Below are 49,721 nucleotides of genomic sequence, written 5' to 3'. Positions count from 1 at the left end.
GCCCGCATGAACAGGTTTGCGAAGATTGGAGGCAACCCGACGCGAGGCGCCGAATTCGGCCGCTTTGGTATGGTTTTGGCGCCGATCTTGCAATAGCCGTGTAATCCGCGATAGGCGGAGATAACTTGAGCAAACGCAAACCCGCAACGCTGATAACCGGGGCTAACGGGTTCATTAGCTGGCACCTTGTACTTCCGCGTCAAGGATATGGGCGACTCGTTGAGGTTCGAGGTCATCTTCCAGTTGATCAATGCTGAAACAACTGCTTCACCGGTGTCGACGCCGTGGTTCATTTCACAGCGAGTGTACATTACAATATGATTAGCACGCCGCTCAACCGTAACCGTCAACATCGAGGCATATTAAACTTGGCGCACAGCGCAGCGTCAGCAATGTTCTGGTGCACGGCAGCAGTAACGACGGCCGCACTCTGTTCAGCGAGAACGACGTCCTCACGCCATTTAGACTTCATGAAATGTACAAGACTACCGCCTAGGCAGGTCTCAGGACACTGGCGGGCGGCACCCTCGTGAGGATTACCGGGATCGATCAGGCGACTCCCTTTGTCTATGGCCCAGACCCTGAGGGAAACTTTGCGCTGCTGACGCGAGCGGTGATTTAGGGCTGCCATTGCCCCTTGCTGCGATCGAAACCAACGCTCCCTCTTGAGAACTCAGAACCTCTCGTCATTCATGCCGCGATGACTGGCCGATGCCGCCCATGCGAACAATCTCGAGATTTCTTTAGGGGCAGACAACGAGCAGGAAGGAGGCAGACCTAAGCTCAATCCGATCCCGCTTGTGACCCGATCGATGGTCTAAGCGCATTGTTCGGCTTGCAATCGCTCTCCCTCGACGATAGCTTACATAGGCACAAAGGCCGCTATTGCAGCACCAAGTTCTTCGGCCATGGAAACGTTATGTGTTCCCAAAGCAGCCAGAAATTACGATTGGTCTTCGCTGCGATCGCGCTAATTTTTGCATGGTTTATAACTGCCGTCCTGACGTATGACGATGATCCTCAGATCGCCGCCAAATTGGACAGACTTCGATAGCTTTCCAATAACGGCCGGTTAGATGACATGCCGTTCAACGTCTTGAATTTAGTTATCGGACCTGCCCTGGCGCTGACTCGTTATCACATGGCGCCTCGACAATCTCGTCAATGACCGCGTATGGGTGCTTGTTCACTTCATCGAAGATGCGCCAAGTATACTCGCTGATTACACCCAGCATCACGATAATCAGACCCAGAAGGAATGAAATGAGCGCTGCAAGCGTGGCGAATCCAGGCAGCTCGATCTTGCCAATTAATGCACTAACCACGACCAGTGCGCCGTAACTAAAACTCGCAACGGACACCAGCAAACCGATAGAGGAAATGATTCGCACAGGCGCGAACGAGAACGAAAAAATCGAGTCGATCAGCAATTTCCATTTCTTGCCGAACGTCCAGCGCGATTTCCCGTGCTTCCGCGCGAGACGCTTATACTGGATCTTCTCGGGAGCAAAACCCAGCCAGAACGGGAATAGCGGAAAATTGACGTGCTTCCCGCTCTGGCGCAAGTAAGGCACGAAGACCTTGTCCATCAAAGCCAGATCGAACCCCTGCTGCGGGTAGGACGGCGCCACGAATTTACGAAGCAGCTTGTAGTATACGGCCGAGAACATCTTCGTGCCCAGCGGGTCGTCGCGGTCGGTGCGTTCGCAAATGACGTACTTCTTGCCCTTGAGCCAATGGGCAACCATCTCCGGGATCAGGTCGGGCGGATCCTGCAGATCAGCAGCCAAGAAGAGAAAGGCGTCGCCAGAAAGGTGATCGATGCCCACTTTGACGGCGCTGATCGCGCCAAAATTGCGTGCGAGCTTGATCACCTTGGTGGCCGGCCGGGCAAGCTTGAATTGTCGCAACAGCGCCAGCGAATTGTCGCCAGAACCATCATCTACGAAGATGAGTTCAAGCTGGACGCCCTGCTCCTCAAGCTTACTTTCAACGTAGCCGAGCTTGCCGAAGAGATCCGGCAAGGCTTGCTCATTGAAGTAGACCGGCACGACAACGGATACAATCTTAGCCATCACGACTTAGCCCAGGAGATGATTGAACTGGTAGCTTGCGCAGCAAAGCAGCAATTCCAATACTGCAAAGCAGCGTCACCGCCAGAAATACTTGATACATCTGGTTCGACATCCAGGGGCCCGTATACATATAGAGCATTTGGTCGGGAAAATTCTGGAAGTCGCCAGTCCAGAGACCGACGTTGATGCGAAGCCAGCAGCGCGACAGAATGAGTCCCATACCTGCAATGGAATAGGTGAACCACCAATCGATCCGATACTGCTCATCGAGCTGGTGGAGAACCTGGCAGACCAGCACGATCAGCACCGGCCACGCATTCAGGAATTGGCGGGATTCCGAGCCGATCGAAAGCGCTGCAAACAACATCGTGAATAGCGTGAGTCCAAGTCCTTCGCTCCATGCTACAGCGGCGACGCGACGCCACAAAAACACGGCCAACAGGTAGAACGGACCGTAGTGCATTGCGTGGGCGACTGCGTTCACGAGCGGATTGGCAAGCGACGCCTGAGTGAGCAGCCCGATGTACCGGACGATCGTGAGCGGCCCCGGCGAGTGGTCCGAAAAATAGCTAGTCAGCCATTTAACTGCGACTACGAGCACCAGCGCGGCAACAATCGCACGCCAGTCGACACGCCGCAGCGCGCGCAGTCCCGCCGGCACATTGATCAGCGGAAGCTCGGCCAGATAAAGATATCCACCATAGAGGAGCGCACATAGTGGCAGAAGCATCAGCTTGAGCTCAGTCGTGCCGGGCGTTTGGCGGAGCCCCTTCACGAAGTAGAGCCATCCCGACAGAACAAGCAAGAAGAGACTGTTGGCTAGCGCGAGCACGTGTGCATGGCGCGGGATAGGCCCAGCCTCCAATTTAGTATGACCAAAAGCGATCAAGAGAAACGAACCATAGATCATCGTGGGCCAGACGAAGCCGGACACTAAGCTGAGCAACCAGAGAATCTGCAGATAGCCGCGCAGATAAGCCCAGATGATGGCTAGACCCAGGACGTATCCCGAGATGTCGGTCAATGTCGGATTGTAGGAAAGATTGGTTAGAACTGCATAGTTGAACAGGAATCCGGAGACTGCCAAATAGGCGATGTTGCGTCGCCAGCCATAATGGCGCGCAATAGACAACATCAACGCAATGCCGCCGCATAGAAGCGCGCAGTTGAGGACAAAGAACGCGCGAATGACTCCCGTCGGAGAGCCGATGTCGTAGTGCAACCACTTGCTCAGAAAGTGCACGACCAGCGACGGCAGTATGCGACCCACATAGTATTCGGAAAGGTCGTTTTTGCGCAAAACCTCGAGCGTATCGCGCTGAGCCCAGTCAGCGTAGGCCGCCCCGTCCCAGCCAAGACCTTCATTATGCTGGATCCGCTCCCCGTGGTAGAACCAATAGACGAAAAGAAGGCCACACCCCAGCAGGACAAATAGCGCCATGAGGTCGTGAACGTCCAAGCGCCTCCTGTAACCTTTATCACTAGCTCTCATCGATCGACCATAAATCCTGCTCTTTGCCGCGCCCTCACAATGCGATGCCTCTCTGATCCTGAGAGATGGGAGGCGGCGTGACAAGCGTGAGCATGCAGGAGGAGGCCTCTCAAATGCGGCGGCTAGCCTTTACCTGCATTGCAGGGTAAACGAAGTGGCGAGGCTTCGTCTTTACTTCTCAATCTGCCTCCGTTCAACCGGAATGAAGTCGAAATCATGTTTAGAAACTGGGGCGCGAAACATCAATCGGCTGGCTGCTTTCTTGTATCTCATCGGCGTTCTCAACTAAGACAGCGGACTTTGGACATCCAAGACCGGAAATGCATCGATGTCGCTCGCGAGCCCGCTCAGGCGGTACCTACGCTGGCTATTTTGGCTTGTGGGCAACCAACCATCCGGCGTCGCAAGGGGCTTCTTCAGGAGAGCGATGTCGACGCGCTCCATAAATGGATGGCCGACGAATTGGAAAGAGCCGGACTCACGTCGATGCGTTGCAATATTGCGCTAGCATCTCGAGCATCGTCGAGCGATATCGCCAGCCCACGCCACGGGGCGAAGCCGCGCTAGGCATAATCGCTGATCTCCTGACGTATTCTCCCATCTACGCAAACGGGAGCGTGTTGATACGCGACAAGCCATCAGATCTCGAGGCAGCCGCCGCTGCAAGCATGCGCGAGCTCTGTTCGAGGTTACAGTCTCGATACGCTCGTTCGAGAACTTTTTGCCGCTCGCAGAAGCCGCACGCTGCACTGCGTGAATCTGCAAAAATCCCTTCTCACAGAGCGAGCCTAGTCATATGCCTCCTCGGGTGCTAGCGACACTCTGTTGGCTGTCACTCGTACAGGTTCGACGCTCCTAGATTACATCCCCATTCATCAAGAAGCGAAGCTGTGGCAGTCATCGCCGCGATGTCCTAGATCGCCATTGCTATGTTGCGTCGACAAAGTTCAGCTTCGGCTTGTTTACCATCATGACTCCATTCCTTTAGATCATTATCCTTTCAGATTTACCTAGATCACCAGCTCGTGCGCTTCTCTGCTTACGGCACGAAGTCGGTTCGCCTAGCCGCTAGTCCACGCGATCGACATATCTCTGAGCGCATACTACCGCTCATCTTCCCGTCCCATCTCGGGGGGGCCAGCTTAGGCTCGCACTGCTACTGATGCGTACGCGTCTGTCCAATCACGTTGAGCAATGTGCCTCCTGGCCGCCTGCACTTCTGCTGCGGCTGTGGTCCTGGTCCAATTTTCGGGTCAGGCCAACCTCTCCTGCTGCCCCTAGTTGCCGTCGTTCTCATTTTAGCAAATCTGCTCGCAGTGGGACCGGCTGATTGTCGGAAGAGTATTCGAGTCAACATCCCATGTTCACCATCCTGTCGAGCGCCCTGGACGTCTACAGTTCACTTTTTTCGACCCAACCTCGCATCTACTTCCGCCAAATACCATTCTCTTGAAGCCGGTGATTACCTATCCTTGCGCTGGGTCGCTTCCAGTGGTGATGCAAAACACCTAGGGGCTGGGCTACAAGAATGCTCGTTCTTGACGGAGAGGAATCATAGCCTCAGTTTGACCGACCTCGACATGAGCCATGCAGGGCCATTTTCGCCATCGCCAACTAAGCGTCTCCCGGTTCATTTCTGCGTCAACCGGGCGCTGCTGACTCAAGGCTGGTGATCCGGTTTTTCCGTTGAGTGGCTGAGACGACGGCAGATCGGTGAGATGACCCTCAAGTGCGGAACCAGTAACGACCGTCGGACCAGCCGATTCGTGACTGTCTTCGCTTTCGCAAGGATCGCTGCGCGCTCAGGTATGCAGAAGATTACGCAGGTACGACGCGTAGTCACCCTTGCCCATTTGAAATGCCAGTCGCTCGAGTTGAGCCCGATCGATATAACCCTGGTTGAACGCCACCTCCTCGGGGCAGGCGATGCGGAAGCCCTGCCTCTTCTCGACCGTCGCGACAAACTCCGCAGCATCGAGCAAGCTCTCGGGTGTCCCCGCGTCAAGCCAGGCGAAGCCACGTCCCAGTCGCTCAACGTGCAACTGCTCACGATCAAGATAGAGTTTGTTTAAATCAGTGATCTCGAGTTCTCCCCTGTTCGAAGGCTTGATAGTCGAAGCCAAACTTGCGACCTGTTCGTCATAGAAATAGAGACCTGTGACAGCGAAATTCGATTTGGGCTTCAGCGGCTTTTCCTCAATGGAGCGAGCCTTGCCGCCTTCACCGAATTCTACCACGCCGTAGCGGTTCGGATCCGCCACCTGATAGGCGAAGATCGTCGCGCCGTTTGTCCGGCCCGTAGCGTTAGCCAGCAACCGGTGAAGCCCCTGACCGAAGAATATGTTGTCGCCCAGAATGAGCGCCGAGCGGCTACCCTGAACAAATTCAGCACCGATGACGAACGCCTGCGCAAGACCACCCGGCGTCGGCTGCTGCGCATATGAAAGTGACAGGCCCCACCGGTTGCCATCGCCAAGCAGGGCTTGGAATTGAGGGAGATCGTGCGGCGTCGAGATGATCAGAATATCGCGGATGCCCGCGAGCATCAGAGTCGTGAGCGGATAATAGATCATCGGCTTGTCGTACACGGGCAACAACTGCTTCGAGGTTACCAGAGTCATTGGATACAGCCGCGTGCCACTGCCGCCAGCAAGAATAATTCCTCTCAAGGTGGCCTCCTACTCCTGTGAGATACGATCGAGGCATTCATCCAGCGACGTCTGCAGTGCTGGTAGCGTTATGCCAAAAACTGACTGCAGGCGCCTGGTCGAGAGGCGTGAGTTCGCCGGACGAACTGCGCGCACCGAATATTCGGAACTGGAAACCGGAGCGATCTCACTCAAATTTGAGCCCCCAACTCTCTGCCCAATCAAGCGAGCAAATTCGTACCAGGTCAAAGCATCGGGACCAGCAATATGCGTTATTCCGGAGTAGTTCGAACGCCAGCCTGTCCGGACCAGCCGACGCGCCAACGTTATTGTGGCCTGAGCCAAGTCTGGAGCATAACTCGGACAGCCGATCTGATCATTGACCACCCGAAGACGTTCCCCCGCAACGAGTTTGCGCCAGATCGTCCGGACAAAGTTAGTACCAAACGGTGCATATACCCAGGAGGTCCGCAGAACGATATGCTGGACGTTCGCTGACGCCACGGCTCGCTCTCCTTCCAATTTCGAACGTCCGTAGACGCTTTGCGGATTGGGAGCATCCTGTTCCTCGTAGAAGCCGGGTTTCGTTCCGTCGAAAACATAGTCAGTCGAAAAATGAATGATGGGAAGCCGAGCGCCTGCAGCAGCAGCCGCAACCTCCCCAGCACCATCGCTGTTAATCGTGAACGCAAGCTGCGATTCGTCTTCAGCTCTATCGACGGCTGTGTAAGCAGCCGCGTTGACAACGATGTCGGGGCGAAATTCCGAGACCACCGCAGTTACCGCTCCGCGCCGCAACAGATCCGCATTAGGACGTCCGACGGATTGGAGAATGAGATCACTCTCGCTGGCAGCCGCTTCACGTAACGATCGGGCAATCTGGCCTTCGCGACCGACGACCAAAAGTCTCATGAGCCTTGCCCGATAAGTCCCAGCCGCTTGCCGCTATAGACGCGCTCCCGCAACGGGCGCCACCAATCGGCTCGGTCCATATACCAGCGCACCGTCTTTTCGATGCCTGTCTCGAACGTTTCGTTAGCACGCCAGCCCAGCTCGCCTTCCAGCTTCGTTGCGTCGATCGCGTAGCGGACATCGTGCCCCGGTCGATCCTTCACGAACGAGATCAACTCATGATGCGACGCGCCGGTTGGGCGCAGCCGGTCCAGCAACGTGCAGATCTGCCGCACTACGTCCAGGTTGGTCTTTTCATTGCGTCCGCCCACATTGTAGGTTTGGCCCGGACAGCCCTTGACCAAAATAGTGGCGAGAGCGCGCGCGTGGTCTTCCACGTAAAGCCAATCGCGGATATTCAAACCATTTCCGTAGACCGGGAGCGTCTTGCCTTCGAGCGCGTTCAGGATCATCAAGGGGATGAGCTTTTCGGGAAACTGGTAAGGCCCGTAATTGTTGGAGCAGTTCGAGACGATCACAGGCAGGCCGTAGGTCCGATACCATGCCTTCGCCAAGTGATCCGATCCAGCCTTGCTGGCCGAATATGGAGAGCTCGGGTCGTAGGCCGTTGTCTCGCTGAAAGCGCCCTCCGCCCCCAAAGATCCGTAGACCTCGTCAGTCGAGACGTGCACGAAGCGAAACGACTGGGCAATGCTCGCCGGGCTGCGCTCGATATAGCGACGCGACACGTCCAGGAGCGTGAACGTACCAAGCACGTTCGTTTGCACGAACACCTTCGACTGCACGATCGAGCGGTCGACGTGAGTCTCGGCCGCAAGGTGAACGACCGCCCCGGGTTCGTACCTCGTGAAAATCGCATCGACGATTTCATGATCGCAGATATCGCCTTTTTCGAAGGCGAAGTGTGAGCTGCTCGACACGGGAGCGAGCGATGCCAAGTTGCCCGCATAGTTCAGGTTGTCGAGCACGACAACATCGAGCCCGAGATTGGAGATGAAGTGACGACAGACCTCAGATCCGATGAACCCGGCCCCCCCAGTCACAAGAACTCGCATGATCGTCCTACAACTTTATTCGGAGAGCGGTGTCGTCTGGCCAAGACGTCTAAGACTGCGATCTTTGTTCGACAAGATGGCCTCGGCGTGGGAGATGCGCCAATCGATTTGGAGCGTGGGATCATCCCACGCGATCCCCCGCTCATGGGCCGGCGAATAATAGTCCGTTGTCTTATAAATGACCTCGCAATTGTCGTCCAGCGTGACGTAGCCGTGCGCGAAGCCGGGCGGAACCCAAATCTGCTGCCAATTAACCTCAGATAGTTCGACGGCAACATGCTTCGCATAGGTCGGCGACCCCTCGCGAACGTCCACTGCAACATCGAGAATGGCCCCTCTCGAGCACCTCACGAGTTTCCCCTGCGCGCGCGGCGCGACCTGGTAGTGCAGGCCGCGTACGACACCTCTGCTCTTGGAGACGACGTGATTATCCTGCACGAAGGCCGTATTGACGCCATAGGCGGCGAGGAGATCTTCCCGAAACGTCTCCGAGAACGAGCCACGATCATCGACATGCCGGAACGGCGTCACCAGCAACACATCAGGAATGGCTAAGCGTTCGATTTTCATGGGTGTCGTCCCGTTTGTTCAGTGCCGGCAGCCCGCCTGCGGAGGCCGTCAAATCCGGCCAAAGATCGCGGCAAGATAGAGCGCAAAATTTTCAACGGCGGTCTGCCGATAGACCCCTGAGCGCCAAAGTAGCCACAACCGAGCAGGCAGCCGAGCCGTTCGCGCGTGGGCAAACAGATCGAGGATTGCGACGTTCTCGGGAAGCAATTCCGAGCGGACCCGACTGAGTAATTTGAGGTTGATATCGTTCCATGCAGTCATTTGCCCGGAGGCTAGCCCAAGCGCCCGCGTGAGGCGCGCCTGAAGACCGACATTCTTTCCGAACACGTTTTCTCCGTGCTGCCGGTAGGCAAGACTAGGCCCAGGATGGTAGTGTATGATGCCTCCAACACCGGCAATGATCTGATAGGTCCACCAATCGTGCGCAACCATCTGTGCTTCGGTCGGGGTTTTCTGAAGAGCCAGTCGGGCGGCCCGGTTGAAAATCATGGTGTTTCCACCGCCGATGCTCTGAACCAGCGCATTGGCGAACCCCGGCGTGCGCCCGAACTGCCGCGAGAAGCCGATTGGTGCTCCCTGCCGGGTCACAAGCTGGGTCCGCGTGCAAAAGAGAGCGGGCTTGTTCTCCGGTATCCGCTCAAACCACGCTACAGCATCCGCCAGCTTGTCAGCGAACCAGACGTCGTCCTGGTCGCTGTAGCCGAACAGGTCGCCTGAAACATCAGGGCAGCGGACCAGCGATACGAAATTCTGCCAGAATCCCTGTCGCGGACCGTGGAGGATAACCACACGCTGCGATACGGATTTTGCGAATTCCTCAATCAACCCGAGCGTGCCATCGGTCGAGCCATCGTCAGATACGATAAGCTCCCAGTTCGAATAAGTCTGGGCACGATAAGACTCGAGTTGCTGGAGAATGAACTCGGCCCCGTTGCGGGCTGCAAGCAGGATCGTGACTTTGAGATGCCTGGACAATTGAATCCGCTCGCGTGCTGACCCCTGGGGTTCACTCAAGGGTTAGCCCTGGGCACTGAAATCAGAGGCGCCTGCGTACCAAATCGCGGCGACGCTTTCCACAGCCTTTTATGCTTCCGGCGGAGTGAATTTAGGCCGGGCCGATGCCTGGGAAGGTCTTGCCGTTAGGCTGACAGTCGTTGGGGTCGCATCCTGCTGACATAGTCGCGTAGCAGGGCCACCATCAGCCCGGCAGCCAAACCCATGACGATACCGAAGATAGCAATAAGACCCCGGCCCGCTCCGCCAATCCTGACCGATGAAATCCCACCTATCATCTCGGTCGGTGAGGACTGATATTTGTCGCGCCTGATTAGGAGAAATCTCTGGCGATCGATTTCCCTTATCTCTTTGGCGTTCCTTTCCATGCTCAATGCAATGGTTGCCAGAGTCATCGACCTGTCATCCACGCCCGGATTACTCGCAGACGTAAACGCTTTCTGCAGGTTCGATTGCACTTCGCGCAGGGTGACAAGCTCCTTTGCATATTCTTCTGCGAGAAATTCGGTTTCCGAGCGGGCCGCCCGTGCGAGCTCTTCGTGCATGGACCTCAGCTGGTTGAAAATCGCAGTTGCGAGATGTCCTGCCTCGTCCGCATTAGTTCCCCGCACCGCGATGCGAATCAGCCCCGTTGACGGCACTGGATCGAACCTTGCGGCGGCATCCGAAGAGCTGCGCGCCACCTGCGACTTTACACGCAATCGCTCCAGGAGGTCTTGAAGCGGCTCAATTGACCGAGCTGCACCGGCCAGCGCATCATAGACGGTACCGATCCGAACCGTGGCTTGTGCCTCCCACTGCGGCTTAACCCTGCTTAGAGGCACAATTGCGATCAAGGCTACGATCACAAAGGTCGCCAGGGCCCATCTCCATTGCCGGATCAGGAGACGCAAGAATTCTCGCGCCTCGATCGAGTCAGGTCGCGCGGCTTCTTTCGCTGATACCGATGCGCTCTCATGGGCCATGATCAATCAGCTCTCCTTCAGCCGTTCATGCATCGCAGGAAGAAAATGTCCAGCGATTGGAATCATCAAACAGACCACCACGAAACCGAAGTTCGTCCAAGTGAACGCCTGTGGTGCAAAGGGAGACATGATGGACACATACGCGAACCGGAGAAAAATCAAGAAGCGCCAGAGCGAAACTTCTCCGCATAACAGCAGCATGCTCCAAAGCAGCATACCGTAAAGCGCCAAAACGCTAAGAAGCGCGAGTCCCCATCCGGCCGCCATCAGGAATGGAAGGAATTCCGTGCCGACATTAATCGTCGGTGCATCCAGTGGTATGTCCGTCCCAAGCGTCGCCACCGAACCGGCGAAGGGGACGAACTGACTGATTAGAAAACTGGCATTGTGATAGCCCTTCGCCAGAATGGAGGAGAAGTTGTAAACGCCAGCGCTCACATATAGCAGCAGCCACTTCACCCCTTCTGGGGAGCTCCGGAAGAAGCTGCTCAACGGCAAGGTGAGACCGTTCAAAGTTCCCGAGCGAACCGCTCCAAGCAGCGAAAAAGCGACTAACCCTCCGAACAGTAGAGGCAAAATCACCTTCCAGGAAAACAGTGGTGAGTTCCTCTTTTGCAGCGCCAGCGTAAGTGTCAGCGAAAACAAGGCTGCGAAGAGACGATTCCGGTCGATTACAAGTATCGGAAAGATAAGGCCTATTGCGATCAGCGCAATGCGCACGGCTTTGCTCTTGAAACAGAGCAATGCGATAGGTGGCAATATCCAGCTCAAATTCGAGATATGCCGAACGTGATTGCGCCCCCCCTCGAACGTCGCATAGGACGAGGGATCGACGATGAGCGGGATAGGGAAGAAGGTCAAATCAATGACGCAGAAGGCGGCCACTAGGCAGCAAAGTGCCGCGGCAATCGCCCCCTGACGCGTTCCCGAGAAGTCCATATCCTGAAATGACTGCAGTGGCGGCAGACGAATAGCGAGGATGACATCCAGCGTTACGATGGCGACAGCGGCAGTCGCGAAGAACAGCACGCCCCCAAGCGTGCCTAGCGAAAATTCAAAGCTGACGAGCATCACCGACAACGCCAGCACGATCGGGAGCGCCAGATAGAACGATGGATAGCGTAGCGCCTCGCTCACTGAAGGATCCCCAGTCGGGCGGACGTCGAAGCGAGTGAGGCAACGGCCCTTAGGCCGCCGAACATCAGAACATTCCAGGCTGATGCGCCATATCGACATTCAAGATAAGCGATCTTTGCCGCGATCAGCCTTCCCTGTGCCTTCAGCATCGTCCCGTATCGGCCATTGAACAAATGGACATTCCGGCTGACCGCCTCGGCCATGTTACGCAGGTTAGCGATCCGCCTCGCAGTGTCCCTGGTTTTGCTGGTGTTGGTGCCGTGAACCCGATAGGCACCCACCTTCACGTCAATAAAGCCGATCACATCCATCGCAGCAAGACGAAGGAAGAAGTCCCAGTCATCGATCAGCAGGTTCTCGTTCCAGCCCTCGGCGGCGTCGAGTCCCTTCTTCCGCAGCAGCGGCACCGGACCGCCAATCGCCCATCTGCAGATGATTTCGCGCCGAATTCCCTCGTCAGTCAGGTAGCGGGCCTTGTCGACGTTAAACAGACCGACCATTGCGCTGTCATGAATGATCCGATCCTGGTCATCGACCACGATCGAGTCGCCGACGACCGCAAGCTTGGCTGGATTGGCTTCGAGGTAGGCGACCTGCGCGGCAGTACCGTCGACCAGAAAATAGTCGTCGCTCGCACCGAGCCGCAGATAGTCGCCGCTGGCCAGCGCGGTTAGTTCGTTGAGCGTCGCAGCAATCCCCCTGTTCTCCCGGTCGACGTAACGGATATCCAATGACGATCTATTCCTGGAAACCCAGTTCGAGATGATCTGCGCCGTACGATCGCGCGAGCCGTCATTGATGACCACAAGCTGCTTATTGACATATTCATCGAACAGAACGCTATCGAGGCATCTCTCGATAAACCGCTCATGGTTGTAGGCGGGAATGAGAAATGACACCAACGGAACCTCCGCCGCCCTGTTCACCACGGCGTGGTCCGGACCGATATTCATCACGATTGCAGACCTTTCCCGTAGCTTGGCAATCGGCTAAGGCACGAAGGAGGTGACAGCCAACGAACGCGACGCTCGTCAACTATCACAGGACGCATGTCAAAATTCTAACGCTTGAATTCGCAACATGCGGCGATCACCTGTTTGACCTGCTCGGGCCGTAGCGTCGGCCCAAGTGGCAAACTCAGAACTTCACGATGAAGTCTTTCGGAAATCGGAAGCGACAGACCATGCAGACCCAGATACGCCTTCTGCAGGTGCGGAGCGACAGGATAATGAATGAGCGTCTGGATGTTGCGGGATGCTAGATAACTTTGCAGCTCCTCACGGTGCTCGCATTGGACGACGAAGACATGCCAGACGTGAGTGCCGGGATCACAGGCCACAACGGGCAGCCGAATTCTCGCATTCTTGATGCCCTCCAGATAAGCGGCCGCAATCTCGCGGCGCGACGTGATCTCGTTCTCGAGATATTTCAGCTTAACCCGCAATATCGCCGCCTGAATCTCGTCCAGTCGCGAGTTGACCCCTTCGCAGTCGTGGTAATATTTGACTTTGGAGCCATAGTTTCTCACAGCGCGAAGCCGCTCCGCCAGCATCTCATCGCTCGTGACGATCGCACCGCCATCACCGAGCGCACCGAGGTTCTTTGTCGGGAAGAAGCTGAACGCGGCTGCGTCGCCAAAGGCGCCTGCCCTCTTACCATCGCGCGTTGCGCCATGGGCCTGTGCCGCATCCTCAATCAACAGGAGGCCGCGTGCCTGCGCGATAGCGCTCAGCTCCGGCATCGCCGCCAATTGTCCATAGAGATGGACAGCCACGATTGCGCGCGTCCTCGGACCAATCGCGCGCGATACGCGTTCAGGATCGATGTTGAAGGTGAGCGGATCGGGCTCGACGAGAACAGGCCGCAACCGGTTCTGGGTGATTGCCAGAATGGTCGCAATGAATGTGTTGGCAGGGACGATGATTTCGTCGCCTTCGGCGATCCTGCCAATTTGCATGTAGGCGCGCAGGGTGAGAATCAGCGCATCCAGGCCGTTTCCCACGCCGACGCAGAAGCGCGACCCACAATACTCCGCGAATTCGTGCTCGAAGGACTGAAGCTCCTCGCCCAGGATGTACCATCCCGACTCGATCACTCGGGACGCTGCAGCCTTGAGCTCGTCGATGTATGGGGTGTTGGCCTCTTGCAGGCTCAGAAACGGCACCATCATTCTAGATCCATCTCATAAAAGTCGTGAACAATACCGCGCCCCCCGAAGCCCTCCTTCTGTGACGCGAGGCCCTCGTTAAGATAGCGGCCCGCCTGCTCGGTCGAAATCCCGAAACTGAAGTAGCGCCTGTCGGCATAGACGTCATTGACGAGCTCGGATATAACAAGATCGAGCGCGCCGGTTGTTCGGCCTAGCTCGCTCGACCCCATGTACTGCGTGTGCACCGTGCTGCCAAAATCGTAAATAATGACCCCCGCTTGCAGCAGGCCGTCTGCCCGCGCCTCATAGAGGACAATCTGGTCTGGAAATCGGGATTTCAGCAATTGCAGCTCGGCGAGCGAATGGACCACCTGACGGTCGCGGTCGCTGGCCTGCTCCAGGAGAAGCCGATGGAATGCGTCGAAGCTGTGCGACGCGCTCACCACAACGTTCGCCTTCCTAGCTTTGTTGATCGTCCACTTCCGTCCCTTGGAGTACTTTGGCGCCTTGCCGATTTCGACGACCGAGGAGATATCCCGACGCTGCAGTCGCGCCCCCATCCTGAACAGAGCGTACAAGTCCTCCTCTGAAGGGTAGCGGTGGAACACGTGGGGCACGGCCTTATAGATTAGCTTTTCTCGTCCGGCGGAGGCGTAGTGGAAGGCGATCTTTTCTATGGCCTCAAGCGACGACTGCGCCCGCATGTCGGTTGTCGAGAGCAGTCCGCCATAGGTAAGCCCGCCGTGACTACTGATGGTGTTGCCGTGCAAGCTCGCCGGGAATACCGCGCAGGGCCTCTCATCCTGCAGAACGATCAGCGACTGATCGACAAAGCGATCAGAATGGTAATCCATGTAGGAGCGAAGGTGCAGGAAATTGCCCGTTCTGGACTGCAGAACGATCGCATTCCAAGTCTCCTCGTCCGAAGCCGAGTATGATCGAACGTGGATCATTCGCCTTATCCATCGGGACTAGCCAAGCGTGCCGCTGGAACGCGCAACACCAAAACCTTCAACGCCCATGTCATTGCCATTGTAGAACATCAGGACGTTATCGCGGTGCTGGATCAGGGCGGGGTAGCACAAGGTGCGGGAGTCCCATCCCGAGGCGCTCAACGAGATGCCCACATCCTGGTCTTTACGGACCCAATTGCGTCCGTCAAGCGAATAAGCGATCCCAGGCAGGTAGTCCCCAGAGGTAGTTCCATACGTGAAGTACATGACGAACTGACCCCCTACCCGATAGACGCGGGGCCGTCCGATCCGGTACTCGTCGCCTTGTGGCTTGAGGCAGTCGTGCCCGAGCCGCGGCACGGCGAGCAGATCCGGCGTCTCGACATAGCGAATGTGATACTGGGGATACGGTTTGCCACCGATGTACTGCCAGCCGTCACCGCAGGCGAACCAGATCTTCCATAGTCCCCGCTCGAACATCACGGAGTGCACCGCGCCAATCGTGGTCTGGCCTGGCCCGCGGTCGAGGATTGGCGCCTCGGACAATCTGGTGAAGCTTTCGCCGCCGTTGGATGACTTTGCCAATCCCGTAAAGGCGAGGAATTTTGCTTTCGCCACCAGCTGAAAGCCGACGTAAAACATATATATGCCGTCGGCCGTCGGGACAACATCGCCGAGAATAACTCCGTTGTCATCGAAACAGCCGTCCCGACCAATGTCCAGGACGGGACGATGCGACACTCGTACGATCTTGGCGGGAGCATCGGCAAGCACGTCGACATAGCCAATCCGGCTAACGCCCGCCCCGTCCCTGAATCCCGCATAGACGCGAATGGTTTCGTCGTCCAGGCGCATCGGCGTGGGTGTCAGAGCCGAGTTCGCCATCCAACTGCCGACGCCGTGGTCAGATATGCGAAAGGTCAGTCCCTCTTTTTCCCACCTGAACATTGGGCCGCTCAAGTCTCGGTATCCTGACTAGATTTGCCCGGGACAGCGCGGGCCGGCATTGTCGCATAGATCTTGTCCGCCTCGGTATCCTTGGCGATCAGCGAACCGGACCCGATAACACAACGGGGCCCGATCGTGATATGGTCGTTGATGGTGGCATTGACGCCGAGAAACGAGCTCTCGCCGATATTGCAATATCCGGAAATGACAACGTGGGAAGTGACGAACACATTGTCATTTATCACAGAGCGATGACCCACGTGATTGCCACTCCACAGCACGCAATTGTTCCCGACCGTGACGAAGGGCTGAATCACATTGTCCTCGAAAATGAAGGTATTTTCGCCAATCTTGGCATTACGCCATACGAAAGCGCGCGAGCTGACGTACGTTCCGAACCGGTATCCCTTCTGCTTGGCATCGTGGTAGAAACGCGTGCGCAAGCGATTCAGCTGTGTGGAAGGAATTGCAACGAAGACGTCGTACTCGCCCGGCGGATAGCGGTCCGCCAGTTCGCCATAAGGAACTACCGGGAGTCCCTCCAGCTCCGAACTCTTGATGAACTCCGCATCAACCGAAAAGGCCACAACTTCGTAGTCGGAGTCATGAGAGAAGTACTGGAATGCGATCTCTGCGAACTCACCTGCTCCGATGATGACTAGGCGCTTCATCATTTTCTCTCCTGTTTGACGAGCGTGCAGAATTCCTGATAGTCGCGAATGTAATCGCTCGGATCGTAGAGCCGATCCGCGAGCACCATCAGTACGCAATCAGGGCTAAATTCGGACATCTCACGCCAGACCATGCTCTCCAGCAGCAGCCCGCGATAAGGAGTGTCGAGCGTAATCTCGGTCGTGTCGAGCCCGTCGTCCAGATGTACTTTGACGCTTCCCGCGACCGCGATCATGAGCTGCTTCAATTGGCGGTGCGCATGATAACCGCGACGAACGTGGGACTTGGTGTCAAACAGGTAGTACACGCGGCGAATCGTGAATGGAATGTTGCGCTGATCTTCGAGTGCAACCAACATTCCACGCTCGTCTCCGTGCCGATCGAAATCGATAAAGGTGACCCTCATAGCCCCAAATTCTCTCGAAAACCAAGTGACTTAACCTTTACAGAGTTTTGTCTTGTGGTCAACGCGCGCCCGAGTGACAGGTCATCGCAAATCGGATCCACATGATCCGTAGCTCCCGTCGCCTCAATCAGACAAGGAACAATGTTGCTGCCTACGGATGGTTGGCCAGCACACACCAGAATGGTCGAGCGCGTCTCCTGCGGTTCACTGAATTGAGTTACCGTAATACAATCAGGGGGTGAATCAGACGATCGGGGCTGAATGAAGCCAGCGGCGCGCTCCAGCCCGCCTTGCCCACCAAAGAGAAACCTTCTAATTCTGCTTCGGAAGCAGCATCTTTCACGATCTCCTCGGAGCGTTTCCTGGCCGCCAACTGAGCTGCTGACTTGCATTGATACACGTGCTCATTCTCAACTATCCGCGCTTTCTCTCCTGGCTGTGCCGGCACCACGGTGGCCCGGCTACGCCGCTCGATATCTGCCCGGAATGTCAGCCTGTTAGACGTCACCGAGTTTTACTCCCGCAGCTCGCCAAGGTCGGGCAGGTCCCGGTCGACATCCGCATCAACAATGCATGGATCCATGCGGCCTACGAGCGCGAGCACGGCGCTGTCATTACGTCGCCGCTTCCTCTAGGCAGCATCGCGCGATGCGTCTCCGCCCTGCATTGTGGCTCTTTTCACGTCCATGATGGAACCCTTTAGCATGCAAACTCGGATCCTCGACGCGCAATCGGAGACCATCTGATACAGATTGAAGATCTTCAGACCCAGACCTCATGCTAAATCAACACCTGCTTCACGTTGGAACGCGCCTCGTGCACCGGATCAAGGTGGGCGCCCGCTATTGGTCGGCAACGTCGGCATCTCACCGGTCGCGCGGCAGGACTTGTCGGTGTATGACCTCTCGATCTCGCAATGTCGGCGTCGCTGACTTCTTTCGCAGCCACTGCGCTTCGGCCAAGATCGTTCACCTGGCTTTCGAGCCCCAGTTTCTCGACGCTCTCCAGCCGGCACCTTCCCGCGGGAGCGATGTCTCCTTCGTCGTCGCCGCTTCTGCAGACCGGCAAGAGCGGCTGGCGCAGCTCGAGGCGGTGGCACGGCGCCATAACGTGAAGCTGTTCGGGAGCGGCCTGCGCACGCTCTGCATCTCATCACGGCTTCACCGCTGTTAGCAAAGTGTGTGAGGTGTCGAAATGTACCAAACACTGCGTCACGCCGAACTCTCATAGCGGCGGTTGGAGTAGTTCGCAGCCGGCAGCATGGTCCGAAACTATTTTGATCAGGGAAGCGGCAGTAGCCGACCGTGTGAAGCGGCTGAAGCATGGCTAGCGCTCGCCCGGCCTTGAGCGCGACGCCGGTTTATCACGCTCTCAGGTCTAGATGGGAATGATACCCATTAGATGCGCGCGAACTCTCCTGGCGAGAAGTGGACTTGCCGCCAGTCCGAGGATGATGCTCCAGATGGTGCACTCGATAAGGAAATGTACGAGTCCGACTGCCGGCACAAGCGACGCAATGAACGCGCCCAGACACCATCCCACCAGCAGGATAGTTAGTGACAGGGCAAGTAGGAAAACAGCGTGGCGCAACCACTGCTGCAGCGTTTGACTCATGATCACTAGGGCCAGCAAGCCGAATTGCACGCCGACATCACTCGCGACGACGGCAAGGGCCGCGCCCAGCGGCCCTAGCGTCGGAATCAGGACCAGTGAGAGAACCAGGAAGACGATGAGCTGCAGTCCCTTGGTGCGTACCAGGAGATCGCCACGGTTGCTGTGATAGGCAAAAACGAGCGCCAGCAAGGAGGGTGCGACGGCGGCGGAGCCGAGCAAGAGTGTGACAGTAAGCGGCGCGTCATAGGGAATGCTGCCGTGGGTCCAAAGCACAAAGAAATCGCCCCAGAACGCAAGCAGGCCCGCAACGATCACACTGGCAAGCACGGTCACAAGAGCCGATCCATTGGCATAGAGCCGTCGGAGGCGCTCCTTGTCACCGACGGCATAGTCGTGCCCGAGCTCGGCGGCCAGGGGCATGCTCGCCTGCTGACAGAGTCCGCGGACCAAGCTCGCTATCACGCGGGTCAGCCCCCACTGGGCAACCGCAATGCGATCACTGACCAGCGCGCTCACCAGCAACACCGGCACATTGACCAGCGCCAGTTCTGTGATGCTGGCTGCCGCAAAGGGGAAGGCTAATCGGAACTGTCCGACACTCCAGCGCCACGAGACTGAGGGGCTTCTTTGAAAGTGGCCACGGCGCAGAAACGGGAACAGGCGCGGCGCATCGAGCAGGATGAGAAACAACGCAAACAGAACCTGCATCGAAACGAAGGCAATCGCTACCGCGAGCAAGCTGCCGAAGGCGGCGACGGCTAGCAATTGCGCGACCTGGCTCAGCAAAAGCGCGACATTTTGCAGCCAGACGGTGCGACCATATTGACCTCGCACACGATAGAGGCCGGACACCAGATTGGCCGGTACTGTCAGAAGCGTGCCTAGCGTCATCGCCAAGAACGCGGCATCGAACGTGGGCATCGGATGGAATCCGAGCATGCTCGACGGCGGCCAGAGCTGCGCCCCCGCGACAAGCAATATGCCGAGGACCATGACGGTCCCGATATAGATGCGTAGCATTTGACGATAGAGTTTTGCCGTGCGTCCATCGCAATCGGTGCAAGATTTGAAGGCCAGAAAGCGATTGACGGCGCGCAACTGCAATCCTGAATCCGCGACGACCATGAGGCTTCCGGCGGCATAGAGCGCGAACCACGCCGCGAGCATCTCGCCGCTCCAGAAATGCAGAAATGCCGGGATGAGGAGAAGCTGCTGAGACAGCCCCAGTAGCGTCTGAGCGAGGTTTGCCGACCAGCCGTAAACAAGCCGCTGAAGACGCCCCCCGCGCGCAGTGGAAGCGCCCGCGTCCGACCGTTGCAAGGAGATGTCGTTCAAGCGCTGCTCCCCTGGGCACAACACCAAGCAGGCAGCCCGCGGAAGCTGTATTGAGCGAGGCGCGACATCATGGGAATCTTGTGGCAGGCTCAACTGCGGGCTTGTTATCCAGCAAGCCTCTCAGTCATCGGAATCGCCAGCTTTTAGCCAATAAGGCGGCCTATTTCAACTTGGGCCGGCCCTTCACCAAGATCACGGAACGAACCGCCGGTCACGCAGCGGCCAAAACGCCACCAGCACTCGGCCGCTCCGCAGCGGCAGATAAGCACCAGAGCCTTTCGTGGAGGACAAAGCTTAACTCACGAGATGCCACCCCCCGGCGGCGTTCACAATACCAATTTGTCCGTTGAGCGCAATTTGAGTGCCATTCATCTCCCAGGCTGTGAGGACTTGCGTGGAGCTGTTGGAGAACAGAATGTCGGATTTGTGGTCGCCGTTGACGTCCTGGACCCCGGCATAGGTATCGTTGGAGCCGGCGGTGCCGACCTGCGGGTTAGCAATGACCTGCGTGCCGTTGAGCTCCCATACCGCAACACCGTGGCTGATGTCGTTCAGCAACAATAAGTCGGACTTGCCATCGGCATTGAAGTCGCCAAGATCGCCAAAGCGCCATCCACCGGACGTGTTGATCGTACCGATCTGCGGGTTCGCGGTCACCTGCGCGCCATCCATGAGCCAGACTGCGACACCGTGCGAGGTATCATTGAGTAAGAGCAGATCGCTCTTGCCGTCGCCGTTGAAATCGCCGACGCCTACATAGTGCCATCCTCCTGAGGCATTGATGGTGCCGATGGTCGTCTGGCTGGAAACTTGCGTACCATCCATTAGCCAGATCTGAGCATCGTGCGTCGTGTCATTGATCATCAACAGGTCGGCTTTGGCGTCGCCATTGAAATCGCCTGTTGTAGCGTAGTGAAAACCAGAGGCCATCGTGCCGACCTGCGGATTCGCAGTTACTTGCGAGCCATTCATCTCCCAGACCGCGACGCCGTTGCTTGCACTATTAACGAGCAGCAGATCAGATTTGCTGTCTCCATTGAAATCGCCCGTGTCGGCGAAATGCCATCCTCCTGCGGCATTGATCGAGCCGACGGTCGTCTGGCTCGTTACCTGTGTGCCATTCATCAACCAGACCTGCGCGGCGTGCGTCGTGTCGTTGAGCATCAGCAGGTCACTTTTGCCGTCTCCGTTGAAATCGGCCTCTTTGCTAAAGTGAAAGCCTAAAGCCATCGTCCCAACTTGCGGATTCGCAAGCACCGTCGTCCCATTCAACTCCCAAACTGCAACCCCCAAGCTGGCATCATTGAGGATCAACAGGTCGGTATTGCTATCGCCATTGAAGTCTGGCGCATGGGTTGCGACGCGGCTGACGGCGGGTGTACCGGTCAGCGTCGGGCTCGCTACCATGACATCGGCAAACTGGAAATATTCGATGCCGGAGACGGTATCGGTGCCATCAGGTGAGCCGCTGCGCTGGTCGGCCACGGTGAAGGTCTGTGTCGTCGCGTTGTACGAAAGCGCGTAGCTGGGCCGGCTGCCCGAATACACTGCAGTGTCGGTGCCCGAGCCGCCATTGATGGCATCGTTGCCCCCCCCGCCGGTGATCGTGTCGTTGCCGCCCGCGCCGTTCAGCGCGTTGGCGATGGCGTTGCCCACCAGCGTGTCGTTGCCGGAGCCGCCGATGGCGTTGTCGATGTAGGAACGCGCGTCGCCGTTATAGAGATAGGCGTTGTAGACGTTGCCCGATGCATAATGGCCATCGCCGAGATAGGCCAGTTGAACGGAGGAGAATACCGACGACGCGCCGGGGTTGAGGTTGATGCTCAGGTTCGTCGTGTAGTTCGACAGGTCGTAGGTGTCGACGCCGCCGCCGTCCCAGACCGTCTCGTAGATTCGGTTGGCCGAACCGCCGGCGCCGCCGCCCGGCGCGGGCTGCCCGACGCCGTTGATAAACTCCTGCCCCGTGGTCGGATTCCAGGTGTACACCGTGTTGCTGCTCTGGGTCGTGAAGTTCGGGCCGTACATCGTCTGCAGCGCGAGGATGTCGTTGGCCATGTAGGTCTGCGGATATCCGTAGGCCTCATTGGTGTACCCGGTCGTCGTGGACGCCCCGACATAGCTGCGATAGCTCATGACGGTATATTCGCTGTCGTCGTGCGCGGTCGGCACTGCGACGTTGGCCGGCCCCCCGGCCTCCTGGCTGTGCTTGAGGCCGACGGCATGGCCGAGTTCGTGCAGCGCGGTCGCAAAGTAATAATTGCCGAGCTTGGCGAGCGAGTAATTATATTGAGTACCGAACCAGATATCGCCGCCGGAGGCATAATTGCCGGGATAGTAGCCGTAGGAGGTTGGGCTGGCCGACGGCGACTGCGCGATCATGATGTCGGCGCCGTTCGTGCCTGCGTACTGGATGTTGGCGTTGGTATAGCTGTTGATCAACCCGATGGCGTAGTTGATCGCCGTCTGCATCTGGGTCGGCGCCGAAGCGAAGCCCGACGTGGTCGGCTCGCTGCTGCCGCCAGTGTACGGATTCGCGTAGTCGCTGGACGAGTCCGGGAAACTATAGGTGATCGCGCCCGACCATTTATAGCCCGACAGCAGACCATCGACATCGGCGTTGTTGGTCTTCGTGACCGTAACTGCGGTTGCCAAAGCGAATCTCCGAAGCAGCAGGCCCCATCCAATTCGAGGGGTTAACAGATTATTCTAGCTAGAGGGTTAAGCGTTTGGTTTAAATGGGGTGAGACCGCTCGGACCTATGCCATAATGCGCTGTTTCGCTATGAGATCCAGTAGTCATACGGGGCACGAGCAAAAGCTTCGGTTCCCGCGACTCTCGTCATTCGCAGGGTTTCATGAAGAGACGTTCACTCGCAGCCGGCCTGTTTGGCGCCCTTGCGGCGCACGCCGGATTCGATCACACGCGGTTCGGAGGACTGCCCGTCATGGTGGAGAAAGCCAATGCGGATAACAGCGGCAAGGCGGGCCGCTCGCCCACCATGCCAATGGCTCGCGATCCTGCCGTTGCGGTGGCCGAGGAATACGAAGCTGCCCGCCGGAAGGGAACGCGGGAGGCGTTCGAACTCTTCATTGCGCGCCACGGCGACAACCCGCTGGCCGAGCAGGCGCGCGCGGAACTGAAGCGCCTGTCGCGCTGATCCCTTCACGCAGCGCAGCAAACCGCGCCAGCCATTGCATTTCGACCGGCCCAGGCTTGCCGCATGGCCTTTCGGCACTATGGTAGGCCCGCAATCTGTCCCGGAGCCTTTCACGATGCCCTTTCCGCATGCCTCGGAAGCCCTGTCGCGCTTCACCGTGCTCGATCTGACCCGGGTCCGCTCCGGACCGACCTGCGTGCGGCAGCTCGCGGATTGGGGCGCCAATGTCATCAAGATCGACGCGCTGACCGAGGATGCCGGCGGCGAGCAGCCGGGCGGTCCCCGGCGGGGTTCCGACTTTCAAAATCTGCACCGCAACAAGCGAGCGATGACACTCAACCTGAAGGACGAGCGCGGGCTCGCCGTGTTCAAGCGCCTCGCCGCCAAGGCCGACGTGGTGGTCGAGAATTTCCGCCCGGACGTGAAGAAGAAGCTCGGCATCGACTATGAGAGCCTTGCCACGGTCAATCCGCGCATCGTCTATGGCAGCATCTCAGGCTTCGGCCAGGACGGCCCCTATCACAAGCGACCAGGCTTCGATCAGATCGCGCAGGGCATGGGCGGGCTGATGTCAATCACCGGTGCGCCGGGCGGACGACCGATGCGGGTCGGCATTCCCGTCGCCGACCTCACGGCGGGCCTGTTCTGCGCCATGGGCATCCTCATCGCGCTGCTCGAGCGCGAGGTCTCGGGCAAGGGCCAATGGGTGCAGACCTCGCTGCTTCAGGCCCAGATCTTCATGCTCGACTTCCAGGCCGCGCGCTGGCTGATGGAGAAAGAGGTCGCCAAGCAGGCCGGCAACAACCACCCGACCAGCATCCCGACCGGCGTGTTCAAGACCTCGGACGGATACATCAACATCGCCACCACGGGCGGGCGGATCTGGGAGCGCTGCGCCCAGGCGATCGGCGCGCCGGAGCTCTTTGCCCACCCGGACTACGCGACGGCGCCTGCCCGCTCCAAGAACCGCGACGCGCTCAACGACGAGATCGAGAAGCGGACCGTGACAAAGTCGACCGAGACCTGGGTCCGTGAGCTCAACGAGGCCGGCGTGCCCTGCGGGCCGATCTATGCCATCGACCAGATGTTCGAGGACGCGCAGGTCAAGCATCTTGGCATCGCGCAGGACGTGCCGAACGACGAGGACCGCCACATCCGCCTGGTCGGCCAGCCCGTGACGCTGTCGCGCACGCCGAGCAAGATGGTGGCGCGGCCGCCGGAATTCGGCGAGCAGACGAATGAAATTCTCAAAGAATTTGGCTTCAGCGACGACGAGATCGCCAATTTAAGAGAATCCCGCGTCCTCTAAGGCGCTCTCCCTTTCAGTTACAATGTTGCGGGCATCGGAAACCGGACTTACATGCGCGCTGCTTGAGGCACAATGGAAAACAAGCTTAGTACGGTCACCGTAGACGCAAAACAGGCCGGCTTCGTGCCAAGTTGGCGGCTCTGCCTGGCTCTGTCGAGTTCGATGGCAACGAGCGATTTTCTCGCCTGTATCACCGCAGCATCGCTGCCGTGGTCCACAACCATCACCTCAATCTTCAGTGCACTTTGGGCACTTAGTGTGTGTCCGCGAATACGTATGAAAGGGCTCGTCGATACAGTTGGCCGCTCCAGAAGCAGCTTTGCCGTAGCGCTGTTTGCACTCGCATTGGCAGGCACTCTGTGGGCAACTGACGTCTCCTGGGCGGCTCGACTGCGCGGTGTAAATCCCTCGGTCAAGTTTCTTATGATGCCGATTTTGATATACCATTTTCAGAGATCATCGCGCGCAATCTGGATACTTTCCGCATTCCTTGCCTCGTGCACCGTTCTATTGATGTTGTCTTGGATCACAGCCGCCGTGCCAAACCTCACTTCGATTGCAAGTTTGCAGCCCGGCGTTCCTGTGAAGAATTATATTGATCAAAGCCAATCGTTTGCTTTATGCGCCGTAGTATTGGCGTGGCCGATCCTTGAGTTGATTCGATCTCGCAAAATCAATCTGGCGCTGCTTTTAGTCGCATTATCGATAGCATTTCTTGTGAATCTATCCTTCGTTGTACTCGCCCGGACAGCCCTAATATATGTCCCCGTAATGCTCTTCCTTTTTGGAGCGTTCTATCTACCGCGCTCGATTTTTTACGGCGCGATTGCCTGTTTCGTTTTTCTGGCCGGGTCTGCTTGGCTTGCCTCTTCCACTCTACGGGATCGGACGAACAGCATCCTGCTTGAATATTCGAAATACGGCGATAGCAATGAGATAACTTCGGCAGGAATGCGGCTAGAGTATTGGCGCAAGTCTCTCATTTTTTTTCGAGAAGCTCCAGTCCTTGGGCATGGCACAGGATCAGTTCAGACGCTGTTCGATCGCGCCGCACAAGGCCAAACCGGACTTGCAGCGCAGACGATCAGCAATCCACACAATCAAACTCTTAACGTCGCCGTGCAGTGGGGCTCGATCGGCTGCATGATCTTGTATGCAATGTGGATTGGTCAGCTTAACCTTTTTGGCGGGTCAGGATTCTATCCGTGGCTTGGGTTCATAGTCATCGTACAGAACATTGTTAGCTCATTGTTCAATTCGCATTTATTCGATTTTGTACCAGGCTGGATTTACGTGATCGGCGTTAGCCTCGCAGCAGGAATGATTTTGCAGCGAGTCGATAGGATTGCTCGACATGATGACGGCACTTGGCGTTAACGCCGTTAGGCGGTGGAGCGTGGCATCGATGGTGCTGCTAGGCTTCCGTCAGAGAATGGACGGGCTTGCAAAAGGCCAATAGACTCGGTTGAACGGCCTGAGATGAGCAGCCATCTAAGATGGTGCCATGCAGCCCCTAGTTTGTGAGGCGGACTTGGGCTACGGCGCCAACTGACGAGTAGGCTCTCAATGGCAGGCCAGAAGAGCAGCACGATCGCCACCGTCGTGATCTAGCCAACCAGCCCGCTCGACCGGAACACCTTCAGGCTCCTCCGCAGCCAATCATGGAAAGTCGGAGGGCATCCTCGGCTGCCAAGCACGAGCGCCAGCGTGAACGGTGCCAAGGAAAACGCAAGCCGATCTATGCCATCGACAAAATGTTCAAGGAACCAAGTCAAGCATCTGGGTGTCGCGCACGCCGAGCAGGATGGTGGCGCAGCCGCCGGAGATTCGGCGAGCAGACCGATGAGGTACTGAAGGAGTACGGCGCCGAGGAGATTGCCAAGCTCAGGGACGCCAAAGTGGGTGAACGTCACTCGGCACCGTCTCCAACGACAAACGCACGCGCTGACGCCTCTGTCGATTTTAGTACTTCGAGACCGCCGGGCCACCAAACTGATAGTTGATGCCGGCGCGCAGATGTGTCGGTAAATCGCGACGATACGTTGGCAGTGATCGTGGAGCCCAGTGCCAACGTGAACGGACCGGACGAGAAGCGTCCCGAGATCCATATAGAAGATATTGGAGCTTGGCATCCAGTTCTGACACCCGCACCAACGGTCCAGCGCGCGCGTCGTCGAGTTCGAGCCGATCGACGCGATCGCCACACCCGCGGGGGTGAAGCCGGTCATGGCGCCGCTGGTCTTGATCTCCCCGAACGCCAGACCGCCGGTTCCGCAGAACAGCACCTTGGGGTCGCCAGGACGCCGATACGGCCGCAGGCCACAACGACATCGTCTCTAAGAGATTATGCTTCGCGCGATGTCGCCGTGGTCCGATGCGTCCAACCAACGCGGGCGAGCAGGCCGTCAATTACGGGCCAGAACAGTAGCACGATTGCCAGCGTCGTGATCGAGCCGACAAGCCCGTTCGACCAGAACACCTTCAGGGTCCCTCCGGAGCCGATCATGGACAGGCGGAATGCATCCTCGGCGCGGTTGCCGAGCACGAGCGCCAGCGTGAACGGCGCCAGGGGAATGCCGATCTTCTTGAAGACGTAGCCGACGATTCCGAAGCCGAGCATCAGCCAGATGTCGAACATCGCATTCTGGATCGCATAGGCGCCGATCGCGCACGACACCACGATCATCGGCGCGACCGCGGCGAACGGCACGCGCAGGATCGAGGCGAAGATCGGCACCGTCGTCAACACCAGCACGAGGCCGACGACGTTGCCGAGATACATCGAGGCGATCAGGCCCCAGACGAAATCCTTGTGCTCGACGAACAGCAGCGGGCCGGGATTGAGCCCCCACACCATCAACCCGCCGAGCAGGATGGCCGCGGTGCCGGAGCCGGGAATGCCGAGCGCCAGCATCGGCAGCAGCGCCGAGGTGCCGGACGCATGCGCCGCCGTTTCAGGCGCGAACACGCCCTCGATGCGACCCATGCCGAAACCCTCGGGATTCTTGGCGAAGCGCTTGGCCAGATTGTAGCCCATGAAGGACGCCGCGATCGCGCCGCCCGGGGTGATGCCGAGCCAGCAGCCGATGAAGGACGAGCGCAGCAGCGTGACCCAATATTTCGGCAGGTCCTTCCAGACCCTGAGCACGACGCGGAGCGAGATGCTCGCCGCATGCCCGCGCAGCGCCAGCCGTTCCTCCATCGTCAGCAGGATCTCGCTGATGCCGAACAAGCCGATGACCGCGACCAGGAAGTTGATGCCGCGCAAAAGCTCGGCCGAACCGAAGGTCATGCGCAGATTGCCCGAGACCGTATCCATGCCGACGCCGGCGAGCAGGAGACCCAGCGACATCGAGATGACGGTCTTGTGCTTGGCTTCGCGCCCGAGGCCGACGAAGGAGCAGAAGGTCAATAGATACACCGCAAAGAACTCGGGCGGGCCGAACTTCAGCGCAAAGGACGAGATCATCGGCGCGAGGAAGGTGATCAAGAGCACCGCGACCAGCGAGCCGATGAAGGAGGACGTGAACGCCGCGGTCAGCGCCTCCGCTGCCCTGCCCTGCTGCGCCATCGGATAGCCGTCGAAGGTGGTCGCGACCGACCACGCCTCGCCGGGGATGTTGAACAGGATCGAGGTGATCGCGCCGCCGAACAGCGCGCCCCAGTAGATGCAGGACAGCATCACGATCGCGGAGGTCGGATCCATCGTGAAGGTGAGCGGCAACAGGATCGCCACGCCGTTGGGGCCGCCGAGCCCCGGCAGCACGCCGACGAAGATGCCGAGCACCAGCCCGACCAGCATCAGCACAACTGTCTTCCACGTCAGCAGGACCGCGAAGCCGTGAATCAGGAGACCAAACGCTTCCATCGCGATGCGCCCTAGCGCCCGAGGGCCGCTTCGAGCGGCCCTTTCGGCATGATAACGTCGAACGCGATGTCGAAGGTGACGAACATGATTGCCGTGAACACGAGGGCTGTGAGCAGCGACTTCCACAGCGCGATCTTGCCGACGAAGCGCATGAAGCCGGAGATCAGGAGGAAGCTCGCGACATAGAGGCCGAGGAATTGGGTCACCAGGCAGAACAGCAGCGTCGGCACGAACACCGCCATCACGCGGCGGGCTTGCGCCCGCGTGACAAAGGTCTCGCGCGCGGCGCGGTGCGCGAGGAGCGCGACGATCAGGCCGTAGAGGCTGCCGCCGCCGAGAATGACGCAGAGATAGAACGGGAAATAGCCGGGCTCCGGCCCGGTCGCATCCCAGGCCGCACCGGTACGCCAATTGTCGTAGCCGAGCGTGACGGCAAGGGCCAGCAGCATGAGGCAGACGACGATCTCGATCGTGCCGGAGGAAACGACGGAGGGGGAGTCGTCCTCAGGCGCGGTCGGATCCTCGACGACGATTTCAAGATCCGTTTGGGACATGAGCTGTCAGGACAGAGTGCGTTCAATTCCCCCTCCCCGCTTGCGGGCAGAGGGTCGGTGAGGGGAGTCTCCGCGGAGCCAGTGAGAGTTATTCTCGCGGAGAGTCCCCCCCCACCCGGATCGCGTCTTCGATGCAAATCCGACCTCTCCCCGCAAGTGGGGCGAGGTGACAAGCAGCTACTTCGCGACGAATCCCGCTTCCGTCATCAGCGCCTTGTTGATGGCATCGTCCTCCTCGAGGAACTGCACCATGTCCTTGCCGGTGAGGAAGATCGGCTTCAGGGCCTGCTTCTCCATATAATCCTTGTACTCGGCAGTCTGTGTCACTTTGTGGAAGAGATCGACATAGAACGCCTGCTGCTCCGGCGTGACCTTGCCGGGCAGGAACATCGCGCGCAGCATCAGGTACTGGACGTCGACGCCCTCCTCCTTGCAGGTCGGGATGTCGGCCCAGGACTGCGTCTCGGTCACCTTGGCGGTGTAGGCGATGCGCTCCTTGTCGAACACGCAGAGCGGACGCACCTGGCCCGCGCGCCAGACTTCGAGATTTTCCGAGGGGTTGTTGACGTTGGCTTCGGTGTGGTTGCCGACCAACTGGGTCGCCGCCTCGCCGCCGGACTTGTAAGGCAAATAGGAGAATTTCGCGCCGGTCTTCTGCTCGAGGAAGACGGTCAGCACGTGATCCTCACGCTTGGAGCCGGTGCCGCCCATTTTGAACGGCGAGCTAGCCGCCTTCGCGGCTGCGACGAACTCCTTCACCGTCTTGGGACCTGCGCTGTTGTCCCACAGCACGAATTGGTCGAGCGCGATCACCGAGACCGGGGTCAGCTCGCGCCAGTTGAAGGGGATCTTCGCCGACAGCGGCAGCATGTAGATCAGCGAGTAGGCGATCAGCACCTTGTTCGGATCGCCCTCGCTGGATTTCATGTACATCAGCGCTTCCGCGCCCGATGCGCCGCCCTTGAGCGAGACGACCATCGGCTGCTTCATCAGATTGTTCTTCTGGATCGCGGCCTGCATCATCCGCGCCATCTGGTCGGAGGCGCCACCCGCGCCCGCCGCCACCACGATCTCGACGGGCTTTGCCGGTTCCCAGCCGGCGAAGGCCGGCGTGCCCAACAACAGCGCCGTCGCAGCGCCGACGGCCTTCACTGGAATTCGCACGAGTTTCATCCCCTGATGTTTTTTGAGTTGTAGTGCGGAAAATTCTATCGCTGCATTGTGCGGACTAATACTGACGAGTTCAAGCAGGCGGGCAATTCAGCGCATATGACTTTCGACTGACGAAGCCGAAAGCTTATGATAATCTACCTGCCCTTCCAATTCGGCGCTTGTTGGGGAAGGCGTCCATGCCGTTGCGGAAATCCCCGCTCATATAGGCCTTCAGGATCAGGTTCATTTTTGAAGGATCATAATGGGAATGCAAGCCTATTAGCTTATCCGCCCGTAGCCGATACCACTCTGCCGCCTCATCCGACGGTCCCCGAGATCCCTGCTGGAACCGATCATGCCATTTGAAAGCTACAACAACAGCCGCATCCTCGTGACCGGGGGCGCCGGCTTCATCGGATCGCATTTGTGCGAGCGACTGCTCGAAGCGGGGGCCGAGGTGGTGTCCGCGGACAATTATTTCACCGGCAGCCGGCGCAACATCGCCCATCTGATCGTCAATCCGCTGTTCGAGGCGGTCAGGCACGACGTCACCTTCCCGCTCTACATCGAGGTCGACGCGATCTTCAACCTTGCCTGCCCGGCCTCGCCGATCCACTACCAGCGTGACCCCGTGCAGACCACCAAGACCTCGGTGCACGGCGCCATCAACATGCTCGGCCTCGCCAAGCGGCTGAAGGCGCGCATCTTCCAGGCCTCCACCAGCGAGGTCTATGGCGATCCGCTGATTCATCCCCAGACCGAGGACTATTGGGGCAACGTCAATCCGATCGGCATCCGCTCCTGCTACGATGAGGGTAAGCGCTGCGCCGAGACGCTGTTCTTCGACTATTGGCGCCAGCATGGCCTGCCGATCAAGGTCGCACGCATCTTCAATACCTACGGCCCGCGCATGCAGCCCAATGACGGACGTGTGGTGTCGTCCTTCATCGTCCAGGCGCTTCAGGGCGAGCCGATCACAGTGTTCGGCGACGGTGGGCAGACCCGCTCCTTCTGCTATGTCGACGACCTCGTCGAGGCCATTACGCGGCTGATGGTGACACCGGAAGACGTCACCGGCCCGATCAATCTCGGCAACAATTCCGAATTCACGATCCGCGAGCTCGCCGAGAAGGTCATTAAGCTCACGGGCTCGCGTTCCAAGCTGGTGTTCAAGCCGCTGCCGCAAGACGACCCGCGGCAGCGCCAGCCCAACCTCGCCAAGGCGAAGGCGGCGCTGAACTGGGAGCCGAAGGTCGTGCTCGAGGATGGGCTGAAGGAGACGATCGGCTACTTCAAGCGCTCGCTTGAACTGACCTGATTCCGCGCAGCTTCCATCATCCGCAGCGAGCTTTCACAACGAGCGCCCTGCGACTGCGGCCGTCACGGACGCCTTCACCGTCTTACGACCTGCGCTGTTGTCCCACAGCACGAACTGCTCGAGCGCGATCACCGAGACCGGCGTCAGCTCTTCAGCGCATATGACTTTCGACTGACCAAGCCGAAAGCTCATGAGACTTTACCTTCCCTTCCAGTTCGGCGTGCGCTTGTTGAGGAAGGCGTCCATGCCCTCGCGGAAATCCTCGCTCATATAGGCCTTCAGGATCAGGTCCTCGCCCTCTTCGCGCGACAGCGTGCGGCGGATACGGCGCACCGCTTCCTTGGTCGCTTCCAGCGTCAGCGGCGCGTGGCTGGCGACGAGCTTTGCGGTCTCGTCGGCGCGGCGCCGCAACGTCTCGACGTCGGGCACGACCTCGTTGAGCAGGCCGAGCGCGAGGGCTTCCGGCGCCTCGACGAGGCGCGCCTTGAAGATCAAATCCTTGGTGCGGGCGGGACCAACCAGCGCGACGACGCGGCTGATGTTCGACATCGACAGGCAATTGCCGAGCGTGCGCGCGATCGGAAAGCCGATCCGGGTCGTCTCGGTGCCGATGCGGAGATCGCAGCAGGCCGCGATGCCGGCGCCGCCGCCGGTGCAAGCTCCCGCGATCGCAGCGATCACGGGCACGCGGCACTGCTCGAGCGTACCGAGCACGCGGTCGATGCGGGCCTCGTAGTCGAGCGCGTCCTGCGCGGACTTGAAGGCGCGGAACTGCGAGATATCGGTACCGGAGGCAAACGCCTTGTCGCCCGCGCCGGTCACGATCAAGGCCTTGATCGAACGATCGGCGTTGATCTCCTGGCAGATGTCCGCCATGCGGTCATACATGGCGAAGGTCATGGCGTTGCGTGCCTGCGGGCGGTTGAAGGTGATCTGCGCGATGCCGTCCTGGACGGAGTAGAGCAGGTCTTCGCTGGCAGTTGGTGCGTTCATCGCGCTCACTTCTTCTTCAAGTTGGATGGATCAAGCCACCTGGGCCTTTGCCATCGGCATCATTTCGCGTCCCTTCAGGACGTCCATGGCCGCCGGGACGCCGCCGCTCCGGTGCGGGATCTTTGCGAGATCGAGGCCCATCTCGACCCCGGCGAGCGTGCCCATCAGCATCAGATCGTTGAAATGGCCGATATGGCCGATGCGGAACACCTTCCCCTTGATCTTGTTCAGGCCGGTGCCGAGCGACATGTCGAAGTTCTCCAGCACCACCTTGCGGAAGGCGTCGGCGTCGTGTCCTTCCGGCACGCGAACGCCGGTCAGCGCCGGCGAATGCGCGGCAGGGTCGGCGCACTGCGTCTCAAGGCCCCAAACCTTGACCGCGGCCCGTGTCGCCGCGCTGTGTCGCTTGTGGCGGCTCCAGACGTTCTCCAGCCCCTCCTCTTCCAGCATCTTGACCGCCTCGCGCAGGCCGTAGAGCAGGTTGGTTGCGGGCGTATAGGGGAAGGTGCCGAGCTTGTTGAAGCTGATGACCTCCTGCCAGTCCCAGTAGGAGCGCATGCCGGGGTTGGCTTTCGCCACCGCGAGCGCTTTCTCCGAGACGGCGTTGAAGCCGAGCCCCGGCGGCAGCATCAGACCCTTCTGCGAGCCGGCGACGGAGACGTCGATGCCCCAGGCATCGTGCTCGTATTCCATCGAGCCGAGGCCGGAGATAGTGTCGACCATCAGCAGCGCCGGATGCTTTGTGCGGTCCAGAATCTTGCGCACGTCGAGCGGCGGCGTCACGCAGCCGGTCGAGGTCTCGTTGTGCACGACACAGACCGCCTTGATCGCGTGCTGCTTGTCGGCGGCAAGACGCTTCTCGATCTCGGCGAGATCGGCGCCATGACGCCAGTCGCTCGGAATGAAGTCGACGTCGAGCTTGAACTTGTCGGCGATGCCGCGCCACAGCACGGCGAACTGGCCGGTCTCGCACATCAAAACCTTGTCGCCGGGCGCGAACACGTTGACCATCGCCGCTTCCCAGGCGCCGGTGCCGGACGAGGGGAAGATGATCACGGGTTGCTGGGTGCGAAACACCCGCTGCATCGAGGCGAGGACCGCAAAACCGAGCTCGGCGAACTCCGGACCGCGATGGTCCAGGGTCGGCATGTCCATCGCGCGCAGCACCCGGTCGGGCACATTGGTCGGTCCTGGAATCTGTAAGAAATGCCTTCCAGTATGCACGGTCATCGGCGTCCTTCCCGGTCTAGCCTTGGTTTGGTGGCCGCCGAATAGCACCATTTGACCGGCTTGTCCCCTCCTCCAAGAGGGTCCGTCCGTGCATAACGAGCCGACCTGCCCTCGGATACCATCCCCTTTCACCGCGACCACTTTACGTGCCGACGACCTTCAGATGCGGCGATGCATTGCCCTGCGGGCGCTGCTCCAAGAGCTTCATCGCGACGTCGACGCCGCCGGCGCGATGCGGCACGCCCGCAACCGACAAGCCCATCTCGACGCCGGTGAGCGCGCCGAGCAGCGTCAGGGCGTTGCATTCGCCGAGATGGCCGATGCGGAAGACCTTTCCGGCGACCTTCGACAGGCCGGAGCCGAGCGACATGTTGTAATTGTCGAGCACCACTTTCCGGAACTGGTCGGCATCATGTCCCGGCGGCATCAGCACGGCCGTGAGCACCGGCGAGTACTCGGCCGGCTCCTGGCAGAGGATCTCAAGGCCCCAGTGCTTGACGGCAGCGCGCGTCGCAGCAGCCAGCCGCTGGTGGCGAGCGAACACGTTGTCGAGGCCCTCTTCGAGCAGCATCGCGATCGCCTCGCGCAGGCCGTAGAGCAGATTGGTCGCCGGCGTGTAGGGGAAGAAGCCTTTGGCGTTGGGCTTGAGCATCTCCTCCCAGTCGAAATAGGAGCGCGGCATCCTGTTGGTCTTTGACGCAGCACGGGCCTTTTCCGAGATCGCGTTGAAGCCGAGACCGGGCGGCAGCATAAATCCCTTCTGCGAGCAGCTGACGCTGACATCGACCTTCCAATCGTCGTGGCGGTAGTCGACCGAGCCGAGCGAGGAGATGGTGTCGACCATCAAGAGCGCCGGATGCGAGGCGCGATCGATCGCGGCGCGGATCTCGGCGATGCGGCTGGTCGCACCGGTCGATGTCTCGTTATGCACGACCATGACGGCCTTGATCGCGTGCGCGGTGTCATCGGTGAGCCTCGCCTCGATCACGGCCGGATCGGCGCCGCGGCGCCAGTCGCCCGGAACGAAATCGACCTCGATGCCGAAGCGCCCGGCCATCTGCCGCCACAGCGTGGCGAAATGGCCGGTCTCGATCATCAGCACCTTGTCGCCCGGCGACAGCGTGTTGACGATCGCGGCCTCCCAGGCGCCGGTCCCCGACGAGGGGAAGATCACGACGGGAGCTTTGGTCTGGAAAATCTTCTGGCTGCCTTCAAGCACGGCCCGGCCGAGCTCGGCGAATTCAGCGCTGCGGTGGTCGATGACCGGCATATCCATGGCGCGCAGCACGCGTTCGGGCACCGGGCTCGGGCCTGGAATCTGGAGGAAATGGCGTCCCTGATGCATGGAAACCTCCCTGTCGGTGGGGTTCTGGCCGGCTCCTTTCGGCTATTTTGCATTCATTTTTTGTCCTTTCAATCGAATTTTGGTATTCTATTGTGGCCGTCGACGCGACCAAACAGGCAAATTACTGTGCTACAAATGAAATCCACGATTCCCGACACCGGGGTTCCGATTGCCCCGCCCAGCCTAAATGGCGGCGATCGCCAGGAGGCCTCGCTTCATGGCGAGATCCTGTTGCGGCTGCGCGATTACGTGGTCGAGGGCAACATTCCGGAAGGCGGGCGCGTTCCCGAGCGGCAGCTTTGCGAGATGCTCGGAATCTCCCGCACGCCCCTGCGCGAAGCCTTGAAAGTGCTCGCTGCCGAGGGGCTGATCGAACTTTTGCCCAACCGCGGCGCGCGGGTGCGCCAGCTCAGCCAGCGCGACCTCGAGGAGCTGTTCGACGTGATGGCGGGACTGGAGAGCCTCGCCGGGCGCCTCGCCTGCGAAGCCATTACCGACGCGGAGATCACCGCGATCGAGCAGCTGCATTACGAGATGTACGGCCGCTATCTACATCGCGACATGCACGGCTATTTCCAGGCCAACCAGCGCATCCATGAGAGCATCGTCGCGGCCGCGCGCAACGAGACGCTGACGGCGGCTTACGCCAACTTCGCCGGCCGGATCCGGCGCGTTCGCTACTCCGCCAATTTCGCCCGCAAGCGGCAGCGCTGGGCGGAGGCCATGCGCGAGCACGAGGCCATTCTCGATGCGCTGCGCCGGCGGGCTGCGAGCGAGCTCAGCGACATCCTGTTCCAGCACCTGCGCAACAAGCGGGCGGCCGCGATCGAGCACCTGACCGAACCCCGAGAGGACGCGCCGGTCTCGTCCTGAGAGGATGGCCGGGTTGCCCATTCTGAATTCACAATAATCGAACGCGAGACATAGTGAATAACTCAGCAAGGCTGGGCCACCTCGCTGGATCGGTCCGGGATCAGGGATGACAAACGCTTCCTCGCTGGAACGGCGCCTGCGCGCGGAAATGACCGGCGACGTCCTGTTCGACGGTTTCAGCCGCGGCCGCTACGCGACCGATGCCTCGTTCTATCAGATCATGCCCGCCGGCGTGGTCGTGCCCAAGACCATGGACGAGGCCTTGCTGTCGCTCGCCATTGCCCGGGACGAGGGACACAAGGTCACTCCGCGCGGCGGCGGCACCTCGCAATGCGGCCAGACCGTCAATGACGGGCTCGTGGTCGACCTCTCCAAGCATCTGAACCGGATCCTGTCGCTCGACGTCGAGGGGCGCACCTGCGTGGTCGAACCCGGCATCGTGCTGGACGATCTCAACCGCCAGCTTAGAAAGCACGGCCTGTGGTTTCCGGTCGACGTCTCCACGGCCTCGCGCGCCACCATCGGCGGCATGGCCGGCAACAATTCCTGCGGCGGCCGTAGCTTGCGCTATGGCACCATGCGCGACAACACGCTGTCGATGGAGGCGGCCCTTGCCGACGGCACGCTGAACCGTTTCGGCGAGGTCTCGGGCGATCTCTCGGATGTCGAGGCCGGCGACAGCACACGGGCCCTGTTCCGCGACATGCTCGATCTCGGCGCCCGCGAGGCCGAGGAGATCGCCGCACGCTTTCCCAAGGTGCAGCGCCGCGTCGGCGGCTACAATCTCGATGCGCTGGTGCCGCGCAATGCACCCAACAACATGGCGCATCTCCTGGTCGGCTCCGAGGGCACGCTGGCCTTCACCACCAAGGTTGAGCTGAAGCTGTGGCCTGTGATCCGCAACAAGGCGCTCGGCGTCTGCCATTTCGGCAGTTTCTACGAAGCGATGGACGCAGCCCAGCATCTGGTCAGGCTCAAGCCGATCGCAGTCGAACTGGTCGATCGCACTATGATCGCACTCGGCCGTGACATCGCGATGTTCAAGCCGATCATCTCCGCCGCGATCAAGGGCGATCCAGACGCCGTGCTGGTGGTCGAATTCGCCGAGGAAGACCAGGCGGACAATCTGGCGCGCCTCAAGCAGTTGGGCGAGCTGATGGGCGATCTCGGCTTCGGCTGGAACAACGACAAGCGCAAATGGGGCGGAGTGGTCGAGATCACGGAGCCGGCGCTTCAGAGCGGCATCGCCGATTTCCGCGCCGCCGGCCTCAACGTCATGATGTCGATGAAGCAGGAGGGCAAGCCGGTCTCCTTCGTCGAGGACTGCGCGGTGCCGCTGCCACACCTCGCCGACTACACCGCACGGCTGAACGAGGTGTTTGCCAAGCATGGCACCAGCGGCACCATGTATGCGCATGCATCCGAAGGCTGCCTGCATGTGCGGCCCGTGCTGAATCTCAAGTTCGAGAAGGACGTCGAGGCGATGCGCGCCATCGCCGAAGAGGCGTTTGCGCTGGTGCGCGAATACAAGGGCTCGCATTCCGGCGAGCATGGCGACGGCCTGGTGCGCTCCGAATTCCATGAGACCATGTTCGGTGAACGCCTCGTCGCCGACTTCAAGGAAGTGAAGCAGCGCTTCGATCCCGACGGCGTTCTCAATCCCGGCAAAATCGTCGATGCGCCGAGGATGGACGACCGCTCGCTCTTCCGCTACCGGCCCGATTATCGCGTCACCGAGCTGAAGACCAGGCTCGACTGGTCCGCTTATCCCGGCGCAGGCGGCGGCTTCCAGGGCGCGGTCGAGATGTGCAACAACAACGGCGCTTGCCGCAAGCTCGAGGGCGGCGTGATGTGCCCCTCCTATCGCGCGACGCGCAACGAGAAGGATGTCACGCGGGGCCGCGCCAATACCTTGCGGCTGGCGATCTCCGGCCAGCTCGGCCCGGACGCGCTTGCCTCCGACGAGATGATGGAGACGCTGAAACTCTGCGTTTCCTGCAAGGCCTGCCGCCATGAGTGCCCGACCGGCGTCGACATGGCCAAGATGAAGATCGAGGTGCTGGCCGCGCGCGCAGAGTCTCATGGCCTCACGTTGCGCGACCGCCTGGTCGGCTACCTACCGCGCTATGCCGACCTCGCCTCACGCTTCGCGCCGGTGGCGAATTTGCGCAACCGCAGCCCGCTGTTGCGAAGGCTGTTCGAGCGCTTTGCCGGCATCAGCGCACGCCGCGCCCTGCCCGCCTTCCGCAGCGACGTGTTCGTGCCGCCGGCCGACAGCGTGGGGCCGGAGAGCGGCCGCGAGGTTGTTCTCTTCGCTGATACGTTCAACCGCATCTATGAGCGCGAAAACCTCGACGCAGCGCTGCGCGTGCTCGCGGCCGGCGGCTATCGCGTCCATCTGCCGAAGCCTACGAGCGGCAGCCGCCCGCTCTGCTGCGGACGCACTTTTCTCTCAGCCGGGCTCATCGACGAGGCCAAGGCCGAGCTCGATCGTCTGGTGCCTATCTTCGCGCCCTTTGCCGCGCGCGGCGTGCCGATCATAGGTCTCGAGCCGAGCTGCCTCCTGACGCTCCGCGACGAGCTCGCGTCCCTACGCAAGGACAACGACGCCACGGCGGTCGGCGCCCACGCGCTGACCTTCGAGGAATTTCTGGTGCGCGAGGCCGAGGCCGGCCGGCTGCAATTGCCGCTCGGTAACCTCGCCGATAAGGCAGTCGTGCACGGCCATTGCCATCAAAAATCCTTCGGCGCCTTCAAGCCGGTCGAGCAGGTGCTGCGCCTCGTCCCGCGCCTTGAGGTCGAGACCATCGAATCGAGCTGCTGTGGCATGGCCGGGGCCTTCGGCTATGGCGCCGACACCTACGATGCCTCGATCGAGATGGCCGAGCTGTCGCTGCTGCCGGCCGTGCGGCGCGCAGACCAGACGACGCTGGTCGTCGCCGACGGCACCTCCTGCCGCCACCAGATCCACGACGGCACCCAGCGCGAGGCCCTTCACGTCGCGCGCGTGCTGGCGATGAGTCTCGATCGCGCCGAGACCAATTCCACTTCTCCAGCTGCAAAGGAAATCAGCCATGGCTGACCTCACCCTCGACACCGCTCGCAAGATCCTCGACGCTGCCTTCGCGAAGGCCGGCGAGCTCAAGCTGAAGCCGCTGGTCGCCACCATCCTGGACGCGCGCGGCGTGCTCAAGCTCGCTGCCGCGCAGGACGGCACCAGCCTGATGCGCGCCGAGATCGCGCACGGCAAGGCCTATGGCGCGCTGGCGATGGGGGTGGGATCGCGCGCCTTGTTCCAGCGCGCGCAGGAGCAGGCCTTTTTCATCGATGCGGTGAACACCATCGCCAAGGGCGCGCTCGTGCCGGTCCCCGGCGGCGTGCTGATCATGGACGGCACGACGCTACTTGGCGCAGTCGGCGTCTCCGGCGACACGTCGGACAACGACGAGGCCTGCGCCGTCGCAGGCATCCAGGCCGCAGGCCTAACGGGCAACGCAGGATAGCTCCATCCAGGCTCCGCAGGATACTGAGGATGTGCCTTTGACGGACTGTCGGAAGCGCGCTCGCTTGATATGGGGGAAACCGTATACGTATGCGTTCCCGGGGGCGCACGGGCTAGCCTATGATCTTGCATCGCTTGGTGCCGACCGCCGCGAAGAAGGTACTGAGCAGGCAGCCGACATCGTCAATTGGCAGAAGTAGTGGGGCCACCGCGCATTCGTTCAAGACAACACTATCGAGCAAAACGTGTCGAAGACTACTATAGAACCAAGGTACAGCTAAAATGCGGCAATTTGCCTGTCACGCCCAAGGCCAGGCAACAGGCTTTGAGTTCAAGGCTCGCTGCGTTCCTGCCTGTCACGGTCTACCTGAAGCTTAGCAGGTGGTGTCGTGGCGCAAATCAGATTGCGCAGACCCTGAGTCAAGCTAACTGCTTCGTGCTGATCCTGGGTGAGCCAGGAACTGTCCATCAGGCCGCGTCCTGCTGCTTTTGCGAGTGTCGGTAGAGCGCGACGGCGTCCCAGAACACGTCCTCTTCATAGCAGCCGACTACATTGTTATGGAGATTCAACGTAGCAACGTGGTCCCCGGCGCCATCACCACGGGGGTTCGTCACGACCAGGATAACGCCACCGCCCTCGGTCCTCACGGACAGCCGAAAGCTCTCCTTCTCTAGTACTTTGCCACTTCGTGCAGCTTTACCTTCATCGCCGAGCTCCTCACGCCTCGCCAAGGTCAGTCGCGAAACAGCAAGGCTCAACGGAAATCGGATTCACACTGCCGTGAAGCTCGTTCGCATCAATACTTCGCGTTGTAGCACTGCTCCTCAGGATCCAGGACCGAGACCATGCGCAGAACTTCGTGTCCTCGGCATAGACGCGCCAGCTGCTTGCGAAGATCGCGTATGTCGTCAGGCGTCAGCTCGTAGCTATCGCTGCGGCTGCCGCCGGCGTCCGAACTCAGCCAAAAGGAGACTGGCAAATGAAATTTGGCGAAGTGGAACGTTTGGCCACCTACGCCGCAGCTGGGCAACCGCCAGGCCATGATCGCGCTCGACCAACCTGAACGGGACCGCCGACACGACGTCGTGCGGGCGCATGTGGAACGCCTAGAGCGGCTGGTGAACGAGGTGCGGAAGGTGCTGCGCCGGCCGGGAAGCGACAAAAGAAGGTGGCGTTCCTGCGCGAGGTGCTCGCGGTCCAGGGGTACCGCGTTTAGAGCGACGGCTCCGATACGCTCCGGGCCCGAAAGTCATCTCGTCGGACCGGCTTTCGGGGACGTACCCCGGGTGACCCATGATCGCAGAGAGCAGTCAGCCCCGGTCGACGAAGTCGCTCCTCTCAAACCCGCTAAATCACACAAAATCGATAACCGCAGCGCCAACAGGTCGCCCCCGATTCGGAGTGCCCGGCGTTCGCCGGCCGAGTTTTGCGATAACTTCCGACCAGACAAAGGCCAACGATCACGGCGATGAGCCGTCAGATTGCAGGCAGTTCGCGCAATGTCGACAAAGCCAACAAATTCTCACCGTTGACCGAGCTCGGATTCAGTGATCCCAAAAACACGCTGGGGCTCACGGAGAGCAAAGTATGCGCAACGAACAGGAAGTCCTCAACGCAAGTCCATTCACTTCCATTCCCGATGACCCGTTTCCGTCCACTCTACCGCACGATCGCGCCATCGACCGTGCTCAGGATCCGCTGCCGCTGGAAGCGCCCCTGCCCTGGAGCCCAGCGTACCTCACGAACCTCCCCCTGAGATCAAGAAGGCGATGCTCGCCGCAGCCTACGCCCAGCTCATGATCGATCGACTGGCCGCGCTTCAGAACGAAGAGGTCAGCAAGTACACCGGCATCTCTCGAGTTGAGCTGGGTCTGCGCGTCTGGAATGCGCCGATAGTCGCGTCGCGAGAGAGCTAGCAGTGAGCTGAAACTGTCCGTATATCGTGTCGTGATCCTTAACCACGCAAATTCGATCAGTGATGCGTTCTACCCCGTTGCTATGCTTGCTCCTGACCGCCTGCTCTTCGATCTGGGTCGATACCCCAGCTCCATTGCCAGAGGCCCGGCCAGTGCAAGCACCAAGCCAAGAGGAAATACAGAAAGGCGTTCAGATCGCCGCCCAAACAGCAAAGCTGATCATGCCGGTTGAGATCTCCGCGCTACGAAGTACGGACCACGGCCCAGGAAGCTACTTTGTCTGCCTGCGAGAGGCGACCCCGTTGCCCGACAGACCCCGCCGCATATATTCTGTGTTTTTCGACGATGTGTACAAGGACTTAAGGCAGTCCGTCATTTTAGAAAACTGCGAGCAACAGCAGTATTCGGCAGTCAATTGAGGATGACGGACGCGCGGCCGCCTTGGCGGGAGTTCATTTTCGTGGAGGATGAACGGTAGCGAGTCGTCCGTGAAGAACCTCCAAGCGGTTGATCAAGAATCAGTTTTCGGGGCGAGAAGGTCTTTGGGATTGCAAACTTTCGGGCTTTGACCGCCCAAAAGCTTGCAGTTTCATTTTTGAGGATTCCGTCGAATCACGAGTCGTGATTCCGTCGTGTTGCAACGACGCTGGCGCACGCCAAAGGCGGTCAATTCGTGACCCACGTGAAGGCGCTGCCCGGCAACCCTATGACGGGCATACGCTCGCAGCCGTCATCCCGGACATGGAAGCCCTCATCGGCAATACCCTCGAGCGCATCCTCGCCGACAAGGGCTATCGCGGCCACAATGCCCCACCCGATTACAAGTTGAGGGTGTTCACGTCAGGGCAGAAGCGGCGGGTGACGCCACAGATCACGCGCGAGCTGCGAAGGCGGTCCGCCGTCGAACCGGTATCGGCCATCTCAAATCCGAGCGTCGAATGGGCCGCAATTATCTCTGGCATCGCGAGGGCGACGCCAGCAACGCCGTCCTCGCCGCCGTCGGCTACAACTTCCGCCGCCTGATCTGCTGGCTCAGGCTCTCGTTGTGGCAAATCCTGGCCATCCTCTTCGCCCGACCCCGGATCAATCCAGCCTGAATTCAGGGTTCTTCACGGACGACTAGCGATGGCATGCTTCGTTTGGCTTCGCGGATTGCGCGGCCCCTCCGCCGAGATCTGGCGAGACCACGATAAAATCTACCGCAAACGCTCTGAGGATCGGCTCCTCGCGGTCCGTGAGCTGACAGAAGCCGAAGCACAGGAGCCATTGAAAGCTCCTGAAGCGGAAGTACTCCATTCCATCGGAGATCGAGAATTAGGCGCTTGCTCTGCAAACCACACAGGCGCGCCGCACGCATACCGCGACACTATTAGGCCCCGGGAACCTAGCTGGCTGCCAATGCCAGAGCTCCGGGTGCCGTCTCCTCACGTCCGTGGCGCCGTTTTAGGAACCGCTTCTCGACGAGATGATAAGACAAGACGGCCGTAATCGTAGTCAAAGCAGCGGCAATCAGCATGCCGGCCCAAAAATTTTCCGTGACACGATTGATCACCAGCTGCTGGATCGGAAAAGCGTAGATATAAACCCCATAGGAAATATCGAACCGGCTGCGAACTAAGTTGTCCGCGAAGGACACGCCTATGACGACCGTGAGAACGGCCAGGCTTGCTGTGCCCAGTACTTGGCATTCTGGTCGGCCGCGCATGAGGAAGAGCATCAGTAGCGCAGCCACAATCATATAAGCCCGATAAGGCAACCAGGAAGCCTTGGTCGTGGACAGGAGAGCGCCGCTCGCAAATGACACGCCGAAGAGAGCGAAGAAAGTGGCAGGGATTCCATAGAAGGCATAATCGAAATGCGTGCACTGCATTGCTATCACGGCGCCCCCGGAGAGCCACAGCAGCCAAGCTGCGGTTTTCCATGATGGCCACATCGAGAGCAGCGATCCGATCACGACGTACCAGGCAAACTCGATGGTAGTGTCCATAAACTACCGTTGATCGCATCCTTGAAAATGAAATCCGAAAAGACGTCGGGATCGGTCTGCCGCCGAGGGTCGCAAACAGGAGGAATGTGCGAACCTGTTCGCAGAGCGAGTGGGCGGTTTTGGGCCCCAGCGTGAAGCCACCTCACGCCAAGCCGTCTTCAAGGCTGCCTAATGGCGTGAAAGCATCGGAGCGAGATCGTCTCTGGTGATAGTGCGGGTGACGCTGTCCGGAGTCCGCCGGCGTGAACCGGCGGGCCTTGTGAGTGCGAGCCGAAGATGGCTTTATCGGCTAGCTCTCGCGCGCGCAGCATTCAGTTCTGCTTTTACGCCTGAGGTTGCTGCATCAGTCGGCTGTCGACTTGAGGGCGTTGAGGTCTCGCGCCCATAGCCCCTGATCGAACTGTCGAACCCGAAGTGACCCGATCAGAACTCACGCAAGCAGAGACAATTAGGACGGGAAGGCCGACCAATACCGCCTGCATAATCGCCTGGATGCCCATGCTGGCCTAACCGAGATGCCTCCGAATCGATCCTCCAGATCCGCGCCATGAAACCATTTTCCCTGGGCGCGAAGTCGGCCTGAAACAAACGAGGCCTAGCCTTCTCTCTTCCAGAGCATGTCCCAGAAGGGGAGCTACCTCTATGATCAGTCCAACGTGGGCTCGCAAAGCACGCAAGCTCGTCATAGTAAATTTGCTGATCGGCGCGGCCGCTCTGTTAGGATTGGCCGCTCACGAGCCAGTATCAAGTGCTGCCCTCGGTAGTGAATGGCAATGCAGCAGAGCGGCATTTGTTCTAACAACGTGTCATCACGTAACTGACGAAGTTGCGACGCAAAAAACGGCCGCTCTCGATTAGTCGGCACGCCATCTGCCCCAACGTTGGTTGCCCAAGCCAAAATCCGAAACCAAGATCAGGCTTGCGAACTGCGCTTCACCGGCGTGCGCGACTTGATCGCAGTACGGAGAGTACCCGCCCGTTCATGGGAACGAACCGAGAACAAACGGCGGCAGGCGCCGACTGCGGCCGGGCCGCGACGTTCCGCACGATCGGCGGGGCACGCCCATTTGCTAGCACAGAGGCCCGCCAACGTGGGCCGGCGCGCCTGTGTCTTCTCGCCAACTGATTTGCGTTAAAATCTACTCCCCGCCTTTCTCAGGCCCTTTAACGTCGTGGGCCGAGATAAGCAGAGCCGTTCGGCACATCATCGAATGTCAGGACGCTGAGCGCCAGCCATCCGAAGAAGATCCCGGTGACGATAAGCAGAGCCTTAAGCGAAGATCTCATGGTGCGCCGAGGGATCGAATTTGGAGGTTGTGCGATCATCCCACCACAGTTTGAATTTGGTCTACCCTCGGGGGTAGCGGTCCGCAGATTGAATCGATTTTTAGATTCGCCCAACATACCGTTGGCAGGGCGTTAGCTTGAGCATATTCACGGTCATTGCGGGAGCCGCATCGTATGTAGCTGTCACGACTCTCTTGGGGTATGTGCTGGCGGCGATGGATGTGGAACTCTAGCCACGGCGCCTTACCTCCTCTTCACCATGGCAGATACAGCGCCACGGACAAGTACGATGATACTAAGAGCCCACGCGAATGGGCTGATCATTGTCCGCCCAATAGGCCGCGCCGAACCACTCGCTTCTGAGATTGAAAACAGCTCCAGGTCTAGGCGAGAATTTGGCCTGGAGCCGAGCTCCTAATTCGCAAACCTCTGAGGCGGTGCCTGCCGAACACATTAAGAACGCGATCCTCAAGTTCTGCACCGCCTTTCATCCCGGCTATCCATCAGTTTCATCTCGAGCCGAGATGACGGCTCGCGCTCAGTTGTCGCCACGATGCGACAGATTGATCATGAGTTCTGTGGACGCCGTCTATTCTGCCGGAACTCTTGAGATCCGCGATGTGTGGTTTCGCACAAAGGCGCGGGCCGGTTGCTCGAGAACATGGTAGCTGATCACAGCCAGCCCTAACGTAGATAAGACGCCGGCCATGAGCACAGCCATATGATCGAAGCCGCGGTGTAGCATCGGCCACATCAGCATCGGGATTGTGACGAAGCCATATATGTATATGCCGTAACTGACATCGCCTAGGTAGACGAGAGGCTTCCATTCCAGCCAAACAGGGCGCTTCTCAGCCGAATAATGAATGATCGCCAAAATAAACGGAACAGCCGTCGCGTTGAGTATGGTTAGATTGTTGGTCGTCAGTCCGGCGAAGCACGATGCCACGAATGCAAATCCAGATAAGCAGAGTAGAGAAAGTCGCGGCTCAATCAGTTTCCGCTTCCAAATCACCGCCAACGCGATCCCGACTAGGAACTCAGCAAGCCTAAACGGAGGGAATGCATAGTAGAGCCACATACCCCCTGGCTGCGGGGCGACACGTTGCACGAGGCCGGGCAGGAAGCTCGCAAGCCACAGGCCAACTAGCCACAGGACGGCGATCTTCGCGTCACGCAATCTGTGTTGGATGGCGAGACATACAAACGGAAACAGGAGATAGAAAAACAGCTCTACAGAAATCGACCATGAGCCGCGGTTCAGACCCAGCTCGTACATGCTTGGGAACCAAGCCTGCATCAGCGTGACATTCGCAACAACATTGAGAGCCTGAGCGTCCGAGGGAGCCCCGGTGTTGTAGGCGGAATACGAGAGAATGAACGCGAGTGCAAAGGCGGGATACAACCGGGCTACGCGCGCTAATACAAAACTGCCATATGCGATTGGACGATCCCAATGGCTGATCGCAAGCACAAACCCCGACAAGATGAAGAAAAACGTCATACCGGTGAAACCATTGTCCACGAGATTTGACAGTCCGGGAGGTAGTTCCTGAACAAATCGAACGTGGAAGAGGAAAACATAAAGCGCGCAAAAGAAGCGCAAAGAGGTAAGGGAATGGATCATTCCACACTCTAGCTGCGCCCCCAGCGCGGCCGCCTGCTGCATATACCGTTGGTTGCCCGCGATCAAGGCTCTCAGTTGTTCGCCACGGTCGCCAGAAGTTGCTCTGCGACGAGCTACTAGATCAATTGGCCCCAAATCATTAAGTGCACCTCAGTATATCCGCGTGCCGGCGAGCGTTTCCTGGTTACGATCACCGATAAGGCTTTGTACAACGTCATCAAGCGTGTCCTGCTGGCATTCGGCAGCTATACTTTGCCGCCTGCTACCCTCGCGGAAGCGGCTAAGCAGCTCGAACTCACCTCTGAGGTCTAATCACTGGGCGAGCCACGCAATCCCCCTTCGTCCTATCTTCCATAGCTTGATCGAGCTCGGGTCGGAAAGCTACTTCCCCGTCCAGACCGGCTTGCGCTTTTCGGTGAAGGCCTTCAGGCCTTCCTTGGCGTCCTCGGTCATCGCAAGCAGCGCAATCTGGCTTTCGGTGTAGGCGATGCTCTCGTCGAATGACATCGAGGCGATCGCGCGCATGGCGTATTTGCGGCGGCGGATCGCGGTCGGCGATTTGTCGACGATACGCGCGATCAGCCAGTCGACCTTTGCATCTAACTCCGCGGCGGGCACCACGTAGTTCAGGAGGCCCGCGGCCTGCGCCGCCTTGACATCGAACGGCTCACCCGTGAGCGCCCATTCGTTGACAAGCCGCGGCGGCGCGATCCTCTGCAGCAGGCTCAGGACCTGCATCGGGAACACGCCGACCTTCACCTCCGGCAGGCCGAAGATGACGTGATCGGCTGCAACCGCCATGTCGGTCATGCACAATAGGCCCATGCCGCCGGCCATGCAGACGCCGCCAACCCGCGCAATCGCAGGCTTAGTGGCGTTCTGTGACAAACGTAGCAGATCGGCATAGTCGACATTTGGTTTGGAATGATCCATCGCGAAAGCCGCGCCGGAATTCTACAGGTCGGCGCCCGCGCAGAACGCCTTGTCGCCCGCGCCCGTCAGCACGATGACGCGGACGTCCTTGTCGTCATGCGCGTCGCGATAGCCTTCTGATGCCGGCGATGACATCGCCGTTCAGGGCGTTGCGTTTCTCCGGCCGGTTGATGGTGATCCAGAACGCCTGCCCGCGCTTCTCGGTAATGACCGCAGTGGTGTCGCTCATGGCACGCTCGCTTCCTTGGCTCCGTTTTGCTGTCATTTGCGGCAGCTCGGGCGCCAGGTGCAAGCGCAATCTGCGGCGAGGCGCCGCTTTAGCGCCTCGACACAAATTTATAGAGCAATCGAAGCGCTGCTGGCGAATTTGCGCAACAGCAACCTGCTCTTGCGAAAGCTGTTCGAGCGCTTTGCCGGCATCAGCGCGCGCCGTGCCCTGCCCGCCTTCCGCAACGATGTGTTCGTGCCGCCGGCTGACAACGTGGGACCGGAGAGCGGCCGCGAAGCGGTTCTGTTCGCCGATACGTTCAACCGCATCTATGAGCGCGAAAATCTCGAAGCTGCGCTGCGCGTGCTTGCGGCCGGAGGCTATCGCGTGCATCTGCCGAAGCCGTCGAGCGGCAGCCGCCCGCTGTGCTGCGGCCGCACGTTCCTGTCAGCCGGCCTCGTCGAGGAGGCCAAGGCCGAGCTCGATCGTCTCGTGGCCACCTTCGCGCCCTTCGCCGCGCGCGGCGTGCCGATCATAGGTCTAGAGCCGAGCTGCCTCTTGACGCTCCGTGATGAGCTCGCCTCGTTACGCAAGGACAACGACGCCAACGCGGTCGGTGCCCACGCGCTGACTTTCGAGGAATTTCTGGTGCGCGAGGCCGAGGCCGGACGGCTGCAACTGCCGCTCGGTAACCTGGCCGACAAAGCCATTGTGCACGGCCATTGCCACCAAAATCCTTCGGCGCCTTCAAGCCGGTTGAGCAGGTGCTGCGCCTCGTCCCCGGCCTTGAGGTCGAGACCATCGAATCGAGCTGCTGCGGCATGGCCGGCGCGTTCGGCTATGGTGCCGACACTTACGATGCCTCGATCCAGATGGCCGAACTGTCACTGCTGCCGGCCGTGCGGCGGGCGAACCAGGCTACGCTGGTCGTCGCCGACGGCACCTCCTGCCGGCACCAGATCCACGACGGTGCCGGGCGCGAGGCCCTTCACGTCGCGCGGGTGCTCGCCATGAGCCTCGATCGCGACGGACCCAATTCCAGTTCTCCAGCTACAAAGGAAACCAGCCATGGCTGACCTCACCCTCGACACCGCCCGCAAAATTCTCGACGCCGCCTTCGCGAAGGCCGGCGAGCTCAAGCTGAAGCCGCTGGTCGTCACCATCCTGGACGCGCGCGGCGTGCTCAAGTTCGCCGCCGCGCAGGACGGTACCAGCCTGATGCGCGGCGAGATCGCGCACGGCAAGGCCTATGGTGCGCTCGCGATGGGGATGGGTTCGCGCGCCTTATTCCAACGCGCGCAGGAGCAGGCCTTTTTTATCGACGCGGTGAACACGATCGCCAAGGGCGCATTGGTGCCGGTCCCCGGCGGCGTGCTGATTATGGATGGCACGACGCTTTTCGGCGCCGTCGGTGTCTCCGGCGACACCTCCGACAATGACGAGGCCTGCGCGGTCGCGGGCATCCAGGCGGCGGGGTTGAAGGCGAATGCAGGCTAGGACTCACCGGCCGAATGACAAAAGAAGACAGCTAATCCGGATGCTGGTCGCTGATCCCTACCGATGCGATCCGAGAGACCGGCTCTGACGTTCTCGACGAGACGGTGGGGCTTGAGCATGGCTGTTCGCCGTCGCGCCTACAAGGCAGCTTCGACTGATCATGCTCAATGCCTGCCGCGACGACCTTTCGCCAAGACCATGAAACGGGCTATCGCCTCGCGCGATCGGACTGGAACGCGTTCTCGCAGCTGGCTCTATCAACTTTCAACAAGTCCGCTGGCACGAAGTTCGACGCTAAAGTTTAAGCTCGCGACCGTCGATGCGTTGGACGCGAAGGCCTGATCAGGCCGCGCTTGCCCGCTTGCCTCGTGGTCATGGTTTCAGGGCAGACGCAGATGCCAAGGTGAAGATCGCATGTCGCTGGACGTTGGAAAAAAATGGGCGGAGCGAGCGGATTTAAACCTCCGCCCCTGCGTCCCGAACGCAGTGGATATCTTCTAAGTTATTGATCTTTCTTGGTGTGGGGGCTGGATCGGTCGCATTCTGTTCACGGTCATTTCACCCAATTCATTGCGATTTCGTTGCGGCGTCCCGGACGAGAACGGGGCTTGCGGGAGATCTGAGATAGTGGATGCGGGCTAGGTCCTGGCCGCCGGCAACGCGGCCCCTTTCCAAATCCTAGCTTCCAAATGAACAGCCGAGTGGAGCGCTAATCCAGGAACTCCGCACCAACGTCTGCCTTGAGCGAACGCCAGAATGGCGGATCAAAATCCGTTTGATTATTCAAGGATTCCAATGAGCGTTTGGAAAAAACGGTCGAATTCGCCTCTAGAGAGATCAAAAGCTTAGAGCGTTAGCCCATCGGACTGAATCGCTGGGGATTCACAAATCAGCGTTTTGATGATTCAAGCTTGCCGCCGGGATTGGAGGCCGGCGGGCATGGCGAAACCGCTGTCGATGGATCTTCGCGAACGTGTGCTTGCCTGTATTGGAGGCGGCGTTTCAGGCCGGCAGGCTGC

At 59.6% G+C, this 49,721-nt stretch carries 37 protein-coding genes and 4 pseudogenes; 12 read left to right on the top strand and 29 right to left on the bottom strand.

Features of this window, described 5'->3' with window-relative positions; genetic code table 11:
- From IVB12_RS28905 to IVB12_RS28815, 19 genes are all read right to left on the bottom strand, one after another.
- Positions 1–293, bottom strand: a 293-nt coding sequence (locus tag IVB12_RS28905; RefSeq protein ID WP_247304188.1) for a hypothetical protein, incomplete at its 3' end; no start/stop codon positions are given.
- Between the two features lie 813 nt (positions 294–1,106).
- The gene (locus tag IVB12_RS28900; protein ID WP_247304186.1) at positions 1,107–2,075 is read right to left on the bottom strand and encodes a glycosyltransferase family 2 protein; all 969 of its coding nucleotides are present in this window, start codon (positions 2,073–2,075) and stop codon (positions 1,107–1,109) included.
- Positions 2,068–3,534 (bottom strand): hypothetical protein, encoded by a 1,467-nt coding sequence (locus tag IVB12_RS28895; RefSeq protein WP_247304185.1) that lies wholly within the window; start codon positions 3,532–3,534, stop codon positions 2,068–2,070. The genes IVB12_RS28900 and IVB12_RS28895 overlap by 8 nt, the downstream gene beginning before the upstream one ends.
- A gap of 1,835 nt (positions 3,535–5,369) precedes the next feature.
- Positions 5,370–6,236 carry a glucose-1-phosphate thymidylyltransferase RfbA gene (gene rfbA, locus IVB12_RS28890; RefSeq protein WP_247304184.1) on the bottom strand — a complete coding sequence of 289 codons (867 nt, stop codon included), beginning with the start codon at positions 6,234–6,236 and terminating at the stop codon, positions 5,370–5,372.
- Between the two features lie 9 nt (positions 6,237–6,245).
- Entirely contained in the window at positions 6,246–7,127 is an 882-nt protein-coding gene (rfbD, locus tag IVB12_RS28885) for a dTDP-4-dehydrorhamnose reductase (protein ID WP_247304182.1), read from the bottom strand.
- On the bottom strand, positions 7,124–8,182 hold the full coding sequence (gene rfbB, locus IVB12_RS28880) for a dTDP-glucose 4,6-dehydratase (protein WP_247304181.1): 1,059 nt from the start codon (positions 8,180–8,182) through the stop codon (positions 7,124–7,126). Before rfbB ends, rfbD begins: the two co-directional genes overlap by 4 nt.
- Positions 8,183–8,197: 15 nt before the next feature.
- Positions 8,198–8,752 carry a dTDP-4-dehydrorhamnose 3,5-epimerase gene (rfbC, locus tag IVB12_RS28875; RefSeq protein ID WP_247304179.1) on the bottom strand — a complete coding sequence of 185 codons (555 nt, stop codon included), beginning with the start codon at positions 8,750–8,752 and terminating at the stop codon, positions 8,198–8,200.
- 48 nt (positions 8,753–8,800) lie between these two features.
- The gene (locus IVB12_RS28870) at positions 8,801–9,727 is read right to left on the bottom strand and encodes a glycosyltransferase family 2 protein (RefSeq protein ID WP_247304177.1); all 927 of its coding nucleotides are present in this window, start codon (positions 9,725–9,727) and stop codon (positions 8,801–8,803) included.
- A gap of 164 nt (positions 9,728–9,891) precedes the next feature.
- Positions 9,892–10,737, bottom strand: coding sequence for a hypothetical protein (locus IVB12_RS28865; RefSeq protein WP_247304175.1), 846 nt, complete (start codon positions 10,735–10,737; stop codon positions 9,892–9,894).
- The gene (locus IVB12_RS28860) at positions 10,738–11,868 is read right to left on the bottom strand and encodes a hypothetical protein (RefSeq protein ID WP_247304173.1); all 1,131 of its coding nucleotides are present in this window, start codon (positions 11,866–11,868) and stop codon (positions 10,738–10,740) included.
- On the bottom strand, positions 11,865–12,821 hold the full coding sequence (locus tag IVB12_RS28855; protein ID WP_247304190.1) for a glycosyltransferase: 957 nt from the start codon (positions 12,819–12,821) through the stop codon (positions 11,865–11,867). Before IVB12_RS28855 ends, IVB12_RS28860 begins: the two co-directional genes overlap by 4 nt.
- Positions 12,822–12,928: 107 nt before the next feature.
- The gene (locus IVB12_RS28850) at positions 12,929–14,038 is read right to left on the bottom strand and encodes a DegT/DnrJ/EryC1/StrS family aminotransferase (protein ID WP_247304171.1); all 1,110 of its coding nucleotides are present in this window, start codon (positions 14,036–14,038) and stop codon (positions 12,929–12,931) included.
- Positions 14,035–14,970 carry a GNAT family N-acetyltransferase gene (locus IVB12_RS28845; RefSeq protein ID WP_247304169.1) on the bottom strand — a complete coding sequence of 312 codons (936 nt, stop codon included), beginning with the start codon at positions 14,968–14,970 and terminating at the stop codon, positions 14,035–14,037. Before IVB12_RS28845 ends, IVB12_RS28850 begins: the two co-directional genes overlap by 4 nt.
- A gap of 18 nt (positions 14,971–14,988) precedes the next feature.
- Positions 14,989–15,930 (bottom strand): glucosyl hydrolase, encoded by a 942-nt coding sequence (locus IVB12_RS28840; RefSeq protein ID WP_247304167.1) that lies wholly within the window; start codon positions 15,928–15,930, stop codon positions 14,989–14,991.
- Entirely contained in the window at positions 15,927–16,592 is a 666-nt protein-coding gene (locus IVB12_RS28835) for an acetyltransferase (RefSeq protein WP_247304164.1), read from the bottom strand. The genes IVB12_RS28840 and IVB12_RS28835 overlap by 4 nt, the downstream gene beginning before the upstream one ends.
- Positions 16,589–16,996, bottom strand: coding sequence for an FdtA/QdtA family cupin domain-containing protein (locus IVB12_RS28830; protein ID WP_256467132.1), 408 nt, complete (start codon positions 16,994–16,996; stop codon positions 16,589–16,591). The genes IVB12_RS28835 and IVB12_RS28830 overlap by 4 nt, the downstream gene beginning before the upstream one ends.
- A 217-nt stretch (positions 16,997–17,213) precedes the next feature.
- Positions 17,214–17,504, bottom strand: a complete 291-nt coding sequence (locus tag IVB12_RS28825) for a hypothetical protein (protein ID WP_247304161.1) — start codon at positions 17,502–17,504, stop codon at positions 17,214–17,216.
- 869 nt (positions 17,505–18,373) lie between these two features.
- Positions 18,374–19,945 (bottom strand): hypothetical protein, encoded by a 1,572-nt coding sequence (locus tag IVB12_RS28820; RefSeq protein ID WP_247304160.1) that lies wholly within the window; start codon positions 19,943–19,945, stop codon positions 18,374–18,376.
- Positions 19,946–20,239: 294 nt separating this feature from the next.
- Positions 20,240–22,597 (bottom strand): FG-GAP-like repeat-containing protein, encoded by a 2,358-nt coding sequence (locus IVB12_RS28815; RefSeq protein WP_247304159.1) that lies wholly within the window; start codon positions 22,595–22,597, stop codon positions 20,240–20,242.
- A gap of 202 nt (positions 22,598–22,799) precedes the next feature.
- On the opposite strand from IVB12_RS28815, the gene IVB12_RS28810 reads away from it, so the two are divergent.
- The 3 genes from IVB12_RS28810 (at position 22,800) to IVB12_RS28800 (ending at position 25,788) form a co-directional block, all read left to right on the top strand.
- Positions 22,800–23,102 (top strand): hypothetical protein, encoded by a 303-nt coding sequence (locus IVB12_RS28810; protein WP_247304158.1) that lies wholly within the window; start codon positions 22,800–22,802, stop codon positions 23,100–23,102.
- Positions 23,103–23,217: 115 nt separating this feature from the next.
- Complete coding sequence (locus IVB12_RS28805; protein WP_247304157.1) at positions 23,218–24,411, top strand: CoA transferase; 1,194 nt, start codon at positions 23,218–23,220, stop codon at positions 24,409–24,411.
- A gap of 72 nt (positions 24,412–24,483) precedes the next feature.
- The gene (locus tag IVB12_RS28800; protein ID WP_247304156.1) at positions 24,484–25,788 is read left to right on the top strand and encodes an O-antigen ligase family protein; all 1,305 of its coding nucleotides are present in this window, start codon (positions 24,484–24,486) and stop codon (positions 25,786–25,788) included.
- Positions 25,789–26,755: 967 nt separating this feature from the next.
- On the opposite strand, the gene IVB12_RS28795 is transcribed toward IVB12_RS28800, so the two are convergent.
- The 3 genes from IVB12_RS28795 to IVB12_RS28785 form a co-directional block, all read right to left on the bottom strand.
- A complete protein-coding gene (locus IVB12_RS28795; protein WP_247304155.1) occupies positions 26,756–28,279 on the bottom strand; it encodes a tripartite tricarboxylate transporter permease in 1,524 nt (507 codons plus the stop codon).
- An 11-nt stretch (positions 28,280–28,290) separates the two neighbouring features.
- A complete protein-coding gene (locus IVB12_RS28790; protein WP_247304154.1) occupies positions 28,291–28,833 on the bottom strand; it encodes a tripartite tricarboxylate transporter TctB family protein in 543 nt (180 codons plus the stop codon).
- 177 nt (positions 28,834–29,010) lie between these two features.
- Complete coding sequence (locus IVB12_RS28785; RefSeq protein WP_247304153.1) at positions 29,011–30,006, bottom strand: tripartite tricarboxylate transporter substrate-binding protein; 996 nt, start codon at positions 30,004–30,006, stop codon at positions 29,011–29,013.
- 334 nt (positions 30,007–30,340) lie between these two features.
- On the opposite strand from IVB12_RS28785, the gene IVB12_RS28780 reads away from it, so the two are divergent.
- A complete protein-coding gene (locus tag IVB12_RS28780; RefSeq protein ID WP_247304151.1) occupies positions 30,341–31,303 on the top strand; it encodes a UDP-glucuronic acid decarboxylase family protein in 963 nt (320 codons plus the stop codon).
- Positions 31,304–31,351: 48 nt separating this feature from the next.
- On the opposite strand, the pseudogene IVB12_RS38485 reads toward IVB12_RS28780, so the two are convergent.
- The 4 genes and pseudogenes from IVB12_RS38485 to IVB12_RS28760 all read right to left on the bottom strand — a co-directional run.
- Positions 31,352–31,453 (bottom strand): annotated as a pseudogene (locus IVB12_RS38485) (tripartite tricarboxylate transporter substrate binding protein); the annotation flags it as partial.
- Positions 31,454–31,501: 48 nt separating this feature from the next.
- Positions 31,502–32,296: an enoyl-CoA hydratase/isomerase family protein gene (locus IVB12_RS28770; RefSeq protein WP_247304149.1), complete on the bottom strand. Its 795-nt coding sequence runs from the start codon at positions 32,294–32,296 to the stop codon at positions 31,502–31,504.
- 30 nt (positions 32,297–32,326) lie between these two features.
- Positions 32,327–33,526 carry an aminotransferase class V-fold PLP-dependent enzyme gene (locus IVB12_RS28765; RefSeq protein ID WP_247304147.1) on the bottom strand — a complete coding sequence of 400 codons (1,200 nt, stop codon included), beginning with the start codon at positions 33,524–33,526 and terminating at the stop codon, positions 32,327–32,329.
- A gap of 142 nt (positions 33,527–33,668) precedes the next feature.
- The gene (locus IVB12_RS28760) at positions 33,669–34,871 is read right to left on the bottom strand and encodes an alanine--glyoxylate aminotransferase family protein (RefSeq protein ID WP_247304145.1); all 1,203 of its coding nucleotides are present in this window, start codon (positions 34,869–34,871) and stop codon (positions 33,669–33,671) included.
- A 135-nt stretch (positions 34,872–35,006) separates the two neighbouring features.
- Here IVB12_RS28760 and IVB12_RS28755 point away from each other — a divergent pair, with 135 nt between their 5' ends.
- From IVB12_RS28755 to IVB12_RS28730, 6 genes and pseudogenes are all read left to right on the top strand, one after another.
- On the top strand, positions 35,007–35,744 hold the full coding sequence (locus IVB12_RS28755; RefSeq protein WP_247304143.1) for a GntR family transcriptional regulator: 738 nt from the start codon (positions 35,007–35,009) through the stop codon (positions 35,742–35,744).
- A 106-nt stretch (positions 35,745–35,850) separates the two neighbouring features.
- Positions 35,851–38,826, top strand: coding sequence for an FAD-binding and (Fe-S)-binding domain-containing protein (locus tag IVB12_RS28750; RefSeq protein ID WP_247304142.1), 2,976 nt, complete (start codon positions 35,851–35,853; stop codon positions 38,824–38,826).
- Positions 38,819–39,247 carry a heme-binding protein gene (locus IVB12_RS28745; protein WP_247304140.1) on the top strand — a complete coding sequence of 143 codons (429 nt, stop codon included), beginning with the start codon at positions 38,819–38,821 and terminating at the stop codon, positions 39,245–39,247. Before IVB12_RS28750 ends, IVB12_RS28745 begins: the two co-directional genes overlap by 8 nt.
- A gap of 31 nt (positions 39,248–39,278) precedes the next feature.
- On the top strand, positions 39,279–39,446 hold the full coding sequence (locus tag IVB12_RS28740; RefSeq protein WP_247304137.1) for a type II secretion system protein GspG: 168 nt from the start codon (positions 39,279–39,281) through the stop codon (positions 39,444–39,446).
- A gap of 1,570 nt (positions 39,447–41,016) precedes the next feature.
- Positions 41,017–41,163 (top strand): hypothetical protein, encoded by a 147-nt coding sequence (locus IVB12_RS28735; RefSeq protein ID WP_247304135.1) that lies wholly within the window; start codon positions 41,017–41,019, stop codon positions 41,161–41,163.
- A 634-nt stretch (positions 41,164–41,797) separates the two neighbouring features.
- A pseudogene (locus tag IVB12_RS28730) lies at positions 41,798–42,260 on the top strand (IS5/IS1182 family transposase); the annotation flags it as partial.
- A 287-nt stretch (positions 42,261–42,547) separates the two neighbouring features.
- Here IVB12_RS28730 and IVB12_RS28725 read toward each other — a convergent pair.
- The 3 genes and pseudogenes from IVB12_RS28725 to IVB12_RS28715 form a co-directional block, all read right to left on the bottom strand.
- On the bottom strand, positions 42,548–43,150 hold the full coding sequence (locus IVB12_RS28725; protein ID WP_247304133.1) for a hypothetical protein: 603 nt from the start codon (positions 43,148–43,150) through the stop codon (positions 42,548–42,550).
- A gap of 1,876 nt (positions 43,151–45,026) precedes the next feature.
- Positions 45,027–46,064: an acyltransferase gene (locus IVB12_RS28720; RefSeq protein WP_247304131.1), complete on the bottom strand. Its 1,038-nt coding sequence runs from the start codon at positions 46,062–46,064 to the stop codon at positions 45,027–45,029.
- Positions 46,065–46,445: 381 nt separating this feature from the next.
- A pseudogene (locus IVB12_RS28715) lies at positions 46,446–47,226 on the bottom strand (enoyl-CoA hydratase/isomerase family protein).
- Between the two features lie 129 nt (positions 47,227–47,355).
- Between IVB12_RS28715 and IVB12_RS28710 the strand changes: the two are divergent.
- Positions 47,356–48,281, top strand: a pseudogene (locus IVB12_RS28710) (heterodisulfide reductase-related iron-sulfur binding cluster); the annotation flags it as partial.
- Positions 48,274–48,702: a heme-binding protein gene (locus tag IVB12_RS28705; protein ID WP_247304129.1), complete on the top strand. Its 429-nt coding sequence runs from the start codon at positions 48,274–48,276 to the stop codon at positions 48,700–48,702. The pseudogene IVB12_RS28710 and the gene IVB12_RS28705, both read left to right, overlap by 8 nt.
- Positions 48,703–49,721: the final 1,019 nt, after the last annotated feature.

Source organism: Bradyrhizobium sp. 179 (genome assembly GCF_023073535.1).
Taxonomy (GTDB): domain Bacteria; phylum Pseudomonadota; class Alphaproteobacteria; order Rhizobiales; family Xanthobacteraceae; genus Bradyrhizobium.
The sequence above is the reverse complement of the archived record's forward strand: the minus strand, read 5'-3'. Positions and strand labels throughout refer to the sequence as shown.

Excerpts from the sequence above, each read along its gene's own strand:
- IVB12_RS28770 (WP_247304149.1), bottom strand. The coding sequence starts at position 32,296 with ATGAACGCACCAACTGCCAGCGAAGACCTGCTCTACTCCGTCCAGGAC.
- IVB12_RS28835 (WP_247304164.1), bottom strand. The coding sequence starts at position 16,592 with ATGATGAAGCGCCTAGTCATCATCGGAGCAGGTGAGTTCGCAGAGATC.
- IVB12_RS28735 (WP_247304135.1), top strand. The coding sequence starts at position 41,017 with ATGCTCGCCGCAGCCTACGCCCAGCTCATGATCGATCGACTGGCCGCG.
- IVB12_RS28855 (WP_247304190.1), bottom strand. The coding sequence starts at position 12,821 with ATGAATATCGGTCCGGACCACGCCGTGGTGAACAGGGCGGCGGAGGTT.
- IVB12_RS28725 (WP_247304133.1), bottom strand. The coding sequence starts at position 43,150 with ATGGACACTACCATCGAGTTTGCCTGGTACGTCGTGATCGGATCGCTG.
- IVB12_RS28845 (WP_247304169.1), bottom strand. The coding sequence starts at position 14,970 with ATGATCCACGTTCGATCATACTCGGCTTCGGACGAGGAGACTTGGAAT.
- IVB12_RS28800 (WP_247304156.1), top strand. The coding sequence starts at position 24,484 with ATGGAAAACAAGCTTAGTACGGTCACCGTAGACGCAAAACAGGCCGGC.
- IVB12_RS28765 (WP_247304147.1), bottom strand. The coding sequence starts at position 33,526 with ATGACCGTGCATACTGGAAGGCATTTCTTACAGATTCCAGGACCGACC.
- IVB12_RS28790 (WP_247304154.1), bottom strand. The coding sequence starts at position 28,833 with ATGTCCCAAACGGATCTTGAAATCGTCGTCGAGGATCCGACCGCGCCT.
- rfbB (WP_247304181.1), bottom strand. The coding sequence starts at position 8,182 with ATGCGAGTTCTTGTGACTGGGGGGGCCGGGTTCATCGGATCTGAGGTC.
- IVB12_RS28830 (WP_256467132.1), bottom strand. The coding sequence starts at position 16,996 with ATGAGGGTCACCTTTATCGATTTCGATCGGCACGGAGACGAGCGTGGA.
- IVB12_RS28705 (WP_247304129.1), top strand. The coding sequence starts at position 48,274 with ATGGCTGACCTCACCCTCGACACCGCCCGCAAAATTCTCGACGCCGCC.
- IVB12_RS28760 (WP_247304145.1), bottom strand. The coding sequence starts at position 34,871 with ATGCATCAGGGACGCCATTTCCTCCAGATTCCAGGCCCGAGCCCGGTG.
- IVB12_RS28745 (WP_247304140.1), top strand. The coding sequence starts at position 38,819 with ATGGCTGACCTCACCCTCGACACCGCTCGCAAGATCCTCGACGCTGCC.
- IVB12_RS28900 (WP_247304186.1), bottom strand. The coding sequence starts at position 2,075 with ATGGCTAAGATTGTATCCGTTGTCGTGCCGGTCTACTTCAATGAGCAA.
- IVB12_RS28785 (WP_247304153.1), bottom strand. The coding sequence starts at position 30,006 with ATGAAACTCGTGCGAATTCCAGTGAAGGCCGTCGGCGCTGCGACGGCG.
- IVB12_RS28850 (WP_247304171.1), bottom strand. The coding sequence starts at position 14,038 with ATGATGGTGCCGTTTCTGAGCCTGCAAGAGGCCAACACCCCATACATC.
- IVB12_RS28720 (WP_247304131.1), bottom strand. The coding sequence starts at position 46,064 with ATGATCCATTCCCTTACCTCTTTGCGCTTCTTTTGCGCGCTTTATGTT.
- IVB12_RS28810 (WP_247304158.1), top strand. The coding sequence starts at position 22,800 with ATGAAGAGACGTTCACTCGCAGCCGGCCTGTTTGGCGCCCTTGCGGCG.
- rfbD (WP_247304182.1), bottom strand. The coding sequence starts at position 7,127 with ATGAGACTTTTGGTCGTCGGTCGCGAAGGCCAGATTGCCCGATCGTTA.
- IVB12_RS28795 (WP_247304155.1), bottom strand. The coding sequence starts at position 28,279 with ATGGAAGCGTTTGGTCTCCTGATTCACGGCTTCGCGGTCCTGCTGACG.
- IVB12_RS28805 (WP_247304157.1), top strand. The coding sequence starts at position 23,218 with ATGCCCTTTCCGCATGCCTCGGAAGCCCTGTCGCGCTTCACCGTGCTC.
- IVB12_RS28780 (WP_247304151.1), top strand. The coding sequence starts at position 30,341 with ATGCCATTTGAAAGCTACAACAACAGCCGCATCCTCGTGACCGGGGGC.
- IVB12_RS28755 (WP_247304143.1), top strand. The coding sequence starts at position 35,007 with ATGAAATCCACGATTCCCGACACCGGGGTTCCGATTGCCCCGCCCAGC.
- rfbC (WP_247304179.1), bottom strand. The coding sequence starts at position 8,752 with ATGAAAATCGAACGCTTAGCCATTCCTGATGTGTTGCTGGTGACGCCG.
- IVB12_RS28750 (WP_247304142.1), top strand. The coding sequence starts at position 35,851 with ATGACAAACGCTTCCTCGCTGGAACGGCGCCTGCGCGCGGAAATGACC.